The organism is Halobacillus sp. KGW1, assembly GCF_001592845.1.
Taxonomy (GTDB): domain Bacteria; phylum Bacillota; class Bacilli; order Bacillales; family Halobacillaceae; genus Halobacillus.
In genome coordinates, this window is record NZ_LSOC01000004.1 from 86774 (window position 1) to 142753 (window position 55980).

At 45.7% G+C, this 55980-nt stretch carries 63 protein-coding genes; 19 read left to right on the forward strand and 44 right to left on the reverse strand.

Annotated features, from left to right (window positions below; translation table 11 throughout):
• The 6 genes from AXG56_RS15370 to AXG56_RS19690 form a co-directional block, all read right to left on the reverse strand.
• Nucleotides 1-1633, reverse strand: a 1633-nt coding sequence (locus tag AXG56_RS15370) for a PAS domain-containing sensor histidine kinase (RefSeq protein WP_062515697.1), incomplete at its 3' end; no start/stop codon positions are given.
• Nucleotides 1634-1860: 227 nt separating this feature from the next.
• Nucleotides 1861-2730 carry a DNA-3-methyladenine glycosylase gene (locus AXG56_RS15375; RefSeq protein ID WP_008632777.1) on the reverse strand — a complete coding sequence of 290 codons (870 nt, stop codon included), beginning with the start codon at nt 2728-2730 and terminating at the stop codon, nt 1861-1863.
• Between the two features lie 240 nt (nt 2731-2970).
• Entirely contained in the window at nt 2971-3750 is a 780-nt protein-coding gene (gene pdaA, locus AXG56_RS15380; protein WP_062515358.1) for a delta-lactam-biosynthetic de-N-acetylase, read from the reverse strand.
• An 85-nt stretch (nt 3751-3835) separates the two neighbouring features.
• Nucleotides 3836-5140 (reverse strand): Na+/H+ antiporter family protein, encoded by a 1305-nt coding sequence (locus AXG56_RS15385; protein ID WP_062515359.1) that lies wholly within the window; start codon nt 5138-5140, stop codon nt 3836-3838.
• A 91-nt stretch (nt 5141-5231) separates the two neighbouring features.
• The gene (locus AXG56_RS19560; protein ID WP_161484931.1) at nt 5232-5408 is read right to left on the reverse strand and encodes a hypothetical protein; all 177 of its coding nucleotides are present in this window, start codon (nt 5406-5408) and stop codon (nt 5232-5234) included.
• Nucleotides 5409-5428: 20 nt separating this feature from the next.
• On the reverse strand, nt 5429-5578 hold the full coding sequence (locus AXG56_RS19690) for an SE1561 family protein (protein WP_008632783.1): 150 nt from the start codon (nt 5576-5578) through the stop codon (nt 5429-5431).
• A 106-nt stretch (nt 5579-5684) separates the two neighbouring features.
• On the opposite strand from AXG56_RS19690, the gene AXG56_RS15390 reads away from it, so the two are divergent.
• The gene (locus tag AXG56_RS15390) at nt 5685-6563 is read left to right on the forward strand and encodes a mechanosensitive ion channel family protein (RefSeq protein WP_062515361.1); all 879 of its coding nucleotides are present in this window, start codon (nt 5685-5687) and stop codon (nt 6561-6563) included.
• On the opposite strand, the gene AXG56_RS15395 is transcribed toward AXG56_RS15390, so the two are convergent.
• From AXG56_RS15395 to AXG56_RS15405, 3 genes are all read right to left on the reverse strand, one after another.
• Nucleotides 6533-7330: a YfkD famly protein gene (locus AXG56_RS15395; protein WP_026578625.1), complete on the reverse strand. Its 798-nt coding sequence runs from the start codon at nt 7328-7330 to the stop codon at nt 6533-6535. The genes AXG56_RS15390 and AXG56_RS15395 overlap by 31 nt on opposite strands.
• Before the next feature lie 58 nt (nt 7331-7388).
• Nucleotides 7389-8009 (reverse strand): YitT family protein, encoded by a 621-nt coding sequence (locus AXG56_RS15400; RefSeq protein WP_235601516.1) that lies wholly within the window; start codon nt 8007-8009, stop codon nt 7389-7391.
• 106 nt (nt 8010-8115) lie between these two features.
• A complete protein-coding gene (locus tag AXG56_RS15405; RefSeq protein ID WP_008632790.1) occupies nt 8116-8508 on the reverse strand; it encodes an OsmC family protein in 393 nt (130 codons plus the stop codon).
• Between the two features lie 147 nt (nt 8509-8655).
• Here AXG56_RS15405 and AXG56_RS15410 point away from each other — a divergent pair, with 147 nt between their 5' ends.
• On the forward strand, nt 8656-9828 hold the full coding sequence (locus AXG56_RS15410; protein WP_062515363.1) for an MFS transporter: 1173 nt from the start codon (nt 8656-8658) through the stop codon (nt 9826-9828).
• A 23-nt stretch (nt 9829-9851) separates the two neighbouring features.
• Here AXG56_RS15410 and AXG56_RS15415 read toward each other — a convergent pair whose 3' ends face one another.
• From AXG56_RS15415 to AXG56_RS15440, 6 genes are all read right to left on the reverse strand, one after another.
• Entirely contained in the window at nt 9852-10850 is a 999-nt protein-coding gene (locus tag AXG56_RS15415) for a metal ABC transporter solute-binding protein, Zn/Mn family (protein WP_008632792.1), read from the reverse strand.
• A 132-nt stretch (nt 10851-10982) separates the two neighbouring features.
• Nucleotides 10983-11393 (reverse strand): Fur family transcriptional regulator, encoded by a 411-nt coding sequence (locus AXG56_RS15420; protein WP_062515365.1) that lies wholly within the window; start codon nt 11391-11393, stop codon nt 10983-10985.
• Complete coding sequence (locus tag AXG56_RS15425) at nt 11390-12247, reverse strand: metal ABC transporter permease (protein WP_062515367.1); 858 nt, start codon at nt 12245-12247, stop codon at nt 11390-11392. Before AXG56_RS15425 ends, AXG56_RS15420 begins: the two co-directional genes overlap by 4 nt.
• A complete protein-coding gene (locus tag AXG56_RS15430) occupies nt 12240-13022 on the reverse strand; it encodes a metal ABC transporter ATP-binding protein (protein WP_008632798.1) in 783 nt (260 codons plus the stop codon). Before AXG56_RS15430 ends, AXG56_RS15425 begins: the two co-directional genes overlap by 8 nt.
• A gap of 184 nt (nt 13023-13206) precedes the next feature.
• Nucleotides 13207-13899 carry an amino acid ABC transporter permease gene (locus tag AXG56_RS15435; RefSeq protein WP_062515369.1) on the reverse strand — a complete coding sequence of 231 codons (693 nt, stop codon included), beginning with the start codon at nt 13897-13899 and terminating at the stop codon, nt 13207-13209.
• A 6-nt stretch (nt 13900-13905) separates the two neighbouring features.
• Entirely contained in the window at nt 13906-14748 is an 843-nt protein-coding gene (locus tag AXG56_RS15440; RefSeq protein WP_008632801.1) for a transporter substrate-binding domain-containing protein, read from the reverse strand.
• Nucleotides 14749-14945: 197 nt separating this feature from the next.
• On the opposite strand from AXG56_RS15440, the gene AXG56_RS15445 reads away from it, so the two are divergent.
• Entirely contained in the window at nt 14946-16856 is a 1911-nt protein-coding gene (locus AXG56_RS15445; protein WP_062515370.1) for a heavy metal translocating P-type ATPase, read from the forward strand.
• 66 nt (nt 16857-16922) lie between these two features.
• Here the strand turns inward: AXG56_RS15445 and AXG56_RS15450 are convergent, their stop codons facing one another.
• The 3 genes from AXG56_RS15450 to AXG56_RS15460 are packed head-to-tail and all read right to left on the reverse strand — an operon-like array spanning nt 16923 to nt 18582.
• Complete coding sequence (locus tag AXG56_RS15450; protein WP_008632803.1) at nt 16923-17753, reverse strand: YihY/virulence factor BrkB family protein; 831 nt, start codon at nt 17751-17753, stop codon at nt 16923-16925.
• 19 nt (nt 17754-17772) lie between these two features.
• A complete protein-coding gene (locus AXG56_RS15455; protein ID WP_008632804.1) occupies nt 17773-18102 on the reverse strand; it encodes a YtxH domain-containing protein in 330 nt (109 codons plus the stop codon).
• Between the two features lie 12 nt (nt 18103-18114).
• Nucleotides 18115-18582 carry a low molecular weight protein-tyrosine-phosphatase gene (locus tag AXG56_RS15460; RefSeq protein WP_008632805.1) on the reverse strand — a complete coding sequence of 156 codons (468 nt, stop codon included), beginning with the start codon at nt 18580-18582 and terminating at the stop codon, nt 18115-18117.
• Nucleotides 18583-18796: 214 nt separating this feature from the next.
• Here AXG56_RS15460 and AXG56_RS15465 point away from each other — a divergent pair, with 214 nt between their 5' ends.
• Nucleotides 18797-20179, forward strand: a complete 1383-nt coding sequence (locus AXG56_RS15465) for a sodium:alanine symporter family protein (RefSeq protein WP_035388653.1) — start codon at nt 18797-18799, stop codon at nt 20177-20179.
• 33 nt (nt 20180-20212) lie between these two features.
• Here AXG56_RS15465 and AXG56_RS15470 read toward each other — a convergent pair whose 3' ends face one another.
• From AXG56_RS15470 to AXG56_RS15485, 4 genes are all read right to left on the reverse strand, one after another.
• Nucleotides 20213-20878: an SOS response-associated peptidase gene (locus AXG56_RS15470; protein ID WP_062515372.1), complete on the reverse strand. Its 666-nt coding sequence runs from the start codon at nt 20876-20878 to the stop codon at nt 20213-20215.
• A gap of 85 nt (nt 20879-20963) precedes the next feature.
• Nucleotides 20964-21335, reverse strand: coding sequence for a DUF1992 domain-containing protein (locus AXG56_RS15475; protein ID WP_062515373.1), 372 nt, complete (start codon nt 21333-21335; stop codon nt 20964-20966).
• A 39-nt stretch (nt 21336-21374) separates the two neighbouring features.
• Entirely contained in the window at nt 21375-22013 is a 639-nt protein-coding gene (locus tag AXG56_RS15480) for an MOSC domain-containing protein (protein WP_008632809.1), read from the reverse strand.
• Nucleotides 22003-22746 carry a YkgJ family cysteine cluster protein gene (locus AXG56_RS15485; protein WP_008632810.1) on the reverse strand — a complete coding sequence of 248 codons (744 nt, stop codon included), beginning with the start codon at nt 22744-22746 and terminating at the stop codon, nt 22003-22005. Before AXG56_RS15485 ends, AXG56_RS15480 begins: the two co-directional genes overlap by 11 nt.
• Nucleotides 22747-22913: 167 nt before the next feature.
• Here AXG56_RS15485 and mreBH point away from each other — a divergent pair, with 167 nt between their 5' ends.
• From mreBH to AXG56_RS15505, 4 genes are all read left to right on the forward strand, one after another.
• Nucleotides 22914-23921, forward strand: coding sequence for a rod-share determining protein MreBH (gene mreBH, locus AXG56_RS15490; protein ID WP_008632819.1), 1008 nt, complete (start codon nt 22914-22916; stop codon nt 23919-23921).
• A 177-nt stretch (nt 23922-24098) separates the two neighbouring features.
• The gene (locus tag AXG56_RS15495) at nt 24099-24410 is read left to right on the forward strand and encodes a hypothetical protein (protein ID WP_008632820.1); all 312 of its coding nucleotides are present in this window, start codon (nt 24099-24101) and stop codon (nt 24408-24410) included.
• A gap of 34 nt (nt 24411-24444) precedes the next feature.
• Nucleotides 24445-24813 (forward strand): DUF1428 family protein, encoded by a 369-nt coding sequence (locus AXG56_RS15500; protein ID WP_008632822.1) that lies wholly within the window; start codon nt 24445-24447, stop codon nt 24811-24813.
• A 20-nt stretch (nt 24814-24833) separates the two neighbouring features.
• Nucleotides 24834-25754: a ketopantoate reductase family protein gene (locus AXG56_RS15505; RefSeq protein ID WP_008632823.1), complete on the forward strand. Its 921-nt coding sequence runs from the start codon at nt 24834-24836 to the stop codon at nt 25752-25754.
• Nucleotides 25755-25852: 98 nt separating this feature from the next.
• Here the strand turns inward: AXG56_RS15505 and AXG56_RS15510 are convergent, their stop codons facing one another.
• The 3 genes from AXG56_RS15510 to yfcC form a co-directional block, all read right to left on the reverse strand.
• A complete protein-coding gene (locus AXG56_RS15510; protein ID WP_062515375.1) occupies nt 25853-26431 on the reverse strand; it encodes a M15 family metallopeptidase in 579 nt (192 codons plus the stop codon).
• 83 nt (nt 26432-26514) lie between these two features.
• The gene (gene iadA, locus AXG56_RS15515; RefSeq protein WP_008632828.1) at nt 26515-27681 is read right to left on the reverse strand and encodes a beta-aspartyl-peptidase; all 1167 of its coding nucleotides are present in this window, start codon (nt 27679-27681) and stop codon (nt 26515-26517) included.
• Nucleotides 27682-27702: 21 nt separating this feature from the next.
• A complete protein-coding gene (yfcC, locus tag AXG56_RS15520) occupies nt 27703-29196 on the reverse strand; it encodes a putative basic amino acid antiporter YfcC (protein WP_082794495.1) in 1494 nt (497 codons plus the stop codon).
• A gap of 151 nt (nt 29197-29347) precedes the next feature.
• On the opposite strand from yfcC, the gene AXG56_RS15525 reads away from it, so the two are divergent.
• The 4 genes from AXG56_RS15525 (at nt 29348) to AXG56_RS15540 (ending at nt 33343) form a co-directional block, all read left to right on the forward strand.
• A complete protein-coding gene (locus AXG56_RS15525; RefSeq protein WP_062515377.1) occupies nt 29348-31372 on the forward strand; it encodes a sigma-54-dependent Fis family transcriptional regulator in 2025 nt (674 codons plus the stop codon).
• 38 nt (nt 31373-31410) lie between these two features.
• The gene (locus AXG56_RS15530; RefSeq protein ID WP_008632836.1) at nt 31411-32046 is read left to right on the forward strand and encodes a hypothetical protein; all 636 of its coding nucleotides are present in this window, start codon (nt 31411-31413) and stop codon (nt 32044-32046) included.
• A 92-nt stretch (nt 32047-32138) separates the two neighbouring features.
• Entirely contained in the window at nt 32139-32330 is a 192-nt protein-coding gene (locus tag AXG56_RS15535) for a hypothetical protein (RefSeq protein ID WP_008632838.1), read from the forward strand.
• 17 nt (nt 32331-32347) lie between these two features.
• Nucleotides 32348-33343 (forward strand): acryloyl-CoA reductase, encoded by a 996-nt coding sequence (locus tag AXG56_RS15540; RefSeq protein ID WP_062515699.1) that lies wholly within the window; start codon nt 32348-32350, stop codon nt 33341-33343.
• A 430-nt stretch (nt 33344-33773) separates the two neighbouring features.
• Here AXG56_RS15540 and AXG56_RS15545 read toward each other — a convergent pair whose 3' ends face one another.
• From AXG56_RS15545 to AXG56_RS15555, 3 genes are all read right to left on the reverse strand, one after another.
• Nucleotides 33774-33971, reverse strand: coding sequence for a YwbE family protein (locus AXG56_RS15545; protein WP_008632847.1), 198 nt, complete (start codon nt 33969-33971; stop codon nt 33774-33776).
• Nucleotides 33972-34074: 103 nt separating this feature from the next.
• Nucleotides 34075-34287, reverse strand: coding sequence for a DUF2188 domain-containing protein (locus AXG56_RS15550; protein WP_008632849.1), 213 nt, complete (start codon nt 34285-34287; stop codon nt 34075-34077).
• 68 nt (nt 34288-34355) lie between these two features.
• Nucleotides 34356-34820, reverse strand: coding sequence for a DUF2188 domain-containing protein (locus AXG56_RS15555; RefSeq protein WP_008632850.1), 465 nt, complete (start codon nt 34818-34820; stop codon nt 34356-34358).
• 209 nt (nt 34821-35029) lie between these two features.
• Between AXG56_RS15555 and pxpB the strand changes: the two genes are divergently transcribed.
• Genes pxpB through AXG56_RS15580 form a run of 5 tightly spaced genes read left to right on the forward strand, consistent with a single transcriptional unit; the run spans nt 35030 to nt 39546 of the window.
• A complete protein-coding gene (gene pxpB, locus AXG56_RS15560) occupies nt 35030-35743 on the forward strand; it encodes a 5-oxoprolinase subunit PxpB (protein ID WP_026578631.1) in 714 nt (237 codons plus the stop codon).
• Nucleotides 35740-36741 carry a biotin-dependent carboxyltransferase family protein gene (locus tag AXG56_RS15565; RefSeq protein ID WP_026578632.1) on the forward strand — a complete coding sequence of 334 codons (1002 nt, stop codon included), beginning with the start codon at nt 35740-35742 and terminating at the stop codon, nt 36739-36741. Before pxpB ends, AXG56_RS15565 begins: the two co-directional genes overlap by 4 nt.
• A gap of 16 nt (nt 36742-36757) precedes the next feature.
• Complete coding sequence (locus AXG56_RS15570) at nt 36758-37531, forward strand: LamB/YcsF family protein (protein WP_026578633.1); 774 nt, start codon at nt 36758-36760, stop codon at nt 37529-37531.
• A 21-nt stretch (nt 37532-37552) separates the two neighbouring features.
• Entirely contained in the window at nt 37553-38746 is a 1194-nt protein-coding gene (locus AXG56_RS15575; RefSeq protein ID WP_026578634.1) for an NRAMP family divalent metal transporter, read from the forward strand.
• 11 nt (nt 38747-38757) lie between these two features.
• On the forward strand, nt 38758-39546 hold the full coding sequence (locus AXG56_RS15580; protein WP_008632865.1) for a putative hydro-lyase: 789 nt from the start codon (nt 38758-38760) through the stop codon (nt 39544-39546).
• 44 nt (nt 39547-39590) lie between these two features.
• On the opposite strand, the gene AXG56_RS15585 is transcribed toward AXG56_RS15580, so the two are convergent.
• The 9 genes from AXG56_RS15585 to AXG56_RS15625 all read right to left on the reverse strand — a co-directional run bounded on the left by AXG56_RS15585 (nt 39591) and on the right by AXG56_RS15625 (nt 47701).
• Nucleotides 39591-40130: a GNAT family N-acetyltransferase gene (locus AXG56_RS15585; protein ID WP_008632867.1), complete on the reverse strand. Its 540-nt coding sequence runs from the start codon at nt 40128-40130 to the stop codon at nt 39591-39593.
• A gap of 137 nt (nt 40131-40267) precedes the next feature.
• Nucleotides 40268-41242, reverse strand: a complete 975-nt coding sequence (locus AXG56_RS15590) for a quinone oxidoreductase (protein WP_026578636.1) — start codon at nt 41240-41242, stop codon at nt 40268-40270.
• 5 nt (nt 41243-41247) lie between these two features.
• Nucleotides 41248-42030, reverse strand: coding sequence for an enoyl-CoA hydratase/isomerase family protein (locus AXG56_RS15595; protein ID WP_008632870.1), 783 nt, complete (start codon nt 42028-42030; stop codon nt 41248-41250).
• A gap of 17 nt (nt 42031-42047) precedes the next feature.
• Nucleotides 42048-43820, reverse strand: coding sequence for an acyl-CoA dehydrogenase family protein (locus AXG56_RS15600; RefSeq protein ID WP_062515379.1), 1773 nt, complete (start codon nt 43818-43820; stop codon nt 42048-42050).
• Nucleotides 43801-44547: a 2-phosphosulfolactate phosphatase gene (locus AXG56_RS15605; RefSeq protein ID WP_008632872.1), complete on the reverse strand. Its 747-nt coding sequence runs from the start codon at nt 44545-44547 to the stop codon at nt 43801-43803. Before AXG56_RS15605 ends, AXG56_RS15600 begins: the two co-directional genes overlap by 20 nt.
• Nucleotide 44548: 1 nt before the next feature.
• Complete coding sequence (locus AXG56_RS15610; protein WP_062515381.1) at nt 44549-45604, reverse strand: phosphotransferase family protein; 1056 nt, start codon at nt 45602-45604, stop codon at nt 44549-44551.
• A gap of 15 nt (nt 45605-45619) precedes the next feature.
• Nucleotides 45620-46021 (reverse strand): thioesterase family protein, encoded by a 402-nt coding sequence (locus AXG56_RS15615; protein WP_062515384.1) that lies wholly within the window; start codon nt 46019-46021, stop codon nt 45620-45622.
• Nucleotides 46022-46032: 11 nt separating this feature from the next.
• Nucleotides 46033-46899, reverse strand: a complete 867-nt coding sequence (locus tag AXG56_RS15620) for a 3-hydroxyacyl-CoA dehydrogenase family protein (protein WP_201029322.1) — start codon at nt 46897-46899, stop codon at nt 46033-46035.
• Nucleotides 46900-46921: 22 nt separating this feature from the next.
• Nucleotides 46922-47701, reverse strand: a complete 780-nt coding sequence (locus AXG56_RS15625; RefSeq protein ID WP_062515388.1) for an SDR family oxidoreductase — start codon at nt 47699-47701, stop codon at nt 46922-46924.
• Between the two features lie 388 nt (nt 47702-48089).
• Here AXG56_RS15625 and AXG56_RS15630 point away from each other — a divergent pair, with 388 nt between their 5' ends.
• Nucleotides 48090-48611, forward strand: a complete 522-nt coding sequence (locus AXG56_RS15630) for a CotY/CotZ family spore coat protein (RefSeq protein ID WP_008632890.1) — start codon at nt 48090-48092, stop codon at nt 48609-48611.
• Nucleotides 48612-48658: 47 nt separating this feature from the next.
• On the opposite strand, the gene AXG56_RS15635 is transcribed toward AXG56_RS15630, so the two are convergent.
• Complete coding sequence (locus AXG56_RS15635; protein ID WP_008632891.1) at nt 48659-49117, reverse strand: DinB family protein; 459 nt, start codon at nt 49115-49117, stop codon at nt 48659-48661.
• A gap of 164 nt (nt 49118-49281) precedes the next feature.
• Between AXG56_RS15635 and AXG56_RS15640 the strand changes: the two genes are divergently transcribed.
• A complete protein-coding gene (locus tag AXG56_RS15640) occupies nt 49282-50115 on the forward strand; it encodes an STAS domain-containing protein (protein ID WP_008632892.1) in 834 nt (277 codons plus the stop codon).
• A 55-nt stretch (nt 50116-50170) separates the two neighbouring features.
• Here the strand turns inward: AXG56_RS15640 and AXG56_RS15645 are convergent, their stop codons facing one another.
• From AXG56_RS15645 to AXG56_RS15670, 6 genes are all read right to left on the reverse strand, one after another.
• Nucleotides 50171-51433 (reverse strand): glutamate-5-semialdehyde dehydrogenase, encoded by a 1263-nt coding sequence (locus AXG56_RS15645; RefSeq protein WP_062515391.1) that lies wholly within the window; start codon nt 51431-51433, stop codon nt 50171-50173.
• 20 nt (nt 51434-51453) lie between these two features.
• Complete coding sequence (gene proB / locus AXG56_RS15650; protein WP_026578642.1) at nt 51454-52581, reverse strand: glutamate 5-kinase; 1128 nt, start codon at nt 52579-52581, stop codon at nt 51454-51456.
• Nucleotides 52582-52623: 42 nt separating this feature from the next.
• The gene (gene proC / locus AXG56_RS15655; RefSeq protein WP_008636626.1) at nt 52624-53466 is read right to left on the reverse strand and encodes a pyrroline-5-carboxylate reductase; all 843 of its coding nucleotides are present in this window, start codon (nt 53464-53466) and stop codon (nt 52624-52626) included.
• Between the two features lie 315 nt (nt 53467-53781).
• Entirely contained in the window at nt 53782-54120 is a 339-nt protein-coding gene (locus AXG56_RS15660) for a thioredoxin family protein (protein ID WP_328700172.1), read from the reverse strand.
• 54 nt (nt 54121-54174) lie between these two features.
• Nucleotides 54175-54783 (reverse strand): DUF421 domain-containing protein, encoded by a 609-nt coding sequence (locus AXG56_RS15665; protein WP_008636631.1) that lies wholly within the window; start codon nt 54781-54783, stop codon nt 54175-54177.
• 413 nt (nt 54784-55196) lie between these two features.
• Entirely contained in the window at nt 55197-55856 is a 660-nt protein-coding gene (locus AXG56_RS15670; RefSeq protein ID WP_064503513.1) for a kinase, read from the reverse strand.
• Between the last annotated feature and the right edge of the window lie 124 nt (nt 55857-55980).

Genomic DNA, 55980 nt, shown 5'->3' on the forward strand with positions numbered 1-55980 from the left:
GGGATGTTAGACCCGGTCCATTATCTCTAACGGAAAGCGTTAGCTCTTCGCTCGTTACTTCAACTCCCACGCGAACTTCCCCACCATGATCCACAGCATCGATGGCATTCTTAACAAGGTTAATCAATATTTGGTTCATCCGCTTCGGCTCTGTTCTGAACGCTTCCTGGTCTTTGGAACAAGCACAGTCGAATAAAAGCAGAATCTGTTTGTCATTAGCCTCCGGCTCTAAAAGGCGGAGAACATAGGACACAAGCTGTTCCGGATCGATCTCCTCCATCTGAATCGTCGATTTCGGCTTAGACAGCATCATGAAATCTTGGACAATCGCCTCTATCCTGTTTACTTCGTCCAGGATAATCTCCTGATAATTATCTCTCAGCTCGGGGTTTGCTGCGCCGATTTGCAGAAAACCTTTGATTGCGGTTAACGGGTTCTTAATCTCATGTGCGATTCCAGCAGACATCTGCGTAATCGTGGATAGCTGTTGTGTCTTCTCTTTAAACTCCAGCATTTCCTTATATTCCGTCACATCTTCGTGCAGTCCAAGCACATACGACTTACCATTGTAGTCCACAGGGAAACCTTTGGAGCGAATCCATTTGTATGCCCCCTCTTCCCCCTGGTTCAATCTGTATTCCACTTCATGCATCTGCTTCCTCATTACTTGAAACGCGTCCTGCACTTTCTTCTTATCCGCCCCATACACTTTCTCAAAAACAAGACCTGGATTTAAAAATGCATCTCTTCGCGTTATCCCAAACAGGGATTGAAACGCAGGACTGATATAGTGGAGCTCTTCATAGTCCGGTTCGCTGATCCAAAAAACATCTTTAATGTTATTCGCCAGCAGAGCAAAACGCTCTTCTGATGCTTTCAAAGCCTGCAAATGCTTCTTATATTGCGTTATATCCTGTACAAACACTGTTATTCCAAGTTCTGTAGGGTGAACCGTGACCTGAACATCGACGCCCTGCTCAATCAAATAGCCCTCAAATTCGACCGTTTCCTGTGTCTCCATCGCCCTCAAATAGTGCTGGAAGAAATGATAATATTGATCAATCGGGAAGATGTTCCAAAGTTTTTTACAATAGTTACTGTAAAAAGGTACCGCTGTCATTTCTTCCATTTTAGGATTGGCATAGATCACTTCCCAATTAGGGTTAATGATTGCTAATCCATGCGGGAATTTGTCCACTAAGTGGGACATACGATGCTTCAATTGGGCTTCTTTTGGATCCGTAACGTGAACCATCTGTTGGCTGAGGCTGGAAGCCAAACTCACAGGTCCCTCTAATTTTTCAGAGCGCGGCTCCGCTTCAGGACGATTTGCTTTCATAGTAAGATCGTTTAAGGAAAAAGCAATTTGACCGTTAGTCAGATGAACCATTTTGCAGTGATACTTGCGAAGGTTATTCTTATCTGTCAAATGGACGGACATTTCCCTCAAGCCTTCTGTCAGCAGCTGATGAAGCACCTGCTGCAGGCGGTGTTGGGCCGTATGCCGAAAACTGCGGATCCATTGAGAGAATGACATATCTGTATCTTCTAAATGAAGAGTTCCTTGCATTTCCTGATTCAGCGTAACCGTTTGTAAACGCAGATCGAGTAGACATGCCGGTGTACCATTCAAACTTAGAACATCCAATATTTCGCCACTATGAACTTGGTCAGAATACCTCTCTCTTATCACCAATATTAAGACCTCTTTCCTTTTATCCGTTCCATATTTTCCAATATGTGTACTATTATAACGCAATCCAGAAAAATTTTGTATATATTCAAATAATTTATCACTTATTTTCTATTCTCTACACCATACGTGAAGATTACAGAAAGTATGACTTTATTCTTCTGTTTTCACCCTTCAATGCTGCGCCATAAAGTCAAAGAAGCATAGCTCCTGTATGGATGCCAGCCTGCACTGTGCGTTTCCATCTGTTCATAGGACGGTTTTTTGTCCATATCGAAATATACCTTCCACGCGTTCTGAATTCCAATGTCTGCCTTTGGGAACAGATCCTGTCTTCCTAATCCGAACAACAGCCAGTTCTCAGCAGTCCAGGGCCCGATGCCTCTTATTTTCACTAATTGTTTCTTGACTTCTTCGTCACTCTGTCCGGAGAGAGCGGCCAAGTCCAACCTGCCCTCTGCGATCATTCTGGAAGTGTCTATGACGTATTCTGCTTTCCTTTGGCTGAATTGCAGTGCCCTGAGATCCTCATACTTCAGTGCGGCTGTCTCCTCTGGGTCGGGGTAAAACCATACCCCGTCTTTCGTTGATCCGAACGTATGGACAAATCTTGTACTTAGCGTGTAGGCAAATTTCATATTCAACTGCTGATGAATGATCACTTTCATTAAGCAGTCATACAAATGAAAATCTTTAACGATCGGTGTTCCGGGATGGTCCTGAAACAGCTGCTTTACATTCGTGTCCATGAAGTGCTGATGAATATTCTCTAAATTTACCCCCCACTGAAAAAGCTCTTGTACATGCGTGACTAAAGCATCTTTGTCTTTCACGCTCTCACCGGAAACTTCAAACACCGGTTCAGCAGTCGTCCCGAGGCCTTGGACACGGACAATATGTCGTTCTTCCCCTAACTTCACCGGGACATCAACCCAGCGCTCAGCTCTGTCCAAACGCGTCAAAGGATCGAATTGCCATCGAAGTAACGTGTAATCAAAATCATAAAAACCAGTTGCTTTAAATCTTTCTTTCCACAATTCAAAAATCCTCCCCTCTTTTTATAAAAAATTCCATAATAGTTAAAATGTATTAGGTTTATCGGAAAATTATAAGCAAATATGTAATAACTTCCCCATTATTCGACACGAATCCTCTTATTTCCCTATGTACACTTCTTCCTTGCCTCTTCCTTTTCCTTCTTTCCTCGAACATTTCATGAATAAAATTAAAAAGCTGTACCGTAGCAGTACAGCTTTTTGGTTGGAATACCGCCGAAGTTATAACTGCCAGAGAGGAGCAGGCACTATCTGTTTGATCATCAAATCATTTAAATTCCCAAAACGATAGCCGCGTTTCCTGAGCTCATCAATTAATTGGGACAGCGCTTCTGCGTTATCCTGAGATACGGTATGCAGCAAAATGACCGCTCCGGGATGTATTTGATCAATGACGCTGTTGTAGGCATACTCCCATCCCTTTTGTTTGTCCGTTTCCCAATCTTTAAAGGCAATGGACCAGAATGCATGCGTATAACCAAGCTCCCGCGACCATTGCAGTGTTTGATCGTTAAACGTCCCTCTCGGGGGACGAACAAACGTCATGACGTCCTGGTCCGTCAATTTCCGGACCGATTCATCCACTTTATCCAGTTCTTCTTTCATTGTCTCTTTTGATATCTTTGTGAAGTCCGGATGGCTCCAGGAATGGTTGCCGATCAAATGGCCTTCTGAAGCCATCCTCTTCAACAAATCAGGTGCACTTTCAATGTAATGACCCGTTACGAAAAATGCTGCCGGAACCTGCTTTTCTTTGAGGATGTCCAATACTTTACCTGTGTATCCTTGTTCATACCCATTATCGAAGGTCAGGTAAACAACGGGTTGTTCTGTCTCGTCATAATAAAAACCATCGTATTTATCTATCATCGGTTTATAACGACCGACTTCAGGGACATTTCCATCTTTGCTCTTACTGTATCCCCAGCCTTCTGCGAAAGCAGCGGTTGGATAAACCAGAACCGCACTTAAAAGTACCAGGAGAGAGATCACTTTCCACATACATATCACTCACTTTTTTCTTATTATGTGTGATGGATGGGAGAATATAAAAAAAGACATGTGGGAAAAATACCCACACGCCTTTTTACAAGAATAAGGAAGCCGCCCATCCGAAAATGAACAACGGAATGTTGTAGTGAAGAAATGTCGGCACACACGTATCCCAAATATGGTTGTGTCTGCCATCTGCGTTTAGTCCCGAGGTCGGTCCCAGGGTACTATCCGATGCAGGGGATCCAGCATCGCCGAGTGCTCCAGCTGTTCCAATCAATGCCGCCGTGGCCAATGGAGAAAATCCTGCAGCCACACAAATCGGTACAAACAAAGCAGCCAGGATAGGAATAGTCGCGAAGGATGATCCTATTCCCATTGTCACAACAAGACCTACAAGGAGCAGAATGAATGCTATGAAGGCTTGATTATTACCAAGGTAATCAGAGCTGACCTCCACAAGCGCAGATACCGATTCTGTCGTCGTCAGTACATTTGCATAGCCGGAGGCAACCAGCATAACAAAAGCAATGAACCCCATCATAGCGATTCCATCATTTATTACTTTATCCCCTTTAGAATAAGGTACGACGCGGAAAGCGAACATCAGTACAATTCCCGCAAGCGCAGCAAGGACGAGGTTAGCCCAGACAGCCTGGATAACCAATGTGACGATGATTGCTACGATAGTCAGAACGTGCTTTTTGTTGAATTTCTGATCTTGCGTCTGTACAAGTACATCTTCTTCGTTCGCCTGCTGTTCATTCACCACTCTCGGCTTTCTATAAGTGATGAGAACAGCAATCAGCAATCCGACAATCATACCGGAACCAGGGATAATCAAGGATTGTGCGATCGTTCCGATGCTCAATTCAATTCCATTCGATTCCATGGACTTTTGAATCGTTTGGTGGAATATATAACCGAAGCCGACAGGAATCATAACGTAAGGAGCCTTCAATCCGAACGTAAGCGCGGCTGCAACAGCACGACGATCCAATTTCATTTCATCAAACAGTTTCAGTAAAGGTGGTATCAATATAGGAATAAATGCAATGTGCACAGGTATGACATTCTGAGATAAACTTGCTACAAAGGCAATGACAAAAACGATCATCGTCCTTTTATTCTTCAACACGCGAAGCAGATAACTGACAAGGATGGTGGTGATACCCGAATAACTGATCGCAATCGCAAAAGCTCCTAATAATATATAACTTAGAGCTACACTTGCCTGTTCTCCCATGCCGTTAACAAGGATTTCCAGTGAGCTGGTTAACGTTTCACCGTTCATCAAGCCGGCAGTCAGGCCAGCAGCAAGGATAGCAACAATGACGTTCACACGCAATAGACTGAGCACAGTCATTACGAGGACAGATACGACGACTGCCCAAGCCATAAGACATTCTCCTCTCAATAATTCAATGCATTAGCGATTTACTATGATAAAGCATTATTTTAAAAAAATCAACCCTGCGGATGAGGGTTTATCACTTTCCCATGACATATACGATCATCGCGAGCATCACGGTAAAGGAGGAAACCAGGATCATCGTTATTTTACGGTCGGATTTGCGTCCGGCGGCCAGACGGGTGAGAAACATAATCATGGTCAACATAAAAACAAATCCTGCAACCGGAGATAAATAAAAGATCAACGACTCCATGAACTTCCTCCTTTACAGCTTCAGTCCATCTGGCGCTCTAAATCTTCCAGCATGGAAATTAAGCGGTCAATATCTTCTACAGATGTCTCTTCAGGATCAAGCTGATCCAGGCGGCCCATGAAATCCGCAAGCTTTGCCTTCAGGTCCTGAATTCTCTTTTGCTGTGTCATGATCGTTACACCCCTTACGTTCTTTTTTGTCTGCATTTATCATAGTACAAGTATTCCGATGTGTCCATGGCTTAGGGTTAAACCATTACTTAAAGGAGATGGAAACATGACATTAAAAGAATTTATCACCTATTTAGATGAAAACACAGCAATAAAACTGCTGATTGTAGCTGTTATCATCTTTCTCTCTGCACTCGTGTTACGAAAAGTCATTCACTCCTTCTTCAAGAAGACAGATTTCATGGAAGAGCGTAAGGAGAAAACGCTGGAATCCATGATGAACTCCGTTATCAGTTATGCCTCCGTCATCGGATTTCTGCTTATAGTGCTTAATGAATTCACTTCCATAGGCAATCTCCTTGCAGGAGCGGGAGTGATCGGGATCATTCTCGGATTTGGTGCCCAAAACTTGATCAAGGATTTCTTTGCCGGACTTTTTCTCTTATACGAAAAACAGCTTCACAAGGGAGATTACGTCACCATAAATGATACCTTTCACGGTACTGTAGAAGACATCGGCCTGCGCTTCTTAAAGCTCCGCGAATGGTCTGGAAAGCTTCTTACAATCAGTAATGGACAAATTAACACCATAGAGAATTTTAATTTCGAATACATGCGTGTCATAGAGAAAGTAACCACTAATTTTCATGAAGACCCACGCAAAGTGATGCCCATTCTTGAGAAGGCATGTGAACGATTGAATGAAGAACTGCAGGAATACTTAAAGAAAGACCTGACAGGAAAGCCGTTGGAACCGTTCCAAGTGTACGGCATGACATCCCTCAACGATCAATACCGTGGGTATCAATACACCGTAACTGGTCTTGTCATCGATCTCGTTTACTGGACAGCTGCAAAAAAAACACGCTTCATTCTAGCCGAAACGTTGTATGATCATCAGATCCGTTTGGCAGAACAGCGTGTAGAAGTAAGGTCAACCGTTGATGACAGTGATTATTTCAACTCAAACGAAAAGCTGACATGATCCTGAATCGGGATCCAGGCACCGATGCCTTGACGAGTCACATTCTTAATGCTCAGCGTCTTCTTTGAACCCTTGAGTTGAATATAGACATCTCCAAAGGTCACATCACCTTTTTCGTTTACAGCAGGGGCATAGGCGTGTAGTATCCCGACTTTATTCGTGGGTACTGCATAACTGTTGTTCTGTTTTGTACCTTTTCCAATAACTGTGTTGAACGATAAAGGCAGTTTCGTATTGTTTTGAGCTTCCAGTAAAATCAATTTCATCATTTGATCACTCTGGCTGATTCGTGAAGTCAAGCCACCCTTCACCTGTTTTTCTTCTTGTTGAAGATAGCTTAGTTTCTCAACACTTTCGCCACCGTGATTGTTTTTCTCATTCTCATTAATTTTTTGGTATTCCCAGTTGATGTTCGTCTCTTTTGATTCATAAGCGAGCGGCCATCTTCCAAGGAAGATTTCTCCCCGGTAGCCGATTGCTAATGGGGACGGCTTCAATGATGTTTCATTGAGCATTTCGATGAGCTGTGGGTTTGTAATTCGGATGTTCGTGTCCTTCATCAATTGTTTGGTGATGTCCTCTGCTTCCAGCAGCTGCTGATCATCCGTTGAGTTCGGATACGTATTGTCCTTTGATATATTCAATACATGGCTCGGGATATCCCCTTTATCATCTTTGGACTGCTTCTTTTCCGCAGATATGGTCCCTGCAGCTGCAAGGGTAAAGAGGCCGATGAGTATTATCAGTACCAACCATCGTTTATTCAAAATTCTGGCCACCTTTCTTTTTTTATATTTTGTGAAAGGTGGCCGAGACTATACATGATTACTCTGACAACAACTTGTTCATCAATTGGTTCGCCTTACCTTCGAAGAACTGGATCATCGGACCGATAAAGACGAGAATCAGTATGGTACCGATTCCAACCGGCCCACCGACCAGAAGTGCTACGACTAAGGCAAATCCTTCTGTCATGGTCTTTGATATGGTAATACTGAAACCAAAACGCTTTCTCAATGAAATCATCAAGTTGTCGATGGGATTTAATGAGAACTGCGGCTGCAGATAGAGGGAAACCCCTATACCTAAGATAACAATGCCGCCGAGAGACAATCCGATTCGGCTCCACAAAGTAGTCAAGTCTAAACCTTCAAAGGCATGGAGAAGCCAAAAATCAATAAACCTCCCCAATACAAGAATGGTTATAACCGCCAAAATATCGGGTTTTTCTTTAGCTATCAGCGCATTGACTACAATCAAAATCGCTCCTATGATAATGACCCATGTCCCGACAGTCAGTCCAATGATCTCAACAAGACCGACGTTAATAGCATCCCACGCGCCAGCCCCAAGATCCGCTTCAATCGTCATGGCTATCCCCAGTGACATGATAGTCAGACCAAGCAGATAAAAAAATGCTTTAATGACAAAGTTCCTCAATTCCAATCCCTCTTCTCCCTATGTTGTCTGCTCAAAGATGTCAGAAAACCTTCGAACAAAAAAAAGAGCAGTTATCCAAAAAACGATGTTTTTGGATAAAGCTCCCTTTATTCTACTTGCTTAACTGAATTGTCTCAAGAGATTCTTCTACTACAATACTGTCCTTGACCGATTGTACCATAGAACAATTCTTCTTAGAAACGTTCAAATTCTTCAGCAGCTTGTCCTGATTCAGGTGATACCCTTTGATCACAAAATGGAGATGCACCTTCTCTATCCGGTTGGCTTCATCCGGATTTCTCGTTACTTCTGCTGTAACTTTAATATCTTCATACTCCACACGCTGTTTATCAAGAATCTTCCTGAAAACACTCACACTGCACCCGGCTATGGAAGCAACCATCAACTGATAAGGGCGGAATCCGAATGCTTCATCTCCGGATATGTTCAGCTGTCCAAATTCCACGGAAGTACGCACTCCGTTCTCTTTCAAGTAAAAATCCATCACTGTCCCACTTCCTTTCTCTCAACTGATACTTAATTATATAATAACCGTTTTCCGAGTGAAAATAACCAGCTCAGATGAATAAAAGCTTGTTCCTGCACCTGCTTTTCTATACGATGGAACATGCAGAAAGAGGTGTCAGACGCTATGAATTATATGCGAAGACGATTTTGGACATTAATCAGCCTTGTAACGATTTCAGGATTTTCCCAAGGGATGTTACTGCCGCTCCTGGCTATCATTCTGGAACAAAACGGAATTTCCTCTTCCGTTAACGGGCTCCATGCCACCGGATTATACATAGGAATACTCCTCGCTTCGCCATTTATGGAAAAGCCGTTACGGAGGATCGGGTTCAAACCGATGATCATGATTGGAGGAGCACTCGTTGTGGTTTCGCTGGCTCTTTTCCCATTATGGCAGGCACTGTGGTTTTGGTTTATCCTGAGAGTCGCCATTGGGATCGGGGATCAAATCCTTCACTTCGGAACCCAAACTTGGATCACAGCGACCGCAGATAAAAAGTCATTGGGAAAAAGCATAGCTTACTATGGACTTTTCTTCAGTGCAGGATTCACGATAGGTCCACTGATGACAAACCTATTGACTTTCGGAACATACGCTCCATTCTTACTATCTTCTTTGCTGAGTCTTTCCGTCTGGTTACTTATGCTCCGGATCAGAAATGAAATGCCCGAAGCACACACGGCGACGGCAAGGGAAACCAGTTCGCTGCAACGCTTCCGACGGGCACTGCAACTTGGGTGGGTGGCTTTTCTTCCCCCGCTTGCCTATGGATTCCTGGAAGGAACCCTGCACGGGATCTTCCCTATTTACGGACTGAGAATCGGCCACGATGTCCATACACTCTCGTTCATCATTCCAAGTTTCGCTGCAGCAAGCTTACTTTCACAGATTCCACTTGGTACGATGAGCGACAAGTACGGAAGAAGAAACGTCCTATTAACAGTTGTCACGTTAGGAATTTTTGCATTTCTTGGTGCCGCTGTCTGGGAAGAATCCGTCCTCGGCCTTTTTACTACTTTTGCTATGGCAGGACTATGTGTCGGTTCCCTCTTCTCACTGGGGATATCCTATATGACCGATTTGCTCCCTAGAGACCTGCTGCCTGCCGGTAACATATTATGCGGAATGGCTTTCAGTATAGGCAGCATTCTCGGCCCTTTCTTATCCGGGTCATTCCTCGACCTCTTGCCGGGTATGTCCTTCTTCTACGTTATCGTCGCCTTGTTGCTTATCGTCCTTGCAGCGACATTCATTAAAAAGAGTCCACAAACACAAGAAAGAGCCGCGGAATGATTCCGTCAGCTCTTTCTTTTCTTTCATTCGGTCAGTGCTTTCTCAAGCACATCTAGATTGCGGTTCATAAGAGAGAAATAGTCTTCATCTTGTTCTATATCCTCTTCTGTCAGCACAGCAAGGTTATGGAATCGAAGCGTTTCAGCTCCGATTTCCTTTTGAATAATCTCTGAAACTTTCGGCGTAATGTTCTGTTCAAAAATTACGTAGCGCAAGTCATGATCTTTGGCTTCCTTTACGATTTTCTCCAAATCTTTCTGGGAGGGTTCATTGGTCGGGCTTAAACCGGAAACGGAAATCTGCCTGATGCCATATGCCTCTTCCCAATAACCGTAAGCGGCATGAGATACAATGATTTCTTTTTTGTCCTTACTGGAAATCGTATCATGAAAGGATTGATCAAGGTCTGTCAACTTCCCTTCCAGCTCTTTGAAGTTTTCCTCATACCGATCCTTCTCTTCCGGATTGAGATCTACCAGTTGGTCTTTAATATTCTCAGCCATCTCTATAGAGCGAACAGGGTCCAGCCAGACATGCGGGTCCTGTTCGCCGTGATTATGACCTTCATGGCCGGACTCCGCTTCATGTGCATGATCATCCGCTTCCTCAGATGCCCCATCGTGCGTGTCCCCTTCATGAGTATGGGCACTCTCCTCTAAGTCCATCCCATTCGCTGCGGCAAGAATGGATACTCCTTCCGGCTCAATCGCTTGGGATATTTTTTCTGCATATCCTTCAAGACCCGCACCATTGTAAATGAACAAATCAGATTCCGCCATTTCGACCATTTCCTTCGTTGTAGGCTCATACGTGTGCGCATCTGAACCAGGCGGGAGTATAGACGAGACATCTACTGTTTCTCCCCCGATCTGCTCAGCGAAGAACTGTAATGGATACACCGTCGTATAGACTTTTAATTTTCCTTCCTGTCCTTCTCCTTGACCGGATGTTTCCTTGTCTCCACAAGCTGTCAGTATAAAAACACTCAATAGAATGATTGCTGTTATCCATATTTTTCTCATCTCAGGCCTCCTTGCCGTCCTTATCCTTTTGGGATTATATCGTAACGATTACTTTTTGTAAATGGTAATCGTTACTTTTTGATTCAGAATAAAAAACAACAGCCTGTACAGCGTGGTACAGACTGTTATCCCTTATTGGCACTGCGGACATTTTCCATAAATCTCAAATTTATGATTCTCTACGTCATACCCGCTTAGATTTTCATTAATACTTTCCATCGGACAGAATTTAATGGACTTCGTCTTACCGCAGAGGGTACATATGAAATGATGGTGATGCCCATGCGTGTCACATCCGAGGCGGAAGTGCTTCTCTCCGCCCAGCTCGGTCGCTTCCAGAATATCCACTTCCGTCAACATATACAGGTTCCGATAGATCGTATCATAGCTTACCCCAGGGAAATCTTCCTGGATTTCCTTCAAAATATCCTTAGCAGCGATGTATTGATCCTGATTGATGAAAATGTCGAGGATGCGTTCCCGCTGTTTCGTACGTTTATATCCTTTTTCCTTCAGTTTCTGCAGTGCTGTCTCGATATTCATCCGACTTCACCCTTTATCCATAATTGCGTCCTGACTTTCTTATACAAGATAGATAAAATTAGCATTAAAATAGCGATTACAACAATCGTCCCTCCTGGTGGAACGCTGAGATGATAGGAAGAGAACAGACCAAGCATAACAGAGATTTCCCCGAATGCAATGGACAACCCGATCGTCTGTTTAAAGCTTCTGGCTATCCGAAGCGCTGACGCTACCGGGAGCGTCATCAAGGCGGAAACAAGTAAAATTCCGACCACCTGCATGGAAGACGCAATGACGAGCGCGACCATGACGATAAATAATAAATGGATCCACCTTCCATTAACTCCTGAAACAGAAGCATGCTCTTCGTCGAAGGACAGGACGAACAGCTCTTTGTAGAAGAGAATGACGATCATGACGACGATCATCGTTATTACCAGTACGGTCCACATACTGTCTCTGCTTACCGCTGTCACGCTCCCGAACAAATAACTGAACAGATCCGTGTTAAAGCCGTCTGCGAGGGAAATGAGAATGACACCAAGACCGATTCCCCCGGACAGGATGATTGGTATAGCAAGCTCTTCATAGTGCTTATATACCTTGCGCAGCCGCTCAATCAGCACGGCCCCTCCAACGGAGAAGACCATCCCCATATAAATCGGATTCCAGTCGTTGATTCCTGTCACCTTTTTCTCCAGCAACAAGCTGGCGGCGATTCCCGTCAACGTAATGTGGGAGAGAGCGTCAGCAATCAGTGACAGTCTACGAACGACAATGAACACCCCGAGTAAAGGTGCGACGATTCCGATAAGCAGCCCTGTAATGGCTGCGTTCTGTAAAAATTCATACTGAAAAAAACTTTCAATCATGATGGTTCACCTCTGCGTGGTTATGGCTCAATTGTTGAACAGCATGGCCGTATAGTTGGTTGAGATCTTCTTCACTGAACTCTTTGTAATCTTTGGAAGCCCCGTGGAAGTGAACCGTCTTGTTCATGCAGATGACGTGTGTTGCATGGTCCGTAATGGTACCGATATCATGGGTAACCATCAACAAGGTAATCCCCTGCTCTTTATTCAAACGGCCAAGAAGGTTGTAAAACTCCGTTACATGCTTCGCATCCACACCGACGGTCGGCTCATCCAATATCAGCAGAGCAGGATCACTTACTAAAGCCCTCGCTATGAACACCCGCTGCTGCTGGCCTCCCGACAGCTCACCGATGTTATGGTCAGAAAATTCTTCCATCTCTACCGTTCGAAGAGCTTCCATGGCTTTATCTTTATGTTTTTTATTGAAGAACTTAAAGGCACCTATCCTGGAAACAAGCCCTGTCTTCACTACCTCCAATACTGTAGCTGGAAAGCCGGAATTAAAGCTGTTCGCTTTCTGGGAGACAAAACCAATTTCCTGCCAGTCTTTATAGTCCTTAATCGGCTGGCCGAACAAGTTAATTTTCCCACGATCCGGCCTGATGAGACCGAGCATAAGCTTAATTAGAGTCGACTTGCCTGAACCATTGGGACCTACAAGGCCCAAAAACTGTCCCTGCTCGATGGAAAGATCTACATCTTTCACAACCAATTCCCTTTCATATTTAAAAGAGACATTCTTCATTTCTAAAATGCTTTGTTTAGTTTCCATCCTTTTTCACTCTTTCAAAAGATTTATGTCAGGCGGGCGTATCCGCCAACAATTCATAATCATTACGATTTAAACCCAATACCTATCATAAAGGAGGATAGCTTATGAATCAAGCGGCTCACCTTACATTCTTCCTCTCGGACAAAAGAAAACCGGAGCAGCAGATCTGCTCCGGTTCCCATCATTATAAATATCGATTGTAACGTTTCTCTAAATAGTCCTGCAAAGCCGAAAACAACATCGTAAGCGGCCAATAAATAAGGGCAGCAGTAATATACATCGTCATTGAGTCTACGGTACGGCCGGCAGCTATTTGAGCTTTGTTTAATATTTCCGGTACAGAAATCATGGCCGCAAGCGACGTTGCTTTCAACAAATCAAGAAACACATTACCAAGGGGCGGGATCGCAATCCTCGTTGACTGCGGCGTAATGATCCTCCGTATGGTCTGCCAGTACGTAAAACCGAGGGCACGCGCCGACTCCCATTGCCCGGACGAGACACTATTCAAAGAAGCGCGGTTAATCTCGGCAATATATGCGGCGCTGTTGGTACCGAAACCAATAACGGCAGCAGCCGTTGCAGTAAGCTTGATTCCAGCAATAGGCAGACCGAAATAAAGCACGAACAAATAAACAAGAATCGGCGTCCCGCGCATAAACGAAATGTAGAACCGGGCCGGCCAGCGTAACCACCTGCGCTCTGATCCTCTCGCAAGAGCTAGAAAAAAGCCCAACACGAGTCCGATCAGCATACCAGTAACAGCAAGAAGAAGCGTATACGGCACACCTTCCAAAAGAAAAGGCAGGTTTTCCAGTGCACGATCGACATCGAACAACTTGTCTGTTTGGATGTTATTGATTTCTATTCCGAACATAAGAGCTTAAATATCCAATCCTTCGATTTCCTGAATATCTTCATCCGGTTTCTTGGAAGCATCCTGCCCGCCGAAGAATTCCTCTGAAATCTCCGTCAGAGTGCCGTCTTCCCGCATTTCCTGAAGAACCGCATCTACTTCTTCCTTCATATCTCCTGCATCTTTCGGAAGGACGATGGCAGAATTGGTGGGATAGAATTTCAAATCAGGATGCAGCTGGACTTTGATGTCCGGCAGCGCTTCAAGTGCAAGAGACTGCAGATAGTAGTCATTGATAATGAAGTCTGTGTTACCGTTCTCCACATCACGAAGATATACATCGTTTGCAACATTTCCATATGTCTTCGTTTCCGCGCCGAAGTGTTCTGCAATTTGAGCAAATACTGTCGTGGCTCCACCACCATGTACTTTTCCTTCCAGATCATCAAGCGTCTCAATGCCTGACATATCCGACTCACGGACAATCATAGTGGAATAAGAATATTTATACGGCTCACTGAAGTCAAATTTCTTCTGACGTTCCTTTGTCACTTCCATATCATTAATGACAGCATCTACACGACCGCTCTCAATGGCTGCCGTAAGCCCGTCTACTCCGAATTCCTCGAACTTCACTTCCAGACCGAGGCGGTCTGCTACTTCCTTCATTACCTCCACGTCATACCCTGTCAGCTCATCAGAACCTTCCGGATAATAAGAAGCAGGATAAAGCGTTCCTGATGTTCCTACAACAATTTCCCCTTTATCTGTGATTTCGCTCCATTTATCTGCGGATTCTTCCTCTGATCCACAAGCAGCAAGGAGGAATGACATGACAAGCATAAGTATAAATAAGACACGTTTACGCATGGACTGTGCCACCTTTCTGATTTTTTTCACACTTGTATAATATAGCAACTTGACACCTGTATTTTCAACTGACCAGGCGGAATTTTTTCTTTCCATGTTGGAATTGACTTTTTTGAGCACCATGCTATGATTATAACATATACTAAATTATAATAATTATAATCTAACAAACGATATAAGAAAGGTGTGTGAAAGCATTGAATCTATCCGGAACATTAAAGCATTCCCTGCTATCTTCTAACCGGGGGAAACATTGGAAAGACCATTCCGAACTGGCGGCAGCAATACTCAGCGGTCTGCTTGTTCTATTCGCCTGGTACGGGGAGTCGCACTGGGATCCTCCTATTTACATAGGAATCTATCTGGCGGCTTTTCTAATCGGAGGATACGCAAAAGCGAAAGAAGGAATAACAGAAACGCTGAAAGAACGTGAATTAAATGTCGAGCTCCTCATGATTCTGGCAGCCGTCGGCTCCGCGTCCATCGGTTATTGGATGGAAGGAGCCATATTGATCTTTATTTTCTCTTTAAGCGGGGCCCTGGAGACTTATACGATGAACAAAAGCCAGAAAGAGCTGTCTTCCTTGATGAGCCTCCAGCCCACACAGGCACTGCTGGTCACTAATACAGGCTATGAATGGACCGATGTATCCACACTGCACATCGGTGACTGTATTCTTGTAAAACCAGGAGAACGTCTTCCTGCTGATGGAGTCATTACCCGAGGAGCATCCTCGATTGACGAAAGTGCCATAACAGGAGAGGCCGCTCCCATTTATAAACAAACGGATGGAGAAGTATATGCAGGAACCATGAACATGGAGGCAAGCATCGTCGTCCATGTAACGAAAAAAGCGAACGATACTCTCTTTCAGAAGATCATTCATATGGTTCAGCATGCTCAGAGCGAAAGGCCACCATCCCAACTGTTTATCGAACGTTTCGAAAGCCTCTATGTCAAAGGCGTCTTGGCTGCTGTCAGCGTGATGCTCTTCCTCCCCCACTTTCTTTTTGGGTGGACCTGGATGGAGACAATCTACCGGGCGATGATTCTTCTTGTCGTTGCATCCCCTTGTGCTTTAGTGGCATCCATCATGCCCGCCACTCTATCCGCCATCACTCATGGTGCACGGAACGGCATCCTTTATAAAGGAGGTGTCCACCTTGAACACCTGGCACATATTCGGGCAGTAGCGTTCGACAAAACGGGGACGCTGACAAAAGGAAAGCCATCCGTTACGGAATTCATTGTGGAAAATGAAAAGGATAAACAAACCTGCTTAGCTGTCGCTGCTTCTCTCGAGGAGCATTCCAATCATCCACTTGCCGAGTCAATCATGAATTATGCAGAACAGCACAAGGTGAACACTGTTCTCATTGAAAGCGTGCAGAATCACAGCGGATACGGACTTGAAGGTACGTATGATGGAGACACTTGGTTATTAGGAAAAGCGGAATTTGTAGGAAGAGAGGAAGCAGCAGCCTTCAAATCGCAACATGAAGTAGATTTCGAGTCCGACGGGAAGACCGTCATTTTCCTCAAAAAAAATCAGAAGATCGTCGCCCTTTTCGCCGCGAAGGATACGGTACGCGAAATATCCAAGAAAGCCGTACGAATGCTGAAAGATCAGGGCATATATACCCTGATGCTCACTGGGGACAATTCAAAAACAGCGAAAGCAATCGCAGAGGAAGCAGGAATAGATCAATACATTGCGGAGTGCCTGCCGGATCAGAAGCTCAAAGAAATCAATGAGCTCAAAAAACGTTTCCCGCATGTGGCCATGGTCGGTGATGGAATTAATGACGCTCCTGCTCTGGCGGCCGCTGATGTAGGTATCGCCATGGGAGAAGGAACGGATGTAGCATTGGAAACCTCAGACGTCGTCCTGATGAAAAATGACTTGAGAAAGATTACGCAATCCATCCATTTGTCTAAACGTATGAATCGGATCATCAAACAAAATGTCATCTTCTCCATTCTGGTCATCACACTGCTCATTATCAGCAATTTCCTGCAGTTTCTTGACCTTCCACTTGGAGTGATCGGTCACGAGGGAAGCACCATTCTCGTCATCTTGAACGGCCTCAGACTTTTAAGAAACTAATGATAAATGACCATAAGAAAACCGCTTTCATGAGGAAAGCGGTTTTCTTGCTCCTGACGTTCAAGCTTATTCAGCCGTGCGGCTGTGTCTCCGCTTGTGAGTCATCGCATTAATTTCTCCGCCGAGAATAATCACAAGACCGGATAAATAAAACCATATCATTAGTACGATGACCCCACCGAGACTTCCATATGTTGCCGAAAAATTACCTAAATTACTTACATAAAAGGAAAATAATAGCGATACAAGCTGCCATCCGAATGTAGCAAACAGCGTCCCACCGATTGTATCTTTATACTTCAACCGCTTACTGGGCGCTGTAAGATACAGGAAAGAAAGCACCAGGAAAAAAATGATGGAGGAAATCACCCATCGAAGACCATTCCAAACTGTCAGAAAACCTTCCGACAATCCAAAGAAAGAGAACAGCTGAGCTCCAATCATATGCCCAAGCACCGGAAGCAGGAACGCAATAGCTATGACGAATACCATAGCGATCGTCAATACAATAGCAAGGACCCTCGAAATGAAGAACGTCCTGTTCTCTTCGACCCCGTAAGCCCTGTTGAACGCTCTCATGATAGCATTCACACCGTTGGAAGCCGCCCACAGCGTACCGATCAAACCAATGGACAAAAGGCTTCCATTTTCGGTACGGAGCAAGGAGGAAACATTCTCGGTGATCATTTGAAAGGTGTCCGGAGGCGCATACGTGCTGACAAACGCAAGAACCCTCTCTTCATCAATATGAAGATACCCTAATAAAGTCACCAGGAAAATCATAAACGGAAACAAGGATAATAAAAAGAAATAGGCCAGCTGTGCCGACATCCCTCCTACATCATCCTCGCCGAAACGGACAAACAATTCTTTGATGAAACTCATGATGCTTTTCACAATCCCTCACCTCTTGAAGTTAAGAAGCCTCTTCCGGTTTATCGACAGCTTCCAGCTGTTCCTTCACTTCCCGGTTGAGTTCACCTACTTTATTAAGCATACTCTCCGCTTTCTGAATTAATTCAAGGAGATCTTCCACCCCTTTGTTCACTTGCGCAGAGAACCCCTCATAACACATACGTAGATTGTGGATGGCTTCCGACGGGTGCTTCACATAAGAACGACATTTCCTTCCGGCATCACGCGTCTGCTCCATCGTATAACTCCTCGTATCTTTATCCAGAAGAGCAATGACCCCTCCAGCCACAGCCCCGTACACCAGGCCTTTCCACAAATTACTTCGACTCATCCTATTTCCTCCTTACAGGTTATTTTTCTGCTTAATGTCTTGCAGGAGACGCAGGCACCCATCGTACACGAGTTCATAAACGTATTCAAAATTACCTGTGAAGTATGGATCCGGCACCTCTTCTTCCTTTGCATCCGGTACATAATCCATCAACTTCCTGATTGTCACGTCGTTTTTCACTCGAATCGCGTTTAAATCTTTCATATTCTTATCGTCCATTGCGATTATATAATCGAAATCGTCCCAGTCCGCTTCTTTCACTTGACGCGCCTGTATGCCGTCATAAGAAATATTTTTACTGCTCAAAATTTGTCTTGTTCCCTCATGAGGGGACGAGCCGACATGCCAATGACCAATTCCGGCAGAATCGACTGTGATCTTCCCCTCCAGTTTTTCTCTCTTGACCAAATCCCTGAAGACGGCTTCAGCCATCGGTGAACGACAGATGTTCCCTAAACAAACGAATAATACATGTATCATTTTCCGTTCCTCCGTATAGTAGTATTTCCCATTCTTTTCATTCTATGAAAGGTGACGGAAATCCTGCTAAACCATGGATTCCCCTCTCAATATCTTCCCATATCCTGTCGAAACGAACCACATTTTTGCAGGAACGCGCGGAATTGTCCTTGACATTCTGTTTAAATTTTCGGAATATTTTAATATGGTCCATTTAGACAAATATAAAAGGGGGATGACCATTTTGAACGATTTTCTGAGCAATATCAGCGGAGTCGTATGGGGACCTGTCCTGTTGATTCTGTTGGTAGGTACAGGCATTTATTTGACCCTGCGTCTCGGTTTCCTGCAATTTAAGTCCCTGCCTTATGCATTGAAGCTAGCCTTCAAACCGGGACAGAAGAAGAGGAAGAATGAGAAAGGGGACATTTCTCATTACCAGGCATTGACTACAGCTCTGGCTGCTACGATCGGAACAGGTAACATCGCAGGAGTGGCGACAGCTGTCGTACTCGGAGGACCCGGAGCCGTATTCTGGATGTGGATCACAGCCGTGTTCGGAATGGCTACGAAATACGCCGAAGCTGTCCTTGCTGTTAAGTACCGCGTTGAAGGAAAGAACGGAGAAATGTCAGGAGGACCGATGTATTATCTCTCCCGCGGTCTGAAAATGAAGTGGCTTGGACAACCACTGGGCATGCTCTTTGCTGTATTCGGTGCGATTGCAGCTTTCGGTATCGGAAACATGGTACAGTCCAACTCCGTATCAGACGTTATGCAGGGAACCTTTAATGTACCGACATGGGTAACGGGAATCATATTAACTCTTTTGGCAGGACTAGTGCTTCTAGGTGGAATTAAGAGCATCGGTAAGGTCACCGCATTTTTCGTTCCAGTAATGGCTTTGTTTTATGTTATTGGTGCATTGATCATACTCGTACTCAATTACAATTTGATCATCCCGGCTTTCGAAACGATCCTGACAGACGCTTTCACTGCCAGCGCCGTCGGCGGAGGAATTCTGGGAACCGTCATCCGCTATGGTGTAGCGCGTGGTGTGTTCTCGAACGAAGCAGGACTTGGATCTGCACCAATCGCTGCCGCTGCAGCCAGAACCGATTATGCCGGACGGCAGGCATTGGTCTCTATGACTCAAGTTTTCATCGATACCATCATTGTATGTACCATGACGGGTTTGACGATCGTCATGGCTGATCAGTACACAGGAGGATTAGATGGAGCAGACCTGACCTCTGCATCCTTCGCTATCTTCCTTGGTGATGTCGGCTCCTACATTGTCGCTATCGGCCTTGTATTCTTCGCTTTCTCCACCATCGTCGGTTGGTCCTACTACGGGGAGAAGTGCTTCGGCTACATTACAGGGCAGCGGGGAATAGGTATCTATAAATCCGTCTTCGTCCTGTTTGTTTTAGTCGGTGCAGTCTCCCAGCTCGACACGGTGTGGATTTTTGCAGATATTATGAACGGTCTGATGGCTTTCCCTAACTTAATCGGCCTTCTCCTTCTTTCCGGGGTCGTCGTCTCAGAAACGAACAAATTCCTGAAAGTTGCTAAGAAAGAACGACAGCAGGAAAAAGAAGCGAAACAGGCAGGATAATTAGAACCCTCCCGCAAATGCGGGAGGGTTTGCTTATGCCAGCGGCTGTATGCATGCTTCTCCTTCATTCCCTGCCTTATTCACATAATCACTGACGGGGTAGGCTTCCATATCTGCACTTTCCACCTTTTGTATAAATGCCTGAGCCTGTTCCTTCGTCCAGCGATGAGGGTCTAACCAGTTCTTGCTGGTCTCTCTGGAAAGAATGACAGGCATACGATGATGAATTGGATTCATGAAAGCGTCCGCTTCTTTAGTCAGAATGGAACAAGTGAAAAGATCGCCATCCCCTTTTCCCCATTTATCCCAAAGACCGGCAAAAGCAAACACGCGTCCATCTTTCCTCGAAATGCGCATAGGCTGCTTCCCATCTTCCGTCTGTTTCCACTCATAGAAGCTGTCTGCAAGGAGGAGACACCTTCGCTCTTGGATCAGCTTCTGGAAACTCGGTTTCTCATGAGCTGTTTCGCTCCTTGCATTGATCATCTTGTAGCCGATTCTCTCATCCTTCGCCCAAGAAGGCACGAGCCCCCATTTCATATATCCGGCCCGCTTTTCAGAACCGTCATGAATAACCGCAAGCACCTTCTGGCCGGGTGCTATATTATACCTTATCTGATAGTCGGGAATCGGACGAGTAATTCCGAATTCTTTCCGGATCTCCGACTCGTCAGCCAGCAGCGTGTATCTTCCACACATAGGAAAAGCCCCCTTTTTCTTCTATTATATATGTAGCACCCTTCCCTTTATACAAAGAGGAGACACAGATACCTGCGTCTCCTTGCTAAAAACCGAACTTGCGGTGTATTTTGTTTTGATACCTTCGGAAAACTCCGGTATTCCCGGTGTCTCTCTTCTCCATCATCATATCGAAGCGCAGCTTCTTCTCTTTCCATTCCTTTGTGTAGTGGGAAATAAGGGATGGATCGGTGATTGCCGACAGTAATTCCTCAAGGTCAACCATCTCTTTTTTCAGCATCATTTCCTCAGGAAGCATATGGGCATTCTTTAAAATACGATACCCGTTACGCAATTCTTCCGGAAGGTGGGCAAACTCGTCTTTCGGGAGAGGTTTACCTTTTCCGGGCAAATCGTCGAACTCCCCGTTTTTTAAAGCCTGCTTAATCTTCTCTTCGACGATGTGATAATAATCCATCTTTCACCACCCTCTCAGCGGAATACGGACAGCAGTTCCCTATAAAAGCTTCTTCCGGAGGTTTTGTTTTAATCCTTCCGCTAACGGTTCTAAACGAATTATACGTTCAAGCAAGGCAGGGCTTTCGTTATGCCCGTACCTGACGTCATTAACGTCTGAAACCGTTACACCTTCCGGATGAGCTTCGATCAATGCCAACATATCCCCCGCAGCAATCTCCCCCTCTTTCAGGACACGAAGATAGAATCCGGTAAACCCGCTGTCGATGACGCGGGCAGGAAAATCATCGATACCATGGGTACGTGCGATGATATAGCAGGGTTTTCTTGGTTCAGACACTTGAACCACCGCACTACCCAATTGGTATATATCGCCGATTCGAGCCTCGGCTTCCTGAATTCCCTCCACGGTCAGGTTTTCTCCGAAAGAAGGAAAGGAAAACGTATGCCCGTAGTGACTTTCCCAATGCCTGTAGTGCTGGGCAGGGTATAAGCAGAGCGCCTTATCACGGCCGCCGTGGTTCTTTTTATCCGCCTGTTCGTCTCCTGCCAGGTTGGTGAAGGACAAAGGAACCCGGTCACTCACAGGTTTCTTCCGATAGGCACTCTCAAGGTCGCCCTTATCTGTGGCATATACTTCCGGACGGCCGACATTCAAGGATAACAGTTTATAATTCACTCCATGTCCCCTCTCTGTATTGTTGGACCCAGGCAGGGAGATAATCGTACTGCCAGGCATCCATCGGATAATCTACGAAGACATCCTCCCCGTTCTCATACAACGCCTGAATCAATTCATTCACTGCCCCGAAGTAATACGTGTAAAGAAACTCATAGCTGAAAGGTTCCTTCGGCATATCGTTCTTCGCACAGACTTGCGGATCACTGTAGTTTAAGTAGGTACGGCAGGGAATCGGTCGGACTTCGTATGCCATACATAACTTCGTTTCCGGATCCAGCATGGGACAAGGAAGATCCAGTTGTTTGTAGGCTAGCTTCGTTTCCGGCGCTTCATGATCCATCTTCATAGCTTTGTTCAACTTCTCTTCCTGCCGGACATAGTACCGATCCCAATGTTGGAAGATAGCCTGCTTCCTGTCCTCAGAGAATTGCTCAATAGAACGGAACATCATCCTCGCTTCCATCTTCGAAACGACTATTGGAAAATAACAGCAGAATGCACATCCCATGAAACAATTCGGCTTCATACCTGCGAATTCCTCCATACGTTCTATTTCTGCATCCACTTCTTTCAATAAACGCTGGAAACCGTCCAATATGACTGTTTCCGTATCCTGCTCACTATCCAGCAGATGATCTATAATGTCATCGAAAAATGCCGGGTCCACTTCATAGGACTGGTTGATCTTCTCACATTTTTTGATAATTTCTTCATGTTTTAGAAAACTCATAAGGAAAAACTCCTCCATCTATCGTTGTCTCTATTATACATCTCTTGCAAGCATCGCTACCACCATAGACCTAACCACGAATTTCCTCTTGTTCCACCCCCATAAAAAAACTATGATGAAAGAAAGTATATAATTAAGAAATATGTCATCTTTGGAGGTACGCCTAAATGTTATCAAATGCTGAAATCGGTATCGACCTCGGTACTGCGAATATACTGATCTACTCTAAGTCAAAAGGAATCCTGCTGAATGAACCTTCCGTCGTAGCTTACAATACAGAAACAAAGAATGTGGTAGCTGTGGGGAAAGAAGCCAAAGAAATGGTAGGAAAGACCCCAAGAAATATCATCCCTGTCCGTCCATTACGCGACGGAGTGATCGCCGACTACGATATGACAGCCCAAATGTTGAAAGAACTATTGAAAAAAGTTTCCAAGAAATCCGGTATTTCCATGAGAAAACCAACGGTCGTGATTTGTACACCTTCCGGCTCTACATCTGTAGAAAGACGTGCTATACATAACGCAGTAAAAAGTTATGGAGCTAAACACGTCCATTTAATCGAAGAACCGATTGCTGCTGCAATCGGAGCCGACCTTCCTGTAGATGAACCGATCGCCAACGTTGTCGTCGATGTCGGGGGTGGAACCAGTGAAGTAGCCATCATATCATTCGGTGGTGTCGTTTCCTGCAAGTCCATCCGTACCGGTGGAGACGTAATGGATGAGGAGATCATCCAGTATGTACGCAAAGCTTATAACGTCTTAATCGGTGAACGCACAGCTGAACAGGTGAAGATGGAGATCGGCTATGCACTGATTGATCATGAAGAAGAAGTGATGGAAGTGCGCGGCCGAGATATGGTCACAGGCCTCCCTAAAACAATCGAACTTAAATCCACGGAAATTCAAGGAGCATTGAAAGAGTCCCTGGAACAGCTGCTTGAAACCATTCGGGCGACGCTTGAAGAATGCCCGCCTGAATTGAGTGGGGATATCGTCGACCATGGCGTAATTCTTACCGGCGGCGGCTCTTTGCTTAACGGCATGCAGGAATGGCTTTCCAATGAAATTTCTGTTCCTGTGCATATGGCACCAAGTCCGCTGGAATCCGTTGCGATTGGTACCGGACGATCTATCAAAATGATACAAAAACTGCAAAAAGCATCTAAATAAAACACTGAATACCCCGCCCTTATAAGGCGGGGTTTGTTCTTTACCGAAGAAAGGATTTCGTCCATCTATGTCGAATAGGATAAGAATAGGGTCGATTCTCCAACACTTAAGATGTTTAAAACTCCGTTATCGGGTGAAAACTCGCCATGTACACTACCTAAACAAGGAGACTCGGAAATGAAACTATCCACTATATTGAAATGGGTGACCGGAGTATGTGAAGCACTTTTAGCTATTCCCATCGCCGGTGGTCTATTCATTGTCAGCAGCGGCTGGGCTCCGCTTATGACCATGTTTATTCTGCATTTAATCACACTAGTAATTGCCGTTAAAGATAACCGTGCTTATGTAGGAAGCGTATTTGGTCTCGTAACGAACGTACTTGGATGGATTCCGGTAATTGGATGGATCCTGCACACTATCACTGCTGTCATCCTTCTCATTGACGCAGGCCGATCTACAGCATTGGATAAAAAAGCAGCAGAATAAAAAGCCCATTCCTATATTCAAGGGGGACGTTTTTATGTACACGGTGTTATGCATTTTCCGTGTGAAGAAAGAGAAACTGGATGATTTCCTGAAGACGGCCAAGAAATCCGGAGAAATGCTGCAATCCCACGGTTCGCTTGAGCATACGATCTATTTCTCAAAAGAACTGACAGGGCGGCAGGGTTCCATGGGCATCCTCAATTTAATTGAACTGGAAGAGGATGAAGAGCTTCTCCTCGGCCAGAGCATATTTGAGAGTGAAGAAAGCTACCATGAAGTCATGAAGTCTATCGGTTTTAATGACATCATTCATTACTTGAACGGTCACATTAAAGACATTGTTGAAATGAACAGGGTCGTCACTTCCAGCTTCACCACAGAACCGACAACACAGATGAAATAAATTCGATCGGGGGAAGAAACATGAAAATCGTTGTACTTGGAGCAGGAGCGCTTGGCGCTTACTTCGGAGCAAGGTGGGAAGAGGCCGGCCACGAAGTCGTAAATTTAGTCAGAGATGGACGCGCGGATCAAATAGAGAAAAACGGCTTGAAGCTGCACAGCACGATGGGAGATTACGAAGTAACGAACCCACAAATCGCGCGTCACCCTGAAGAAATCGAACACCCTGATGTCGTTTTTCTAGCCGTGAAAGGATACCATTTAAGCGGCACACTGGAATGGCTGAAACTGCTGGTAGAAAAAGGAGCGAAAGTTTACCCGGTCCTGAACGGCATGGAGCACATTCACATTCTGCAAAAAGAGCTCGGAGAAGAGGCCGTCATCGGCGGTCACGCCTATATTATTGCAACATTGGATGAAATGGGTCATGTTGTACATACCAGTAAATTCCACGACCTTTATTTCGGTCCTCTCCATCCTTCTCAACAAAGTATATGCGAAGAGCTTGCTATCGCCTGCAATCAGGCCAACCTGAACGGCACATTGAGTCCGCACATTCTTAAAGATATGTGGAAGAAATATATGTTCATCACAGCCTTCTCCGGTATTACGACGGCAGTCAATCAGCCGATCGGGGTAGTGAGAAGCTTTCCACAAACGCTCCAGACAGCGAAGCATATGCTTGAGGAGATGAAGGAACTCGCTAACGCACATCACGCTGATTTGACAGATGATCAAGTGGAAGACGCCTTTCAACGCCTTCGTAAGCTGGATGGTGAGATGACCTCTTCCATGCACCAGGATCGTCGTAAAGGACTCCCTCTGGAAGTAGAGCACCTCCACGGCGGAGCCTTGAGGCTAGGGAAAGAAGCCGGCCTTTCCATGCCGTATATCGAGACAATCCGTGCTGTCATTAAGCCGTATGAAGCTTATCAAGCATAGATCATACAAAAGAAATCCGAACGCTCCCCTGTTAACAAATAAGCAGGGACGTTCGGATTTTCTTTTGTATGAGGCGGAGGAAGCCTCCTTATTCCCAGTTAATCATCCGCAAAATCATCGACGACCGGGCGCTTGCCGTTCTTCAAATCCCGTATCGTTAATCCGAAATCCATCTGCAGATGAGGGTAATCTTTAAAGTTTGGCCAATCCCCTCCCCATTCAAAACCGAGGGACTTCGCTTCTTCGACCACTTCCATCCAGTCAGGTTCACCGTTCCCATTATCGTCTCTGACCCTGTCCCACACGACGTCCCCTTCCGCTGTTCGAAGGGCGAAATCAATGGCAAGGCCATAATTATGATAAGACTCCCCACCTTTGGCGGATGTGACGATGCTCCCACCTTCGGAACGCCCCTGGGCATAGAGCGCGTCTTGTCGTTCCATGGTACGATGACCTTCCGTAATGACGACATCAATACCCTTGGCACGAACGGCGTCCATCAATTCTTCTTTCTTCTGCTCCACTACAGGATGAAGATCCGTCGGTACGGTATCTTCTTCTTTATAAAAAACTCCCGGCGGCATATCCCTCTGGACCTGCGGTACTAAGTAGAACAATAATGCAGCCAGGATTCCTATCCAAAACAGGTAGCCGATTAATCTTGACAGGATCCTCACAAAGACAACCCTTTCTCCTAGTAATTACTATGAGAATACCACAGACAGCCTGATAGAGACACTTAAAACCCTCGCAGGAAATCTTACTCAAACGTTCCTTTTACCAACGCATTGCCTTCGTGCACCATTTCCCTGCCAAGAGCGATGACCCGGGAGATGTTCAGTGTCTCCTTTTCCATAAGTATAAGGTCTGCATCTTTACCGGGAACCAACCTTCCCTTATTCGATAATCCCAGAATGTCACTTGGGTTCGACGTCACCACTTTAAGTCCATCTTCCATAGAAACACCGTGTACAAAGACCGCCTCATGGAAGGCTTCTAGTAAAGAACGAATTTCGCCTACTTTTAATCCGGTCAGATTTCCCTGCTTATCAAAATCCGGAAGACTCCCCTGCGCATCGGAAGTAAATGTTATCTGCTCCACTGGAACACCACAATCCAACATTCTGGCCAGCGCTTCGCTGCTTTTCACCTCACCTTCTTCAAGAAATTCAGGGATTGTACTGGTAGTGAAGTCAACATATCCCCCCTTCTTCGCATAGAGAATCCCCGCCTCGAACAAGGCCTGATTTCTGTTTATATGCGTTGGATAAAATTGAGTGATCGGGATATCCGACGTTTCAACGACTTGTTCAATTAAAGATAATCCTCTTACCCCATCACCCACATGAATATTGACCACGCCTTTTTTACCCGAAAGCATGCCGCCGATCCTGGCCTGCGAGGCAATTCTTGTCAATTCCTTTACCGTGGGTTGGGAAGATCTATGATCGGATATTGCAATTTCACCTGCTCCGATAATTAAGTCTATCAGCATGATATCGTCTTCCATTTTTCCAGTAAGCGTTCTTACTGGAACCTGATAAGAACCTGTATGACAATAGCAAGTCAGCCCTTCCTCACGAAGCGACATCGCTTTAGCCAGCAAATTTGTCATCGTTCTCGTCGTACCATCCGTCCCGATCACACCGACAACAGTAGTGACGCCGCTCATTGTCGCCTGAGTCAATGTCAGCTCCGGCGTCCGCGATCGGAAGCTTCCTTCTCCTCCACCACCTGTTATATGGACATGCCCATCTACAAATCCCGGTGTCATAACCATTCCTTCCGCGTTTATCACCTGGACATCTTGTCCGCTTATCATAATCTCATCCCGAATATCCGCTATTTTACTTCCTGCAATCAGCACGTCCTTCTTCCCTGCATAATCAGGCGTATAAATCTCCGCGTTCTTAATAAGTGTAATCATATACGTTCCTCCCCGGCGCTTTTAGTTGAAATTGATCAATACTGCGATAACCACAAAGGCAGATGCCAGCCCAAACAAAACCAGCTGGAATTTAATGATAAATCGAAACCACTTGGCCCAATCGAGACGCGCTGCTCCAAGGGTACCCATCAACGCAGCAGACGTCGGGACAATGATGTTTGTCAAACCATCCCCTAATTGAAACGCCAGTACAGCTACTTGTCGGGTCACACCGGCAACATCCGCCAAAGGCGCCATCAACGGCATCGTCAAAGCGGCCTGCCCTGAACCTGAAACGACAAAGAAGTTAAAAACAGACTGAAAAAGGAACATGAGCCAGGCGGACAATGCTTCCGGCGTTCCCTCGAAAAGCTGTCCTGTTTGATGTAATATGGTATTCAACACAGATGGACTACTCGGATCATCTCCCCCGAGTATAATGATAATTCCCTTCGCCATTCCCACTACCAGAGCTGCAGGCAGCAGGTCTTTCGCCCCTTGGGCAAATCCTTCCGCAATATCGTTAACCCGCATATCATTTAATCGAAAAAGCACTCCGATGATTCCGGCAATCAGTCCGATTGTGAAAAATTGGCTTGCGATTTCAGGAATATAGTACGCATGTTCAATAACTCCCCAGACAATCCATACAACTCCGAGGATGACTGTCCCAATAACCAGCAGATGTCCTAACTGAAAGCGCGCCTTCCAATCTTCCGGATTAAAATCATCACGGAAATATTGATCCGATTGGTAAGAAAAAGATAAACGCGGGTTCTTTTTAATTCGGCTGGCGTATTTCCAAGTATAATAAGTCCCGACAGACGTAAACACAAACCACATGACAAATCGGAAAGGTGTGCCGGAAAGAACCGGGACATCCGAAACCCCTTGCGCGATCGCTACCCCGAATGGATTCATCCAGGATGTTCCGAAGCCGATTTGAGTAGCGACATAAGTAATCATGATCCCTGTTATCGCATCATACCCAAGCGCAATGACAAGCGGTACAAGAATCATTGCGAATGCTATGGCTTCTTCTCCCATCCCAAATACCGCTCCCCCTAAAGAAAATAGAAAGAACATGACCGGGATGATCAAAACTTCCCTGCCTTTTGTCTTATCAATGACAGAAAGAATACCCTCCTCAACAGCACGGGTTTTCAGAATGATTCCAAAAGCCCCACCAATGATTAAAATAAAAGCTACAACCCCGACGGCCGATCCCCATTTATCCCCGGACGTCAGCCCCTCGAACATATAATTGAGAAAACCAGCTCCACCACCTGCTTCAAACAGTCCCGTGCCTCCCCCGTCACCCTCGGAAACAGAAAAACTCTCCGGTACAAGGACCGTCCTTGTTTCCTCTGTTCCCGAGTTATTATAGGATACCTCTTTGGTATCAAATACTCCTGACGGAATAAGATGGGTCAGAATTGCTGCAACCAGTACGACGAAGAAGATAATGACATAAGTATGCGGCATTTCCAACTTTCTTTTTCTTTTCAAACCCATATAAAACTCCTCCTTTTCTACTTACTTTCCATCATGCAAGAAATGTGCCATTATTTTTTTCGGAATATTCACTGTTTTTATACCGTTAACAGACTTTATAGGGTCTAATTGGGTGATATAATTAAAACTAAAAAGACATAAGGAGCTGCCAATGATCAATCGATTAACCCTTATTACCGGAACGATACAAACTCGCGAGGCACTTCAAACTCAACTACAAGACCTTATTGGCAAATATATTGATATTACCTGCTTCGCCATTGATGACTATGTTCCCGCCTCCACTACGGACCCTTTAATCATCTTTTCATCCCGTCTTGTCGAGCAGGAAGCTACTATTCATACCTTTGATGACTGTAAAACCATGACAGCTTTAAGAACCATTAACTATCAATATATTGAGAAACTGTTGGACCTTGAGGCAGGTACAAAGGTACTTTGTATTAATGACACAGAAGAAATGGCTCAGGAAACGATTGATACACTCATGGAATCAGGGATCAACCATCTCCATTACACGCCTCACACGACAGGGAATAACGCTCCCGAAGACATCCGGATCGGAATTACGCCGGGAGAGAGAGCCTTTGCTCCTGCCAGCCTGGAGCAGGTGATTGACATAGGTGTAAGACTTATTGATATTACCACTCTCATCGATATCCTTGATCACTTCCACCTGAAACAACCACTCGGCGGGACCATATCCAAACGGTACACAGGAAAGATTATTGACCTCAGCAGGAAGTTGACGAGTATCAACAAACAAGCTGCCCGCTTAAACCAACACCTCCAACAAGTGGTGGATGGTGTAAATGACGGGGTCATGGCCGTGGATGCACAGAACATAATTACTATTTTCAATCCTCTGATGGAAAAATACAGCGGAATTTCCTCCACTTTCGCGAAAGGAAAACATATCAACAAAATATGGAAGAACTCGTCTATCATTCCATTTATGACCGCATCGAAAGAAGAGAGTGTTTACCTTACATGGAACGGCTTTAATTTAATGGTCTATCGAATAGAATGGGATCAGCACGATAACACACTCTTCATCTTCAAGAATGCGGATGAAACGATATTGATGGAAAAGGCCGCAAGAAAAGAGTTATTAAAGACAGGGTATATTGCCAAATACAGTTTTGACGATATCCTGGGTACGAGCGAAGCAATTCGGGAAGTAAAACATATAGCCAGGAAGCTGGCCAAGGCATCCTTCCCTGTACTTATACAAGGGGAAAGCGGAACAGGGAAGGAATTGTTCGCCCATGCGATTCACCAAGAATCCGACCGCGCGTCGTCCCCATTCCTCGCTGTCAACTTCAGTGCCCTCTCTGAAGATTTATTGGAAAGTGAATTATTCGGCTATGAAGACGGTGCTTTTACCGGGGCAAAAAAAGGAGGAAAGAAAGGGCTGTTCGAACAAGCGGATGGAGGAACCTTATTCCTTGATGAAGTCGGGGATATCAGTCCGAAGCTGCAAGCCCGCTTACTCCGGGTCATCCAGGAAAAAGAAATCAGGAAGATCGGCGGGACCAAGAACATTCCTGTCGATGTACGCATCATAGCGGCAACAAATAAAAATCTATCGCTATTAATGGAAAAGGGAGAATTTAGAGAAGACCTGTATCACAGATTAAAAGTCTTATTTCTGCCTATTCCTCCCTTAAGGGAAAGAAAAGCAGATATTCCAATACTAGCAGACCGATTCCTTACCGAAAGCAGCAATAAGAGCATGACATTAAGCAAGGAAACCTCAGAAGAACTCGCAAGGCACCAATGGTTCGGGAATGTGCGTGAATTAAAAAACACAATCGATTACCTCACTACTGTGTCAGACGGAGAAATGATTACAAGGAAAGACTTACCGGCTTCGGACTTTTTTCAGAAACCCGCTCAGAACGAGAAGACTGAGCAAAGCCTTGCAGACAAAGAAGTTACGAAGGAAATACTCACGTACCTTTTCCTTTGCAAAGAAAACTATGAGCGTGCGAGCAGAAAAAAGGTCCGAGAACATATGGACAAACGGGGCGTCCCTTTATCAGACCAGCAGATCCGTCGTTTTTTGGAACACATGAAAGCAGAAGGATGGATTGTTTCCAAACAAGGACGGGGAGGCACACAAATCACTCCTTCAGGGGCTGATTACCTACAACATATAGGACAAATGTTATAATTAAGAAAACCGGGATAAGGAGGTGCGGAGGAGCAGACATGCGCTTAAAACGAAAACCAGGAAAAACATTCTATGAACTTATTATGATTGCTCTCGCCGCCTTATCTGTTTCGACCATTTGGCAGAAAACCGGATATAACAGCATCATTATCTGGACGACTTGGACAATCTTCTTTGTCGATTTCTTATACCGTCTGCACCGGAGCGACAGCAAGTGGGAATTCATTAAAAAGAATCCCTTCATCGTTATCGCCGCCATTCCGCTGGATGCGATCTTTCAATTTGCCCGGTTCGCCCGCATCCTCCACCTGCTGCGTTTGAAATCAATCACCAAATACTACACGATGCCTTTCATCCGCTTTTTAAAAAGACAGCACCTGTGGACGGTCACCAGTATTACGTTTCTCTTAATCTTCCTTCTGATCATCCCTCTGACGCTGATTGAAAATGAGTTGGATTCCTACTCCGACGCCTGGGTAAGTGCCATTCTGTCCCTTACATTCTTCGGACGATCAGGATTTGAACCGGAGACGGCAGCCGGTCAAGTCATCATCGTGACCCTGACCATATTCGGCGTCATCCTGCACGGGCTTATCATCAGCACGTTGGCGGACTATATTATTCACTCCCCCATTGTCCAATTGCTGAAGTCTAAGTTCTCCAGCAATAAATAAGAGACTCTTATTACTTTTTCTTCCAATAATTACGTTTTATTTAACCACAAAAAAGGAATGAGAGAAGAGAATCCACCATCGGAGGTGAGGGGATGTCCAAAAAAAACAGCCATAAGCTGAGTGAAGAAGATCAAAGTTTCGAAGAGAAGAAACGAAAAGAAGAGCTGATGGATGAAATTCCCGTCGATGATCTGAAGAAGGAACAGCTAGAAGAACAAAAGGGAAAAACATCCAAAAATGACTCTTCCACAGAAGAAAGACATAACGAAGACTTAAGACCATGATTTATGAGGTGAAAGACATGAAAGAATTTCAGGCCTATCAGTTATCTCAAGATGATGAAGGCATAACCGGAGCTATAAAAACACTTCAGATGAGCGATCTTCCTTCCAGTGACGTAACCATTAAAGTTCATTATTCAAGCGTCAACTACAAGGACGGAATGGTTACACAGGAGGACAATGCTCTTGTAAAAGCATACCCGATTATCCCTGGTATAGACCTGGCGGGAGAAGTCGTCCACTCTGATGACACTCGCTTCCACCAAGGGGATAAGGTTATTGCCACCAGCTATGAGATCGGCGTTAATCATCCCGGCGGCTACAGCGAATATGCAAGTATACCCGCCGACTGGATTGTCCCTCTTCCCGATGGGATGACGATGGAAGAGGCAATGATTTATGGAACCGCCGGTTTTACGGCTGCGTTGTCCATTCACAGGTTGGAGCACAACGGCCTGACCCGGGAAGCCGGGCCCGTACTCGTCACCGGAGCATCGGGAGGCGTCGGTAGTATGGCGGTCGCTATGCTGGCTAAGCGAGGATATGAAGTGCACGCAAGTACCGGGAGTAAGGAAAATGCAGATTTCTTAAAGAATTTAGGCGCAGAAACCATCCTTTCCAGAGAAGATGTCTATGACGGCAAACAGAAAGCACTCGCCAGCGGACGCTGGGCTGCTGCCGTTGATCCGGTCGGCGGTGAACAGCTCGCTTCTGTACTAAGCAAATTGAAATACAGTGGCGCAGCAGCTGTTAGTGGTCTCACCGGAGGGACGAAAATACCTACGCAAGTTTATCCCTTCATTCTAAGGGGTATCAACCTTATAGGTATTGATTCTGTAAATTGCCCGATGGAAATGAGAGAAAAAGTGTGGCACCGGTTAGCGAACGACATGAAAGTCAAAGAAGCGTTTGATGCTATCAAGACGGTGCAGCCGTTACAAAAGGTCCCCGAAACGCTGGACCAAATCCTTAAAGGGCAAATACAAGGTCGTACCGTCATTAAAATCAATGATTGATGGTAGTTCCTATTCAAAACGCAGGGTGTTGACAAAAGACTTAACATCCCATATAATTTGAAGATGGTGCCTTCATAAGAAAGGCAACTCGGAAAAGAAAAGAGTGATTTGTATGAGACTGGCATTCTGCTACGTTTTGATACAACTTAATCACACTGGATCAGCTTCGGAGCTGTAAGGATGCAATAGAGGTAGGGATTGCGTCGTTTAAGTTGAAACAAACTACCATGTAGAATTTTGAACCGCGGCAACAACATGGATGTAACTTCCACAAATATGTGTAACTTGATATTTTCCGAAACAAACTTAAGTAGTCCTCCATCTATGCAGAGGACTCTATAATAAAGCGGGTTGGACGATTGTCTGATTCGCTTTTCCTATATTAGAAAAGAAACAGCCCGAAATCATTCCAGTGATTTCGGGCTGTTTTTCATTCGCTGTGGACCTTCTTCACACGGCCTACCTGTCCATCCTCCAACCGCACCTTAATACCGTGAGGGTGATTGGGAGACTTGGTCAGAATGTCTTTTACTTTGCCGGAGGTTAATGCTCCCGTTCGTTGATCTTTCTTCAGAACAATTTCTACATCTGCACCGATCTTAATATCGCTTCGTTTTTGTCCATTCATGTAAAGTACCTCCATCGTCATCATCTGCCCTTCTCATCATACAGGAAGGGTTCTTCCCCTGCAAAAAAAGAAAAACACTCGCATGAGTGTTTTTCTGGAATTCTTATGAGGAGTAGTCGTGCTGGGTCTGGATTGTACCGTCCTTCATATGGATGACTGCTCTGGTGCCTTTGTTTTGAGCAATTTCCTTCGCCCTTTGAATCGCTTCTTCTTTCGTGTCAAATACCTGCGTTGGCTGCTCAGCACCTTCTGCTTTAACGGCCCAGCCATCTTCATGTGTAAGGACATGTTCCGCTTGGTTTCTAGTATCCGCCATTCCGAACCCTCCTTCGCTTCGTCTTATATATGGTTTATTACCACTCCAGCATCCCTGTAAACCCCTTTTTATCCATTAAATTCCTTTCGATCCTGAATACTTCCGTCCTTCTTATGAATAATCACACTGGTCTGTTTATTCTCAGCGATTTCTTCCGCTCTTTTAATCGCTTTTTCCTTCGTATCAAACACATTAGATACCTGCTTCGCGCCTTCCGCTTTTACAGCCCAGCCGTCTTCATGCACCATGACATGCTCTCCCTTATCGAGAAGCTCCGGGCGGCTCTTCGTACTATTCTTCACATCATCGTCTCTGTTTTTCAAATTTTCGTCACTCATTTGTGTGACACGATTGATTTCTTTCTCCTCCGCGTTTTCATACCATTCTTTCGCCTGTTCCGTAGCAATTGGAATGGCCTGATTTTCTTTATACCCTTCCTCTATCATTGCATTAGCAATGTCGATGGCTTTCTTGCGGACAGGTGTATCCAAGTTCTTTAAGGAACTTGGATAGTCATTGGTATCCCAAGGCATGGATAAACCCCTCTCATGTATTTTGTATTTTATAGATATAATTACCACCACTTTGAATTTATAAACAAACGTTACGATTGCTAAACTAATTTGAAAGCACGGCTGAAATAAGATACTATAAAAAAGTCTCCCATTTCAAACAATTTCGCCAATTATCCACTTTTTACTTTCCATCACTGATTATCGTACTTTACAAGGAGGTTTAACTATTGGACATCACATTCCATCCAGTAGGTGACCAGGCCGTACTACTTCAGCTTGGTGATACCATCGATGAACAAGTCAATCAACATGTAAGAAAAATCTCCGCACATTTCGACAAACACAAACCGGATTGGATGATAGAATACATCCCCGCGTTTACAACCATCACCATTACATATGATCCATTCTATATACGCAAGCGTCATGCCGCCGGTGTGCGACCTTACCATTGGATATGTGAGCAGCTTCAACTTATCCTCAAGGAAAGGACGGAATACAAAGCAGAACATTCACGCACCATTGAAATTCCGGTCTGTTATGGAGGGGAATTCGGTCCTGATTTAGCTGCCGTAGCAGAGCACAACCGTCTATCAGAGGAAGAAGTGATACAAAAGCACATGGCGGGAGACTACCTCGTCTATATGATCGGTTTCGCTCCCGGATTCCCTTATATCGGGGGGATGGATCCTGAAATCGCTACTCCAAGAAGAGACGATCCACGCCTTGCGATCCCTGAAGGTTCTGTCGGTATAGCCGGAGGTCAGACTGGTGTATACCCGATAGAAACGCCTGGAGGTTGGCAGTTGATCGGCCGAACCCCTCTTTCTCTCTTCCAACCGGATCAAGATATCCCCTCCCTCCTTCAAGCGGGAGATCGAATCCAGTTCGTTCCAATTACAGAAGAAGAATACCAGGAAAGAAAGAGGGGTTCCCAATGATACAAGTGACAAAATCCGGTCTATTGACGACAATTCAGGACCTCGGCCGCTATGGGTTCCAAAAACATGGTGTGATTGCAAGCGGGGTGATGGATAAGGAAGCTCATAGAATCGCCAATTTTCTTGTCGGCAACGACTCCGGAGAGGCAACAATGGAAATTACGCTCCTCGGACCGGTACTTGAGTTTCAGACAGATGCATTAATCGCTGTATGTGGAGGGGATCTATCACCGATGGTTGACGGTGAACCTCTCCATACATGGAAGCCTGCTTTTATAAAAAAAGGAAGTGAATTGAGATTCGGGAAACCGAAACAAGGTTTTCGTTCCTATTTAGCTGTAGCAGGAGGCTTTGATGTTCCTGAAGTTCTTAACAGTCGTTCGACATACTTAAGAGCAGGAATCGGTGGATTTCAAGGACGTTCATTGGAAAAAGGGGATGAGCTTCCTATTGGTGAGCTTTCCCAAAAATCGGTTCACATGCTTCAACACTTGAAAGAAAGAAAGCATTCCGCATCCTTTTCAGAAGCGAATTGGTCAACTTCTGCGGAGTTCCGACTCTCTCCTTCTCCCGATGAACCCATCCGCATAATAAAAGGAAGAGAGTACGATTGGTTTGATGCAGAGAGCCGGGAAGCTATCTTAGAACACACCTTTAAAATTGACTCCAAGTCCGATCGGATGGGGTATCGATTGAAGGGAGAGAAGCTTCAACAATCGCATAAAAGAGATATGTTGTCAGAAGCAGTCATGTTCGGAACGATCCAAGTACCTCCAGAAGGAAATCCGATTGTATTATTGGCAGACAGACAAACTACAGGCGGTTACCCCAAAATTGCTCAAGTCATTACAACGGATCTTCCAAAGCTCGCCCAGAAACGACCAGGAGAAACGATCTCCTTCACTCTCGTTTCCCATGAGGAAGCAGAACATCTCTATATAGATCGTGAAAAGCAGCTGAAGCTGTTACAACAGAGTATTCAAAGGAAATTTAATTAGGAAAGGGTGATCCAATATGCATATCGTAGACTTAAATTGTGATATGGGAGAAAGCTTTGGAGCGTATAAAATGGGGCAGGATGAAGAAATCCTAACCTATGTCACATCAGCGAATATCGCCTGCGGTTATCATGCAGGCGACCCTTCGACTATGAGAGAAACAGTTAAAAAAGCCGCAGCAAACGGGGTCGGTATCGGGGCGCATCCAGGGCTGCCGGATCTTCAAGGCTTCGGAAGACGACCGATGGACCTTTCTCCTGCAGAAGCTTATGATTTAGTCGTCTATCAAATCGGTGCCCTTCAAGGTTTTGTTCATGCGGAAGGTGAGAAATTGCAGCACGTGAAGCCGCACGGGGCGCTGTATAATATGGCAGCCAAAGATAAGACACTGGCAGAAGCAATTGCGAAAGCGGTCAGGGATGTAGATACCGGGCTGTTGTTATACGGCCTTGCTGGCAGCGAACTGATTGCAGCAGGCCGTACATATAACCTCCCAACAGCGAGCGAAGTATTCTCCGACCGCACGTATCAAGAGGATGGCAGCCTTACCTCAAGAAGGCTGCCGGATGCCTTGATCACTGATCGTAAACTTGCGGTGGATCAAGTCATCCGCATGATTAAAGAAAACAAAGTGCACACAATGCAGAATGTGGATATTGACATCCAAGCTCAAACCATCTGCATTCACGGAGATGGCGCCCATGCTGTCGAATTTGCTAAGTACATTACCGGTGCATTGAAAGAATCAGATATAAAACTGCAGGCAAGTGGAAAATTCATTACTATTTAAGCAGCAGAAAGGAGCAGCTCCATGAAACAACAATCAAACAGAAGTCTCCTATTAGGCGCCGCGTTTTTGATGGCCACCTCAGCTATCGGACCCGGTTTCCTTACCCAGACTACGCATTTCACTCAACAATTAGCAGCAAGTTTCGGATTTGTCATCCTTATTTCCATCATTATCGATATCGGTGCCCAGCTCAATATTTGGCGCATTATTGCAATTGCCGAGAAACCAGCACAGGACATAGCGAACAGTCTGGTTCCAGGTCTCGGTGTTTTCTTATCCGTACTGATCGTCGCCGGTGGTCTAGCCTTCAACATCGGAAATATCGCCGGTGCAGGACTTGGAACCAACGTACTCTTCGGGATATCTCCTGAACTCGGGGCGCTCTTTAGTGGAATCGTTGCCGTCGGTGTCTTTCTCGTCCGGGAAGCTGGAAAAGTCATGGACCGATTCGCGCAGATTGCCGGGTTCGTCATGATTGCCTTGACGATCTTTGTCATGTTCTCAGCAGAACCACCGGTAGGAGAAGCGATCACGAAGACATTTGTACCGGATACGATTGATTTCCTGGCTATTACAACCCTCGTCGGAGGTACGGTCGGCGGCTATATCACGTTTGCCGGCGGCCACCGTCTCCTTGATGCGGGCGTCAAAGGGAAAGAATCTCTCGGTGAAGTTACGAAAAGCTCCGTTTCAGCAATCGGTATCGCATCCGTCATGAGGATCTTTCTCTTCCTCGCATCTCTCGGCGTTATCGCATCAGGTTTCACTTTAAACCCGGACAACCCTCCTGCTTCCGTATTTCAGGCGGCAGCTGGAAACGTAGGTTACAAAATATTCGGTGTTATCATGTGGGCAGCCGCGGTAACTTCTGTCGTAGGCGCTGCGTATACCTCCGTTTCCTTTATACGGACATTCAGTAAAACCATCGAAAAATATCATAAGTGGTTTATCGTTGCCTTTATCATCATTTCTACAAGCGTATTCGTTTCTATCGGACAACCGGTAAAAATCTTAATACTTGTCGGATCTTTAAATGGTTTGATTCTGCCGATCGCTTTAGGCGTCATGCTGGTTGCAGCAAACAACCGAAAAATTGTCGGTAAGGACTACAAACACCCAATATGGCTTACCGTGTTTGGCGTCATTATCGTTATAGCCATGGCTTACATGGGAGGCTTGTCCCTGTTCCAAGGTATACCTAAATTATTCCAGTAGGAGTGTTGTCATTGGAACCATCTATACTGTCCCCTTCAGAGGCGCGAGAAATGATCCGGGAAGGTAGTTGGAAAGGCCCTACCGCCGGAATGGCCAACGGTTTTGTACAGGGAAACCTTGCCGTTGTCCCCCGGGAACTGGCCTTTGATTTTCTTGTATTTTGCCAAAGAAACCCTAAACCGTGCCCGGTTCTTGATGTTACAGACCCGGGCAGCTTCGCCCCGTTGTTAACCGCTCCGGGAGCCGATCTTAGGAAAGACCTTCCTAAGTATCATATATATAAGGACGGCGTGTTGTCCGAGGTAACCACGGACATTACAAATGCCTGGACACAGGACATGGTCGGGTTTCTGCTTGGATGCAGTTTCACATTTGAACAGGCACTGCTTGAAAACAACATCCCCGTCCGTCATATCGAGGAAAATCGTAATGTACCAATGTACCGAACCTCCATCGAGTGCGTTCCGGCTGGTAACTTTCATGGTCCAATGGTTGTCAGCATGCGGCCGATGAAACAGGCGGACGCAATCCGGGCCGTTCAAGTAACAAGCCGATTTCCAAACGTTCACGGCGCTCCTGTACACATAGGTGATCCTGGCAAAATCGGAATTAAAGACTTAAATTCTCCCGACTTTGGAGAGTCTGTTACCATACACCGTGATGAAGTACCGGTTTTTTGGGCCTGCGGTGTTACCCCGCAAGCGGTGGCCATGCAGCAAAAACCCGATATCATGATTACACACGCTCCCGGCCACATGTTCATTACAGATATTAAAAACGAATCAACTGCCATTCTATAAAAAAACCGCCTGGGTTGGTCCCCAGGCGGTTTTTTTGCTGTGTTCTACTCCCAATCTTTTGAAAGCATCCCATACACCACGTGGTTGGTGTAATTCCCATACAGTAATGCCGCGTCGCGGATGATCCCCTCCTGTACAAAGCCCAGGCGTTCCGGTACCGCTCTGCTTTTGATATTCCCCTCCGCCGCCCGGATTTCAATTCTGTTTAACCCTAATTCTTTGAACGCATAATCGAACAAGGCACGGCATGCCCTTGTCAATAAACCACGGCCCTTGAAATCTGTCCCCATCCAGTAGCCGACACTCGCCTTCTTATTCCCCCAATCATATTCATGGAACCCGAGAATACCAGCAATCTTCCCACTTTCCAGCAAACAGACGGTCAAACCATTGTTATCCGCATAGCTCTCCAAACACCCTTGGATATATTTTCTCGTATCCTCCGGTGACTTGGTGTAGTCGACCCAAGGAAGCCATGTCCTTATATGCTCACGAGAACGGTCCGACAATTCGTAAAGTTCTTCTGCATCCTCGAAACCAATCAGTTTTAAAGATAATTGCTCGTCTACTTTATGTATAAACACAGCCATCCTCCTCTTCTATCAGTAACCTTACTTATTCTGGATTCATTTCCAAATCTCCTGCTTTCGACAGATATCCCTACTTTCACAGCTCCAAGTGAAGAAAACAAAAAAAGAAGCAGGTTCCCCTGCTTCTCTCTTCAAGGTTTTAATACAATTTTACCTGTCGTTTGTCTCCCCTGCATCATCTCGTGGACACGCGCTGCTTCCTCAAGCTTGAATACTCCGCCGATAGTCAGCTTTAAATCTCCGGTATTCACTAACTGTAGAAGATGGTCAAGACTCTTCTCAAACAAGACCGGCTTCTTCATGATTTGAGGAAGAAAGAATCCGATGACAGAGAGGTTACGGTTCATGAGTCCAGATGGATACATCGTCGCAGGATTACCGCTTGCCACTCCATAAACGACGACGCGGCCGAAAGATCTCATACACTTCACCGTCTCAAGAAAAACTTCTCCACCGGCCATCTCCAGTGCAACGTCAACTCCTTTACCTCCCGTAACATCCATAACGTCTTCCCGCCAATGCTCATGTGTATAGTTAATGACATGATCGGCACCAAGGTCCCTGGCAAGAAGCAGTTTCTCTTCTGTACTTGCCGTAGCAATAACGTTTCCCGCTCCAAAATGCTTGGCGAGCTGAACCGCAAGAGAACCAACACCGCCGGCCGCGGCATGAATAAGGACGGTTTCTCCTTTTTCCATCCGTCCCATCGTCGTTAGAATATGGTAAGCAGTCAGTCCCTGAAGTGGTAAAGCGACAGCTGTTTCGTAGTCGACTCCGTCCGGGATTGGAATTAAGGTGCTCTCCTTCGTTTTCACAAACTCTGCATATCCACCTGATCCAATTAAAGTAACCACCCTGTCCCCTTCTTTAAAACGAGAGGCATCTGAACCCGTGCCTGCAACAACACCGGCTACCTCAGCTCCAGGTATGAAAGGGAGCGGGGTAGGTACGACATAGGCTCCTTCCCGTCTCGCAGTATCGGCGTAATTCACACCGACAGCCTCCACTTTCAGCAGCACCTCGTCCTTCTCCAATGTTGGTACGTCAATGGTTACCTCCTCAAGGACAGACGGACCTCCGTATGCTTTGAATTGTATGGCTTTCATTTCGTTCACCTCCCTGCAAATTCCGGCTTGCGTTTATTCTTGAACGCTTCGACGCCTTCTTTATGATCTTCGGTTGCGATCATCATCGTTTGTGAGATTCTTTCCTGCTCGAGAATGGCCGCAAGATCGGATTGATCCGCCTGGTCGACCACCCTTTTAATCATGCCGATTGCCCGTGCAGGCCCGTTGGCTATTTCAAGCGCGTATTCCATGGCCGCGCCCTCAAGATCATCGACTGGAAGAATCCGGTTTACCATACCCCAGTCATATGCCTGCTCCACGTTGATCGGTTCTGCGCGGAACAGTAACTCTTTGGCACGATATGGACCAAGTACTTTCGTTAAGAAATAATGACCGCCACCATCAGAGATAAGGCCGACTTGAGCGAAGCTCATGACGAACTTGCTCTTTTCTGCTGCAAGAATTTGATCGCAAGCGAGAGCAAGGTTGAAACCGGCACCGGCTGCATATCCGTGAACGACAGCTATAACCGGCTTCGGAAGTGCTTTGATAGCCAATATCAATTGATTCAATTTCCCCACATGATCATACAGCTTAGCAGCACTCGCCTGCCCCATACCCTTCACATCACCTCCGGCGGAGAAAGATCTACCGGCACCTGATAGGACGACTGCCTTCACATCTTCTGATTCTTCCGCTTCCTTCAAAGCCTTCATTAAACCGGAAATCATTTGGTCGGAAAAGGCATTAAGCGCTTCCGGTCGGTTTAGCACACAATGCATAATCGGTCCGTTCACCTGTACAGTCAAATGTTCATTACCTCTCATTTTCTACAACTCCTTCATTAGTTTGGATACTGTCTGAACTCATTCAACGCTTCTGCAATTTCCCTGTTCCTTTGGATAGAATCCGGCCAGTGATACACACTTAACAGCCCGCTGACATTCCTGAGTGTATGAACTCTTTCTTCTCCCTCCAGCAGGTCCGACAAAAGGAATATTACGGAAGACTGAATGCGCAGGTTGGCGTCCTCCACTATCAAATAGACAAGCTTCTTCTGCCAAGAAGCGTCCTTATGTTGTCTTTGTAAGGACTTCTTGACACGCCAGACAACCGATTGCGTTCGATATAATTCCATTGCAAGATCAGCAAGAGCCATCATTATTTCCTGATTTTCAGAGAGGGACTTTCCATATTTACGGACAGCCGAACCAGCCGTCACAAGAAATAAATCCCTGTATAAGGCTACCGCTTCTTCTGCATCACCAAGCTCTCCCGTAGACCTCATATAACCTCTATTCTTTAAAGAGTATTCTGCTTGTTCCAGAATAGATTGGAAACTTGTCCTCTCCTTTTCTGCTGATTTCAAGAAAGATCCGGCGATCAGAAGACGGTTAATCTCGTTCGTTCCTTCGAAAATTCGATTGATGCGCGCATCCCTGTACATTTGTTCAATCGGATATTCTTTAATAAAACCGGCACCCCCATGAAGCTGGAGCGCTTCATCCACAACGGCATCCAAGGTCTCGGATCCCGCAACTTTACAAATCGCCGCTTCCATCTTATGCTCGTTCATCGCTCTAGCTGTCTCGGAAGGCTCCGCTGCTTCATCCAAATACCCAAGAGCAGATTCTATATGACCAGCTGTCCGATACAAAAGCGATTCAGAAGCGAAAATATCGCCGGCCATCCTGGCCAATTTTTCTTTAGTAGCAGGGAATGCCGAAATCGCTCTTCCAAACTGCTTCCGCTCCGAAGTATGCTGAACAGCCAGCTGCAGGGCCTGCTTCGCTGCACCGAGAGCAGCGAAACCTAAATTGAACCTCCCTAAATTCAATACATTTAAGGCGATCAGATGTCCTTTGCCGATTTCTCCAAGTACATTCTCGACCGGAACCTCACAATCCTCCATCACGACCGAGCAGGTGGAAGACCCTTTGATCCCCATCTTCTCTTCCTCAGGACCAATGGATAATCCAGGGAAATCCTTCTCTACAATGAAAGCAGTGAAGTCCTTCCCGTCCACTTTTGCGTACACAATGAACGTATCGGAAAAGGAAGCGTTGGTGATATATATTTTTGTACCGTTCAATAAGTAGTGGGACTTCTCTTCATTCATGACCGCTGTCGTTTTAGCCGCCAGCGCATCAGATCCCGCCTCCGGTTCTGTCAGGCAGTATGCTCCAATATACTCTCCACTGGCAAGTTTCGGAAGATAGTTCCTTTTCTGCTCCTCCGACCCGAAATAAGTGATCGGCAAGGTTGCGATGCACGTATGGTTCGAATGAGCGACACTGTATCCACCACCGCTGCCCAGCGCTTCCCCGACGATACCTTTACTCATTTTATCCAGACCCAGACCGCCAAACCGTTCGGGAATACTATGGGCAAGCAGCCCTAACTCTCCGGCTTCTTTCATTTTGGAGGCGACAAAAGCATAATCTCCACTTTCTATTCTCTTTCTATTTGGGTGTATTTCCCGGGTAATATATTGTCGAGCGGTGTCACCAATCATTTTGTGTTCTTCTGTTCGTTCTTCCGGTGTGAAAACAACATCCAGCGGCAGGTCCCGTACAAGAAATTCCCCGCCGGCTACTTTATATTTTACTGGCGGCATGTCTTCCCTCCTTCAACACAGCTTCTTCCGCATCATAAGTAGGAATCGTATCAAAATGACCTTCTTCAGCGACAAACTCCACTTCTTCCGGATTTAACCCTTCCGATAGCAGCATTTGTCCGATACGACACTCCAAAAGCACCTCTGCTCTCGCAGTTCCCTTACTGTTGTAAAAATCGCGGGCAGCGATGGCAGCGTCGGAAAGCGTCCATACTCCTTCCTGCTCCATATAGGTTATAAGACTCCCGGCACCGTAGAAATCTTCAAGCGTAAAGTGACCGCTTGACCCGGAGCAGATGATAACGATTGTATCCCCTCCATGTAACCTGACAAGATGCTCAGCCATAGCTGGATTATTTAATAGGGAAGCAGCATAGAGACGCTTTGCTCTCCGGGCTCGGTGCAGGGCGACGGTACCGTTGGTTGTGGACAAAATGAGATGATGATTCTTGATATGTGGCTTTAAATGAGTCCGAAGCGGTGGATGGAAGCCCTCTATTCCTTTTCCTTGATCTTCTCCGGCAAGCAAAAACGGCTCTTTCATAACAGCCGCCTTCTTTCTCGCCTGTTCTGCATCAAATACCGGGATGACAGCAGCAGCCCCGTCAGCCAGAGCCGCCGTTATGGTAGAGGTCGCAAACAAGACATCGAAAACAACGGCCACTTTCCCTTCCAGATCATCCGGGCGGATATCCTCTTTCTTAAAAATTACTTGGATTTTTCCCATATTATAATCCCGCCGTTTCTTCTGCATGTTCGATCAAATGATTGACGAACACGTTCATTCCCTCAAATCGGGGGTCGTCCGTCTGGCCCCGCTTATAACGGTAATAAATCTGCTGAATGATTCCTGCCAGTTTGAAATAAGCAAAGGTTACGTACACATGGACGTTGGACACATCCCGGCCGCTTTTCTCCGCATACCTGGATATGAACTGTTCCCTTGTATAGAAACCGTCCTGAATCGTAACAGAAGGTTTACCAAGTCCGGTTTTCAACGATTCCGGATCATCCGATTGAATCCAGTACCCCATCGCCGCTCCAAGATCAGCGAGAGGATCACCGACCGTTGTCATTTCCCAGTCAAATAGACCGACCATTCTGGATGGATCATCCTTCTGGAACATGGCATTATTCAGCTTGTAATCATAATGGATAATGGCAGCTTTATCAGAATCTGGGATATGATTAATCAGCCACTTCATTAATCTTTCCCCGGATACAACATCATCCGTGCGTGCTTTCTCATAGCGTTTGATCCAGCCGTGTACCTGTCTTTCCATAAAACCCTCCGGCTTTACCATGTCCTTCAAAGCCGTTTCTTTGTAAGGAATAGCATGCAGTTCTACGAGCCGGTCCACCATCGTTTCCGACAGAGCACGACCTAACTCCCGGGACGGTTTTATCCCTTCAGGAAAACTGGAATCAAAAACAACTCCTTCCCTTCTTTCCATCAAGAAGAAGGGACTCCCGATGACTTCTCCGGAATCATACATATACGGTTCAGGTGCCAAAGGAAAAAAGGGATGGAGAGCCTGAAGCACGGCAAACTCTCTTTCCATATCATGGGCTTTCGGAGCCACTGGACCAAGCGGAGGACGACGCAGCACGGCTTTCCACTCGTCACAAATGGAAAGCTCGTAAGTCAGATTCGAATGGCCGGTTCCAAATTGGCGGACGGCCAGTTCTCCTGAAGGCAGTTCCATGCGGTCTCTAAGCCACTGCTCGATCCGCTCGATTTCCAGTTCCTCTCCCGAACGGACAGGAAGTGTGTCTCTTTTCATATCCACGCCCCCACTCTATTCACTCATTACGTATCGATATTTTTCCAAATTGCTGCGCTGAGCTTCCGACAGCGGTAGACTTTTTCCATTGTCGAAATCGTATTGGACAACAATCGAAAGCCCTTTTGCTGCCGTCTCTTCCGTATCCTTATCTACCATTTCCTGTTCCAAATGAAAGCTTGAGCTCCCTATTTTTACGATACGGCTGCGAAGGAGGAGCGTTTGGCCGAAGTATACCTGCTTGAGAAAATCGCACGTCGCTGATGCTAATACGAAATTCCAGCGCTCCCCGACGAGATCACAGTCTGAAAAAAACTGGACCCTTGCATCTTCCATATAGATGAAGTAGTTGCTGTTGTTCACATGTCCAAGCAAATCGGTTTCACAAAATCGGATGGTCACTTCCCACTCATGCATCTCCTCCCTCCTCAACTCTTTACGGTGGAATCATACTGGTAGAATCCTTTACCGGTCTTTCTTCCCAACTCTCCCGCCTTCAGTTTCTCCTCCAACGTCTTAGAAGGTTTGACCGCCGGATCTCCGGTTTCTTCGTAATGCTGCTGCATGACATAATAACCGACATCAATTCCGGACAAGTCCATCAGTTCAAACGGACCTAGTGGATGACTCAACGCTTTTTTGACGATTTTATCAATATCCTTAAAGTCGGCATAGCCTTCTTCGTAAAGGTGCATCGCTTCTCTTTGAACAGCGAACAAGATACGGTTTGCAATGAATCCGGATATTTCCTTCTCCAGCAACACACCTGTTCTGTTCATGCGTTTGCAGACCTCCATGGCTGTTTCCACTGTGGAATCAGAGGTGTGTTCGCCTTTCACCACTTCCACACAGTCCATAACCAGCGGCGGAAAGAAGAAGTGCATATTGCAAACCTTATCCGGGCGCGTCGTCACATCTGCAATCAGCGAGCTGACAATAGTAGAAGAATTAGTAGCAAGAATCGTATGGGAGGGTACGATCGAGTCCAGCTGCCCGAACACTTCCCGCTTCACTTCCAGCTTCTCAACGACGGCTTCTATGACGATATCCGCCTGGCCGGCCGCTTCTCTTAAGTCCGTCGTGTAATGAAGACGTCCGAATGCTTCCCGGCAGTCTTCCGAAGAAATTTTCCCTTTATCGATCCACTTATCCATAATTCCTTTTAACTTCTCTTCGGCTTTATGAAGCGATGATTCCTCTTTATCATGAAGGTTCGTTTCATACCCTGCCAGAGCTCCAAGCATGGCGATCTGATGTCCCATACTCCCTGCACCTACGACCGTCAATCGTTCCATCTCTATCATCCTCCTTCATTAATTAACAGGATGCGTGCATCCCGCCATCTACGACAAGCACGTCACCGGTGACGTAATCAGATGCTTTGGATGCGAGGAACAGTGCCGCCCCTTTAAGGTCGGATTCTGAACCGAAGCGCCCGAGTGGGGTCCGGTCTAAAATGAACTCCCCTCCCTGATCCAATACTCCCTTGGACATCTTAGTCGGGAAGAACCCCGGGGCCAGTGCATTCACCTGAATATTGGACGAACCCCATTTAACAGCCAAATCCTTTGTGAAAGTGATGACGGCACCTTTACTTGCGTTGTACCCTACTGTTTCCATGAAGCGCGGGTCCGCACCGCCGAGCCCGGCCACGGAGGCAATATTGATGATCTTCCCGTACCCTTGCTCCACCATTACTTCCCCGGCTTTTTGTGACATTAGAAACGTCCCTGTGACATTGACGTTCATCACTTTCTGAAAAGCTTCCACCGGCATTTCCAGTGTAGGCGCCCCCCACGTTGCTCCACTGTTGTTAACGAGTATATCAATCGTTCCAAATTGCTCTTTTACTGCGGCAATGACTGCCTCCACCTGGGAAGGGTCCGTGACATCACAAGCCATTCCCAGCGTCTTTACACCAGTTTTTTCTTTCAATGAAGAAGCAACCGTCTCGCAGGCGTCCTGCTTTCTCGAACATACGACGATGTTCGCTCCTGCTTCCGCCAGGCCTGCAGCAATCTGCTCCCCAAGCCCACGCCCGCCTCCTGTAACGATGGCGGTCTTCCCGCTTAAATCAAATAATTCCATAACGTGCATCGTTCAACCTCCTTTTAAACCGCTTACATTTCTGAATAACATACTAACCGTTCAGTATGTAACCATTTTATACCTATTTTTTAGAAAATTCAATAAAAATGAGTGGACATTCATTACTATCCAATTGAACTGCTATAAACCCAAAAAAAAGACACCTGCCCCATGCAGGTGTCCACACGCAGGGAAATACAATGGCGTGGTGAACCATTCTTCTACCTGCAGAAGCAAGTAGATAAAATAATATATGTTGTTCGAGCGATGCTAGAGACGGCTTCCACCTATTCTATCCGACATGAAAGATTTTTTCATAGAAATAGACGTTTGTACAAGCGCAATCTAGTAATTTCCATAGACTGTTAAGGAATAACTTATAAAGGAGAGAAATTGAATGAGCTCTTGTCATTCTAGTGGTAAAGATAGCGGATGTGTACGTGATGTCATCAAGAAAATCATCGCTGCACAGGAGGAGGTTGCCGGCAGGGATCGCTGCTGCGATGTAAGCTGTGAGCGTTCCATCAGAGACCTGTTGTCTCCGGAATCAAACGGTAATGGACCTACGACTGTTCCGTTTATTCTTTACTGTAAAGATTGTAAACCGTTCATCGGAAGCAGCGTTGTCAGACGCCGCCTTCCTGGAGGGGGCGGAACGTACCTTGACTGCGTTCAAAGCCCGATCTTCAAAGCGAAGAAATTCGTTGATGGTAAGAAGAACTGTGTGAAGCTTGAATTGCTGCTTCCTGCAGATGCTAGTGGTAACCCATTAGATCTCGGTGGAGATACAGTTTGTGACTACTTCCCTACGACCAGTGTCCGTAACCTATTGGCTACAGGGGTGTGCATTACTGTAGATTTGGATTGTGTCTGCAGCATCACCTGCCTGGAAGCTACTACTCCACTTTTCGAAGATTAATTATTTGTTTAAGCAAGACGCGTGCGTGGGCATTCCACACACGCGTCTTAGCCTTTAACAACAGGATGAGTACTCCACCACTTCTTCTGCTTGCGGATACTGACGATCTGACCGATATGATAGGCGTTGTGGATAAATAAATGTGTTAGTGTCCCACCCCACTTCGTCAATTTCTCTTCACTGCACGCGGTTATTTCTTTTCGAAACTTCAACATGACTTTGCGGAAGTCGGCGATACACTCACTCCAGTCCATGGCATCACGGGCTTGAAATGTATTATAGTTTCTGGGCAGTTCCTGCACTTCTTCACCGAGAAACTTGCAGAGGTACCTTTCATTATAAAAGTAAAGATGATGGACAAGCTCAAAGATGGAATGACCGTCCTCTCCTTTGCGATGCACCTCTGCTTCCGTCAAATCTTTGACCGCTATCTCAAAACAAACGAACCAGTGATTCCTGTCATACACCGCCTCCAACTGTTCCAACAAAATACTTCTGATTGTCATGGTGTCACCTCCTAATCTCTTCTATTCCCCCATCCTGTCTGGCATATTCCGCTCCATAGTTATTACAGACGATTATTGTTGGAAATTTAGTAAAACCTCTATATAATGAATGTTATATAATTATAGTTTTCCCGACGGTAGAAACAAAAGAGAGGAGAAGGAAGATGCAGGTCAACCAGGCGTTTCGTGATTTTTTGTTATCCAAATCCTCTATACTTACGGAAGAATGGTACGAGTCTCTTGATAAATCAGGAACCGGCGTCTACGGCTCGACAGATATCGATACGATTACCAATCTGAAAGCACAGAACAACGAATTCCACACATACCTGTCTCAGCTGTTTATGATGGATATGGAAAGCTTTTATCTCCACATCCATGAATGGATTGTAAAAATAGGCAGCGACCCTCACCATTTAGAAACACCTACCCATGAGATCATGCGTGAATTCATGCGGGTCCGGCTGCAGTACCTTGATTTCCTGCAAGAGTTCAAAGCGAGAGATGGTATTCAAATTACGAGAGATCGTGAGGCGCTTTGGACACGTAAGTTGATAGAAGCGTTCGATCAGATTATGTACAAAGTTGCAGAAGAAAAGTCCAATCAGTTGAACACACAGATTCAGAAGCAGAAACACACGATTAATGAATTAAGTTCTCCTTTGATTCAATTATCCAATGGTAGGGCCTTACTGCCTCTTGTAGGCAACATCGATACAGCGAGAGCTAGCGCCATTTTGGATAATACCTTACAGAAATGCACCAGTCAGAGTGTCGCTGATTTATACATAGACCTCTCCGGTGTGTATCTAGTAGACACGATGGTTGCCCACCAGATCTTCCAATTGATTGATGGGCTGCGTCTGATTGGTGTGAGAACGACCGTCGTCGGCATCCGCCCTGAGATTGCTCAGACAGCGGTCCAGCTCGGAGTAGATTTCAGCAACGTCACTACGACGGCCACTCTCGCACAGGCGATGGTCGGTGAATCGTTTTAATTTCATAGAAAAAGGAAGCCGTAGAGTAGACGGCTTCCTTTTTTTCATTCTGTTCTTATCTGATTTGGCCGGTTCCCTTCATAAGAAACTTCACTGTCGTCAATGCAGGCAATCCCATTGGACCACGCGCATGCAATTTTTGTGTGGAGATACCGATTTCCGCACCAAAGCCTAACGCTCCTCCGTCCGTAAAACGGGTGGAAGCATTATGATAAAGTGCTGCCGCGTCCACCAATGCGAAGAAGGTATCGACGGACTCCTGATCTTCGGAAATGATTGCTTCCGAATGCTTCGTACCATATGCTTCAATATGAGCGATTGCTTCCGTGAGATCATCGACAGCTTTTACTGCAATATCTGTGCTCAAATATTCGTTTGCCCAGTCTTCTTCCCCTGCAGGAATCGTTCCTGGAATCGTTTTTTGAATATATTCGTCACCATGAACGGTAATGCCGTTCTGTTCGAAAGCAGCGATCAATGCTTCGGCATGCTGTTCCAACCACTCTTTGTGAACGACCAGCGTTTCCGCGGCATTACAAACAGCCGGACGATCTGTTTTTGCATTGACGAGAATTTGGATCGCTTTTTCTACATCGGCCGTCTGATCAATATAAACGTGACAGTTACCTACCCCTGTTTCAAGAACAGGGACCGTTGCATTCTCAACCACAGCTTGGATAAGCTTGCCGCCTCCGCGCGGAATCAGCACATCAATGTGCTCTTTCATCGTAAACAGCTCGTTGGTCGCCGCTCGATCAGTGGAAGCAATGAACTGGACAGCTTCCTTTGGTATTTTCGTTTCTGCTAAGCCTTTGTGCATGACTTGAACGATCGCTTCATTGGAATGGATGGCAGAAGAACCACCCTTCAGTACGATAGCGTTACCTGATTTAAGCGCAAGACCGGTAGCATCTACTGTTACATTAGGCCGAGCTTCATAAATCATGCCGATAACGCCCAATGGAACGGTTACCTTTTCCACTTTCAACCCGTTCTCAAGCGTCCAGTCGGATAGGACGCGGCGTGTAGGATCTTCCAGTTTAGCCACATCTCTAAGTCCCTGTGCAAAATCCGCAATTCTTTCTTTAGACAATGCCAATCGGTCCATGAAGGCTTCTGTGAAACCTTGCTCCCGGCCGTTTTGCAAATCCTTCTCGTTAGCGGCAAGAATGGTTTCATAGTCGCGCTCCAGCACATCAGCAAGATGGTTTAATGCTTCATCCTTTTCTTTTTCTGATAAAACCATCAACTTCTTGGATGCTTTTTTGGCTTCGATTGCTTGCTGCTCTACATTCACATTCTTTTTCGTTTGAGTCATCAAAGACCTCCTTGTTTATTTTACACACCTACGGGCAGGGCAACTTCCAAGTGGCAGACAAAGTCTTTCCGTTCAATTGCTGCTTGTTCATAAGACTCCAGTTCCGGTTCTGTAAGACCGATCATTTCTTCCATTTCCTCCGAAGAATAATTGACGACACCAAGACCCATTTCTTCACCATTCAGGTCATGGATACGGACAACAGCCCCTTTGTCAAAGCGTCCTTGGACATGATGGATGTTCGTCGGCATCAAGCTCTGCTTATTGTCGATGAATGTTTCCTGTGCACGGTGGTCAATGATTACTTCCCCTTCAGGACCGGAATTGAAAGCAATCCACTGTTTCTTATGATCCAAGTTTTCTGCTTCTTTGTCGGTTACGAAGTAGGTTCCCTTCGCCTTTTGATAAACGGCATCATAGACGATTCCCGGCGTCGTTGCTTTACCCAGGAAGGAAGAAATTCCGGATGCCATGGATATCTTAAAGGCATCAATCTTGGACTTCATTCCACCGGTGCCTACTGCACTTCCCGGATCACCGGCTGCAGCTTCGATTTCCGGTGTAATTTCGTGGACTTTATCGAGAAGTTCAGCATTTTCATTTTTACGTGGGTCGTCATCGAAAAGTCCATCAATGTCAGATAAAATGATTAGTTGATCTGCATCGACGAGTCCAGCTACTTTAGCAGAAAGCGTATCGTTGTCTCCGAACCGTAGTCGATCGATGGTAATGGTATCGTTCTCGTTTACAATCGGGATGATACCGCGTTCTAAGAGGACATTGATTGTGTTACGTGCATTGGTATAACGATTTTCGTCTGAGAAGTCGCTTCTAGTGATGAGAATTTGTGAGCCCATATAGCCGTGGGACAGGAAAAGATCGGAATAAGATTCCATCAATAATCCTTGGCCAATGGATGCTGCGGCTTGTTTTTCCGGAAGGGAACTTGGGCGTTCCAGACAACCGAGTTTGCGATAGCCTGCCGCTACGGCACCTGAGGATACGAGTAAAACTTCGTGGCCGTCGTCCTTCAAACGGACGACTTCATCTACTAATTTTTCTAATTTACGTCTGCTGATTTCACCATGCATACTGGTAAGAGAACTGCTGCCTATTTTAATTACTACCCTTTTTTTCTGTTGAGTCAACCTATCACTCCTATTTAACATTTTCGCATCTATTGATTCCGCTTATTTACTTCCTACAAGTAGTCCTTCTAATTCTTTACTTAGTTCCTTGGAACGTCCTGCTGCACCCAAGATTGCCTGGGAAATGGCATGACCTCCACCATTGGCATCCAAAGCTTCTAAACCTGCTGCAGTCGTACCGTTCGGGGATGTCACATTTTCACGCAGCTCCGTCGGGCTTTCTTCTCTTTCCAACATCATCTTGGCTGCTCCAAGTAATGTCTGTGCTCCGATCTCGCGTAAGGTTTCCCTGTCCATGCCTTCCGCACGTCCCGTTTCTTCAATATGCTCCATTAGATAATAGAAGTAAGCCGGTCCGCTACCCGCAATTCCAGTAAATACATCCATTTTGTCTTCATCAATAATGAAAACTTCTCCGATGGAACGAAGCAGGTCCTTAGCCACTGTGACATTCTCCATGTCTACGAATGCTCCCGGACAAATCGCCGTAGCGGATTCCCGAAGCATGCTCGATGTGTTCGGCATGACACGGATCACTTTCTGTCCTTCGTTTAAGCGCTCCTCCATATAAGATGTGGATATACCTGCAAGAACAGATACGAGCACTTGATCAGCAGTTAATTTATCTTTCAAGTCCGCTAAGACTCCATCAATATCTTTTGGCTTCATTGCAAGAATGAACTGGTCGATTTCCGAATAATCCAGATCATCTTTCAATACTGTACGCACGCCGTATTTATTATAAATTGTATTTAAACGTTGTTGATTACTTCGATTGGTTACAACGATGTTGTCCGCTGGAATATTGCCGGATTCCACCATTCCGGATATCATCGCTTCAGCCATTGAGCCTGCACCTAGAAAAGCAATCGTTTGTTTAATCATTTGGGTTAATCTCTCCCGTTCGCGTTTTTTGTTCGCTTTCTTCAAGACGTTTTTCATAATAACACTGGCAGATAGTTATTCAAGGGTTTTTCGGCAAGTCACCTCTCTAAGAGCCAATTAGTGAGTGTAAACGGTTTCAAGGAGAGATATATCCACTTCACACCGTCTCATCGTGAATAATCTCGGCTCATGATTGTATATGCGGGTTGAATTTTCTAGAAAATCCCGATAAGCGCAAATTGACTGAATTAACTGATAAATTAAAGTGAGTCCAAATAAAAAAGACATCTGTTGATCCTACCTCAACAGATGCCCTTATTCTTCGTTAATAAAGTGATTCAGCTTTGCCAGCTGCGCGTTCAGTTCTCCTATAGGTACAAAACGTGCCTTTCGAAACCATTCTTTCCCTTCTGAATAAACAAGGACCGCCGGGACGGTCATGACTGAATACTGTCCGGCTACTTCAGGAAGTTGATCGGTATCGACATGTCTCGCCTCAATCTCTGGATAATCTTCCAGTAATTCCTCTACTTGAGGATACAGACCATGACAAACGGAACAGCCTTGTCGGGAAACGTAAAGGACGGACAAGCCTTTCCCTGCGACAAACTCATCCACTTCCTCTATAGAGTGTAATGATTTCAATATGCTCACCTCCCTTTTCATTATATCAGGATTCGGAATGTTTTACTTCTTGTAAAACTTGAATCACTGTAGTCGATCCGGAGGTGGCTGAATATGCTTCTTCTGTTCGACTTCTTGGAATATATCTGGATTACCCTTTCCATTCCTATCCTGTGTACCATTCAACTGCAACGCCTGCAGAATACGATTCAACTCTGTGTGGATCATCTGAACATCTTGTTTCGTCGCAGGTTGCTTCAAGTCTTTCCATTCATAACCGATCTGTCCATTCGGTTCCAGGGTAGCCGTTTTCACATCTTGGATGGAGGTAACGTTCAATTGCCTCAGCTTCATCTCCAATTGATCCACAGTGAAGCGTAACTTCTTCATGTTTTTCTCATTCATACGACCATTTTCTATGATAGAGACGGATCGTCCTGTAAGAAATCTCTCCATAAAATCAAATTTTACCTGAGCGTATTCCATGAGCATCAGCGTCAATACCAGGACACCGCCTACCCCGAAGGTGACCCAGATATTTTTGCCGGCTACCGGCTGTATCAACAAGGATCCAATGGCAATCATAATTACTGTTTGGGACAAGGTCATTTGTGAAATCGACTTTCTGCCGGCTATTCTTAGAATAATGGTGCCGACAAATATGATCAAAATCGCTTTCCATATCCAATCCATCGCTCTCACCTCCCTATGTATGCTTTCCAAAATAAATTGGTTTATCCTGCAAGATGAATCATTATTATCCAATTTCCTCAATTATACTGATAAGCAACAGTATGCGTCTGTTGTGATTCGCAGGAGATGCTTTGCAGAAGGTGGGATTAACGCGGATCTTTTTCAAGCTCCAGAATAATTGAAAAAACCGGTATCGCCCGATACGTGATAACCCTTATAATGGAAGTAAGCCAAGGATAGGAGAGAATGCCGTGTACGCTTTTTATTTTGGAATCATTCTTGCCGTATCTGTCACAGCCCTCATCGGGACGGTTTGGATTGCCCGATCTGTGTCAAAAGAGGAGGAAAATCCCTCGTACGAAAATGATGTAAACAATCTGAAGGACGACCGGAGGAATTCCAGCAGCATTCCACTACTGTCGACGATATATGCCATTACTTTCGCTGTTACTATTGTGCTCGTATGGATTTTCATCTTTTGAGCAGCCGTCTTTTCGGGTTGTATCTATTACATGATCCGCGAGGCCGGTCGGATCAACCTGAAGCAGATAATGGTCTTCCGCCGGCCAATACCGTTCTCTGAACTTATGAATATCCTTTTGTGTTTCTGATGATTCCCGCTGAAAGCGCACATCCCTGTCGCAATCTAGAAATACAACATAATCAAGAAAGGTACGCCATTCTTCGCGCTGCAGGAAGACACCTTCTATGAAAATAACACAGGCTTCCGGAAGTCGCGTTTCCTTCCATTGATGGTCATCTGCATCAGGGGCATAGTAAGGAAGACAGACCTTATCCTTCTCGCGCACAAAGCGGAACAAATGCTCCTGCAGCCATTTCACTTTCCATTGAAAATAGTAGTATTCCTGCCAGGAAGGGTATCCCGTTTGATACCGGTCTTTCCAGTTTACGATGTGATCATCCAAATGAAAGACTACCGTATGGATTCCTTCTTCTTCAAATCTTTGACACAGGTGATGCACGAATGTCGTTTTTCCCGATCGGCTCCATCCATCAATTCCGACAATCACTCTGCCTTTTAAGCTTCGCTTCTTCTCCTCTGCCTCGTACATGCTGTTCCCCTCCCCTTTCCACTGCCCGAGGTATACCGGCCCCTCACAGAGCATAGAATGTACAACCATTGTCAGCAATCCACTCAAAACATATATTCCCAGTTATTTCTGTACATACTTCTAT

Bases quoted from the DNA above. Each gene is read 5' to 3' on its own strand.
- AXG56_RS15550 (WP_008632849.1), bottom strand. From the start codon at position 34,287: ATGGCGGATACTAGAAACCAAGCGGAACATGTCCTTACACATGAAGAT.
- AXG56_RS15630 (WP_008632890.1), top strand. From the start codon at position 48,090: ATGAGCTCTTGTCATTCTAGTGGTAAAGATAGCGGATGTGTACGTGAT.
- AXG56_RS15625 (WP_062515388.1), bottom strand. From the start codon at position 47,701: ATGCACGTTATGGAATTATTTGATTTAAGCGGGAAGACCGCCATCGTT.
- AXG56_RS15430 (WP_008632798.1), bottom strand. From the start codon at position 13,022: ATGGAAACTAAACAAAGCATTTTAGAAATGAAGAATGTCTCTTTTAAA.
- AXG56_RS15535 (WP_008632838.1), top strand. From the start codon at position 32,139: ATGTCCAAAAAAAACAGCCATAAGCTGAGTGAAGAAGATCAAAGTTTC.
- AXG56_RS15460 (WP_008632805.1), bottom strand. From the start codon at position 18,582: ATGATACATGTATTATTCGTTTGTTTAGGGAACATCTGTCGTTCACCG.
- AXG56_RS15590 (WP_026578636.1), bottom strand. From the start codon at position 41,242: ATGAAAGCCATACAATTCAAAGCATACGGAGGTCCGTCTGTCCTTGAG.
- AXG56_RS15640 (WP_008632892.1), top strand. From the start codon at position 49,282: ATGCAGGTCAACCAGGCGTTTCGTGATTTTTTGTTATCCAAATCCTCT.
- yfcC (WP_082794495.1), bottom strand. From the start codon at position 29,196: ATGGGTTTGAAAAGAAAAAGAAAGTTGGAAATGCCGCATACTTATGTC.
- AXG56_RS15475 (WP_062515373.1), bottom strand. From the start codon at position 21,335: ATGGATTATTATCACATCGTCGAAGAGAAGATTAAGCAGGCTTTAAAA.
- AXG56_RS15485 (WP_008632810.1), bottom strand. From the start codon at position 22,746: ATGAGTTTTCTAAAACATGAAGAAATTATCAAAAAATGTGAGAAGATC.
- iadA (WP_008632828.1), bottom strand. From the start codon at position 27,681: ATGATTACACTTATTAAGAACGCGGAGATTTATACGCCTGATTATGCA.
- AXG56_RS15665 (WP_008636631.1), bottom strand. From the start codon at position 54,783: ATGGATTGGATATGGAAAGCGATTTTGATCATATTTGTCGGCACCATT.
- AXG56_RS15405 (WP_008632790.1), bottom strand. From the start codon at position 8,508: ATGGATTTTTACTTGAAAGAGAACGGAGTGCGTACTTCCGTGGAATTT.
- AXG56_RS15410 (WP_062515363.1), top strand. From the start codon at position 8,656: ATGAATTATATGCGAAGACGATTTTGGACATTAATCAGCCTTGTAACG.
- AXG56_RS15500 (WP_008632822.1), top strand. From the start codon at position 24,445: ATGTACACGGTGTTATGCATTTTCCGTGTGAAGAAAGAGAAACTGGAT.
- AXG56_RS15465 (WP_035388653.1), top strand. From the start codon at position 18,797: ATGACCATTTTGAACGATTTTCTGAGCAATATCAGCGGAGTCGTATGG.
- AXG56_RS15385 (WP_062515359.1), bottom strand. From the start codon at position 5,140: ATGGCTTGGGCAGTCGTCGTATCTGTCCTCGTAATGACTGTGCTCAGT.
- AXG56_RS15505 (WP_008632823.1), top strand. From the start codon at position 24,834: ATGAAAATCGTTGTACTTGGAGCAGGAGCGCTTGGCGCTTACTTCGGA.
- AXG56_RS15670 (WP_064503513.1), bottom strand. From the start codon at position 55,856: ATGTACGAGGCAGAGGAGAAGAAGCGAAGCTTAAAAGGCAGAGTGATT.
- AXG56_RS15420 (WP_062515365.1), bottom strand. From the start codon at position 11,393: ATGAATATCGAGACAGCACTGCAGAAACTGAAGGAAAAAGGATATAAA.
- AXG56_RS15575 (WP_026578634.1), top strand. From the start codon at position 37,553: ATGAAACAACAATCAAACAGAAGTCTCCTATTAGGCGCCGCGTTTTTG.
- AXG56_RS15455 (WP_008632804.1), bottom strand. From the start codon at position 18,102: ATGAGTCGAAGTAATTTGTGGAAAGGCCTGGTGTACGGGGCTGTGGCT.
- AXG56_RS15435 (WP_062515369.1), bottom strand. From the start codon at position 13,899: ATGTTCGGAATAGAAATCAATAACATCCAAACAGACAAGTTGTTCGAT.
- AXG56_RS15555 (WP_008632850.1), bottom strand. From the start codon at position 34,820: ATGCCTTGGGATACCAATGACTATCCAAGTTCCTTAAAGAACTTGGAT.
- AXG56_RS15440 (WP_008632801.1), bottom strand. From the start codon at position 14,748: ATGCGTAAACGTGTCTTATTTATACTTATGCTTGTCATGTCATTCCTC.
- AXG56_RS15565 (WP_026578632.1), top strand. From the start codon at position 35,740: ATGATACAAGTGACAAAATCCGGTCTATTGACGACAATTCAGGACCTC.
- AXG56_RS15645 (WP_062515391.1), bottom strand. From the start codon at position 51,433: ATGACTCAAACGAAAAAGAATGTGAATGTAGAGCAGCAAGCAATCGAA.
- AXG56_RS15390 (WP_062515361.1), top strand. From the start codon at position 5,685: ATGACATTAAAAGAATTTATCACCTATTTAGATGAAAACACAGCAATA.
- pdaA (WP_062515358.1), bottom strand. From the start codon at position 3,750: ATGTGGAAAGTGATCTCTCTCCTGGTACTTTTAAGTGCGGTTCTGGTT.
- AXG56_RS15530 (WP_008632836.1), top strand. From the start codon at position 31,411: ATGCGCTTAAAACGAAAACCAGGAAAAACATTCTATGAACTTATTATG.
- AXG56_RS15620 (WP_201029322.1), bottom strand. From the start codon at position 46,899: ATGGAACGATTGACGGTCGTAGGTGCAGGGAGTATGGGACATCAGATC.
- AXG56_RS15615 (WP_062515384.1), bottom strand. From the start codon at position 46,021: ATGCATGAGTGGGAAGTGACCATCCGATTTTGTGAAACCGATTTGCTT.
- proC (WP_008636626.1), bottom strand. From the start codon at position 53,466: ATGATTAAACAAACGATTGCTTTTCTAGGTGCAGGCTCAATGGCTGAA.
- AXG56_RS15470 (WP_062515372.1), bottom strand. From the start codon at position 20,878: ATGTGTGGAAGATACACGCTGCTGGCTGACGAGTCGGAGATCCGGAAA.
- AXG56_RS19560 (WP_161484931.1), bottom strand. From the start codon at position 5,408: ATGGAGTCGTTGATCTTTTATTTATCTCCGGTTGCAGGATTTGTTTTT.
- AXG56_RS15600 (WP_062515379.1), bottom strand. From the start codon at position 43,820: ATGCCGCCAGTAAAATATAAAGTAGCCGGCGGGGAATTTCTTGTACGG.
- AXG56_RS19690 (WP_008632783.1), bottom strand. From the start codon at position 5,578: ATGACACAGCAAAAGAGAATTCAGGACCTGAAGGCAAAGCTTGCGGAT.
- AXG56_RS15525 (WP_062515377.1), top strand. From the start codon at position 29,348: ATGATCAATCGATTAACCCTTATTACCGGAACGATACAAACTCGCGAG.
- mreBH (WP_008632819.1), top strand. From the start codon at position 22,914: ATGTTATCAAATGCTGAAATCGGTATCGACCTCGGTACTGCGAATATA.
- AXG56_RS15595 (WP_008632870.1), bottom strand. From the start codon at position 42,030: ATGAGAGGTAATGAACATTTGACTGTACAGGTGAACGGACCGATTATG.
- AXG56_RS15605 (WP_008632872.1), bottom strand. From the start codon at position 44,547: ATGGGAAAAATCCAAGTAATTTTTAAGAAAGAGGATATCCGCCCGGAT.
- AXG56_RS15540 (WP_062515699.1), top strand. From the start codon at position 32,348: ATGAAAGAATTTCAGGCCTATCAGTTATCTCAAGATGATGAAGGCATA.
- AXG56_RS15415 (WP_008632792.1), bottom strand. From the start codon at position 10,850: ATGAGAAAAATATGGATAACAGCAATCATTCTATTGAGTGTTTTTATA.
- AXG56_RS15545 (WP_008632847.1), bottom strand. From the start codon at position 33,971: ATGAATGGACAAAAACGAAGCGATATTAAGATCGGTGCAGATGTAGAA.
- AXG56_RS15495 (WP_008632820.1), top strand. From the start codon at position 24,099: ATGAAACTATCCACTATATTGAAATGGGTGACCGGAGTATGTGAAGCA.
- AXG56_RS15610 (WP_062515381.1), bottom strand. From the start codon at position 45,604: ATGAAAAGAGACACACTTCCTGTCCGTTCGGGAGAGGAACTGGAAATC.
- AXG56_RS15635 (WP_008632891.1), bottom strand. From the start codon at position 49,117: ATGACAATCAGAAGTATTTTGTTGGAACAGTTGGAGGCGGTGTATGAC.
- AXG56_RS15570 (WP_026578633.1), top strand. From the start codon at position 36,758: ATGCATATCGTAGACTTAAATTGTGATATGGGAGAAAGCTTTGGAGCG.
- AXG56_RS15425 (WP_062515367.1), bottom strand. From the start codon at position 12,247: ATGATTGAAAGTTTTTTTCAGTATGAATTTTTACAGAACGCAGCCATT.